The sequence below is a fragment of the Acinetobacter sp. JADD-222 genome (genome assembly GCF_049310645.1).
In genome coordinates, this window is the sequence record NZ_JBMOWI010000002.1 from 1 (window position 1) to 57,671 (window position 57,671).

55 protein-coding genes and 4 tRNA genes (1 of these 59 running past the window's edge) are annotated in these 57,671 nt (G+C 39.9%); 42 read left to right on the plus strand and 17 right to left on the minus strand.

Features of this window, described 5'->3' with window-relative positions:
* The 12 genes from tuf to ACO6UW_RS02065 all read left to right on the plus strand — a co-directional run.
* Window positions 1-1,179, plus strand: a 1,179-nt coding sequence (gene tuf, locus ACO6UW_RS02010; RefSeq protein WP_017399900.1) for an elongation factor Tu, incomplete at its 5' end; no start/stop codon positions are given.
* 60 nt (window positions 1,180-1,239) lie between these two features.
* Window positions 1,240-1,315 (plus strand) — tRNA-Trp (locus tag ACO6UW_RS02015).
* Between the two features lie 75 nt (window positions 1,316-1,390).
* Window positions 1,391-1,831 carry a preprotein translocase subunit SecE gene (gene secE / locus ACO6UW_RS02020; protein ID WP_284108791.1) on the plus strand — a complete coding sequence of 147 codons (441 nt, stop codon included), beginning with the start codon at window positions 1,391-1,393 and terminating at the stop codon, window positions 1,829-1,831.
* A 7-nt stretch (window positions 1,832-1,838) separates the two neighbouring features.
* Entirely contained in the window at window positions 1,839-2,372 is a 534-nt protein-coding gene (nusG, locus tag ACO6UW_RS02025; RefSeq protein ID WP_002115092.1) for a transcription termination/antitermination protein NusG, read from the plus strand.
* A gap of 109 nt (window positions 2,373-2,481) precedes the next feature.
* Window positions 2,482-2,910 carry a 50S ribosomal protein L11 gene (rplK, locus tag ACO6UW_RS02030; RefSeq protein WP_001074682.1) on the plus strand — a complete coding sequence of 143 codons (429 nt, stop codon included), beginning with the start codon at window positions 2,482-2,484 and terminating at the stop codon, window positions 2,908-2,910.
* A 3-nt stretch (window positions 2,911-2,913) separates the two neighbouring features.
* Window positions 2,914-3,609, plus strand: a complete 696-nt coding sequence (gene rplA / locus ACO6UW_RS02035) for a 50S ribosomal protein L1 (protein WP_005065788.1) — start codon at window positions 2,914-2,916, stop codon at window positions 3,607-3,609.
* 310 nt (window positions 3,610-3,919) lie between these two features.
* Entirely contained in the window at window positions 3,920-4,426 is a 507-nt protein-coding gene (gene rplJ / locus ACO6UW_RS02040) for a 50S ribosomal protein L10 (RefSeq protein WP_002115099.1), read from the plus strand.
* Between the two features lie 42 nt (window positions 4,427-4,468).
* Window positions 4,469-4,840, plus strand: a complete 372-nt coding sequence (gene rplL / locus ACO6UW_RS02045; RefSeq protein WP_001229360.1) for a 50S ribosomal protein L7/L12 — start codon at window positions 4,469-4,471, stop codon at window positions 4,838-4,840.
* A gap of 303 nt (window positions 4,841-5,143) precedes the next feature.
* Window positions 5,144-9,232: a DNA-directed RNA polymerase subunit beta gene (gene rpoB, locus ACO6UW_RS02050; RefSeq protein ID WP_002114857.1), complete on the plus strand. Its 4,089-nt coding sequence runs from the start codon at window positions 5,144-5,146 to the stop codon at window positions 9,230-9,232.
* A gap of 86 nt (window positions 9,233-9,318) precedes the next feature.
* Entirely contained in the window at window positions 9,319-13,512 is a 4,194-nt protein-coding gene (rpoC, locus tag ACO6UW_RS02055) for a DNA-directed RNA polymerase subunit beta' (protein WP_002114988.1), read from the plus strand.
* A gap of 180 nt (window positions 13,513-13,692) precedes the next feature.
* Window positions 13,693-14,058, plus strand: coding sequence for a hypothetical protein (locus ACO6UW_RS02060; RefSeq protein WP_005065793.1), 366 nt, complete (start codon window positions 13,693-13,695; stop codon window positions 14,056-14,058).
* 206 nt (window positions 14,059-14,264) lie between these two features.
* On the plus strand, window positions 14,265-14,621 hold the full coding sequence (locus ACO6UW_RS02065; protein ID WP_002115127.1) for a hypothetical protein: 357 nt from the start codon (window positions 14,265-14,267) through the stop codon (window positions 14,619-14,621).
* Between the two features lie 42 nt (window positions 14,622-14,663).
* Here ACO6UW_RS02065 and ACO6UW_RS02070 read toward each other — a convergent pair whose 3' ends face one another.
* On the minus strand, window positions 14,664-15,149 hold the full coding sequence (locus tag ACO6UW_RS02070; protein ID WP_348891798.1) for a DUF4442 domain-containing protein: 486 nt from the start codon (window positions 15,147-15,149) through the stop codon (window positions 14,664-14,666).
* A gap of 117 nt (window positions 15,150-15,266) precedes the next feature.
* Between ACO6UW_RS02070 and ACO6UW_RS02075 the strand changes: the two genes are divergently transcribed.
* From ACO6UW_RS02075 to htpG, 5 genes are all read left to right on the plus strand, one after another.
* Window positions 15,267-16,145, plus strand: a complete 879-nt coding sequence (locus tag ACO6UW_RS02075) for an alpha/beta fold hydrolase (RefSeq protein ID WP_078210131.1) — start codon at window positions 15,267-15,269, stop codon at window positions 16,143-16,145.
* Window positions 16,146-16,246: 101 nt separating this feature from the next.
* Entirely contained in the window at window positions 16,247-17,671 is a 1,425-nt protein-coding gene (locus tag ACO6UW_RS02080; RefSeq protein WP_032005724.1) for a Na+/H+ antiporter family protein, read from the plus strand.
* Between the two features lie 329 nt (window positions 17,672-18,000).
* Entirely contained in the window at window positions 18,001-18,591 is a 591-nt protein-coding gene (locus ACO6UW_RS02085; RefSeq protein WP_057077303.1) for an OmpW/AlkL family protein, read from the plus strand.
* A 103-nt stretch (window positions 18,592-18,694) separates the two neighbouring features.
* Window positions 18,695-19,009 carry a lysozyme inhibitor LprI family protein gene (locus ACO6UW_RS02090; protein ID WP_348891800.1) on the plus strand — a complete coding sequence of 105 codons (315 nt, stop codon included), beginning with the start codon at window positions 18,695-18,697 and terminating at the stop codon, window positions 19,007-19,009.
* A 101-nt stretch (window positions 19,010-19,110) separates the two neighbouring features.
* Window positions 19,111-21,030, plus strand: a complete 1,920-nt coding sequence (gene htpG, locus ACO6UW_RS02095) for a molecular chaperone HtpG (protein ID WP_005079391.1) — start codon at window positions 19,111-19,113, stop codon at window positions 21,028-21,030.
* An 86-nt stretch (window positions 21,031-21,116) separates the two neighbouring features.
* On the opposite strand, the gene ACO6UW_RS02100 is transcribed toward htpG, so the two are convergent.
* From ACO6UW_RS02100 to ACO6UW_RS02110, 3 genes are all read right to left on the minus strand, one after another.
* Window positions 21,117-22,010 carry a hypothetical protein gene (locus ACO6UW_RS02100; RefSeq protein ID WP_017385352.1) on the minus strand — a complete coding sequence of 298 codons (894 nt, stop codon included), beginning with the start codon at window positions 22,008-22,010 and terminating at the stop codon, window positions 21,117-21,119.
* Window positions 22,011-22,136: 126 nt separating this feature from the next.
* Window positions 22,137-23,279: a hypothetical protein gene (locus ACO6UW_RS02105; RefSeq protein WP_017385353.1), complete on the minus strand. Its 1,143-nt coding sequence runs from the start codon at window positions 23,277-23,279 to the stop codon at window positions 22,137-22,139.
* A gap of 359 nt (window positions 23,280-23,638) precedes the next feature.
* Window positions 23,639-24,340, minus strand: coding sequence for a DsbA family oxidoreductase (locus ACO6UW_RS02110; RefSeq protein ID WP_335979194.1), 702 nt, complete (start codon window positions 24,338-24,340; stop codon window positions 23,639-23,641).
* A 177-nt stretch (window positions 24,341-24,517) separates the two neighbouring features.
* Between ACO6UW_RS02110 and ACO6UW_RS02115 the strand changes: the two genes are divergently transcribed.
* Window positions 24,518-25,276 (plus strand): hypothetical protein, encoded by a 759-nt coding sequence (locus ACO6UW_RS02115; protein WP_017385355.1) that lies wholly within the window; start codon window positions 24,518-24,520, stop codon window positions 25,274-25,276.
* 21 nt (window positions 25,277-25,297) lie between these two features.
* On the opposite strand, the gene ACO6UW_RS02120 is transcribed toward ACO6UW_RS02115, so the two are convergent.
* Window positions 25,298-25,663 (minus strand): MerR family transcriptional regulator, encoded by a 366-nt coding sequence (locus ACO6UW_RS02120; protein ID WP_002114700.1) that lies wholly within the window; start codon window positions 25,661-25,663, stop codon window positions 25,298-25,300.
* 71 nt (window positions 25,664-25,734) lie between these two features.
* Between ACO6UW_RS02120 and ACO6UW_RS02125 the strand changes: the two genes are divergently transcribed.
* Window positions 25,735-26,382, plus strand: coding sequence for an RBBP9/YdeN family alpha/beta hydrolase (locus ACO6UW_RS02125; RefSeq protein WP_017385356.1), 648 nt, complete (start codon window positions 25,735-25,737; stop codon window positions 26,380-26,382).
* A 242-nt stretch (window positions 26,383-26,624) separates the two neighbouring features.
* Window positions 26,625-27,116, plus strand: coding sequence for a hypothetical protein (locus ACO6UW_RS02130; RefSeq protein WP_005065822.1), 492 nt, complete (start codon window positions 26,625-26,627; stop codon window positions 27,114-27,116).
* 47 nt (window positions 27,117-27,163) lie between these two features.
* Here the strand turns inward: ACO6UW_RS02130 and fadA are convergent, their stop codons facing one another.
* From fadA to ACO6UW_RS02145, 3 genes are all read right to left on the minus strand, one after another.
* A complete protein-coding gene (fadA, locus tag ACO6UW_RS02135) occupies window positions 27,164-28,336 on the minus strand; it encodes an acetyl-CoA C-acyltransferase FadA (protein WP_005065826.1) in 1,173 nt (390 codons plus the stop codon).
* A gap of 12 nt (window positions 28,337-28,348) precedes the next feature.
* A complete protein-coding gene (fadB, locus tag ACO6UW_RS02140) occupies window positions 28,349-30,502 on the minus strand; it encodes a fatty acid oxidation complex subunit alpha FadB (protein ID WP_017385357.1) in 2,154 nt (717 codons plus the stop codon).
* Between the two features lie 150 nt (window positions 30,503-30,652).
* Window positions 30,653-30,769, minus strand: coding sequence for a hypothetical protein (locus ACO6UW_RS02145; RefSeq protein WP_078210141.1), 117 nt, complete (start codon window positions 30,767-30,769; stop codon window positions 30,653-30,655).
* Window positions 30,770-31,073: 304 nt separating this feature from the next.
* Between ACO6UW_RS02145 and lpxO the strand changes: the two genes are divergently transcribed.
* Window positions 31,074-31,988 (plus strand): lipid A hydroxylase LpxO, encoded by a 915-nt coding sequence (gene lpxO, locus ACO6UW_RS02150; RefSeq protein ID WP_002114943.1) that lies wholly within the window; start codon window positions 31,074-31,076, stop codon window positions 31,986-31,988.
* Window positions 31,989-32,105: 117 nt separating this feature from the next.
* Here the strand turns inward: lpxO and ACO6UW_RS02155 are convergent, their stop codons facing one another.
* Window positions 32,106-32,951, minus strand: a complete 846-nt coding sequence (locus tag ACO6UW_RS02155) for an NPP1 family protein (RefSeq protein WP_228138468.1) — start codon at window positions 32,949-32,951, stop codon at window positions 32,106-32,108.
* 321 nt (window positions 32,952-33,272) lie between these two features.
* On the opposite strand from ACO6UW_RS02155, the gene ACO6UW_RS02160 reads away from it, so the two are divergent.
* The 6 genes from ACO6UW_RS02160 to ACO6UW_RS02185 all read left to right on the plus strand — a co-directional run bounded on the left by ACO6UW_RS02160 (window position 33,273) and on the right by ACO6UW_RS02185 (window position 38,948).
* Window positions 33,273-33,803: a CHAP domain-containing protein gene (locus tag ACO6UW_RS02160; RefSeq protein WP_002114964.1), complete on the plus strand. Its 531-nt coding sequence runs from the start codon at window positions 33,273-33,275 to the stop codon at window positions 33,801-33,803.
* 133 nt (window positions 33,804-33,936) lie between these two features.
* Entirely contained in the window at window positions 33,937-35,736 is a 1,800-nt protein-coding gene (gene uvrC / locus ACO6UW_RS02165; protein WP_284108809.1) for an excinuclease ABC subunit UvrC, read from the plus strand.
* Between the two features lie 121 nt (window positions 35,737-35,857).
* The gene (locus ACO6UW_RS02170; protein WP_250733692.1) at window positions 35,858-36,652 is read left to right on the plus strand and encodes a thioesterase family protein; all 795 of its coding nucleotides are present in this window, start codon (window positions 35,858-35,860) and stop codon (window positions 36,650-36,652) included.
* 118 nt (window positions 36,653-36,770) lie between these two features.
* Window positions 36,771-37,358: a CDP-diacylglycerol--glycerol-3-phosphate 3-phosphatidyltransferase gene (pgsA, locus tag ACO6UW_RS02175; RefSeq protein ID WP_002114808.1), complete on the plus strand. Its 588-nt coding sequence runs from the start codon at window positions 36,771-36,773 to the stop codon at window positions 37,356-37,358.
* 127 nt (window positions 37,359-37,485) lie between these two features.
* Window positions 37,486-38,340: a methylated-DNA--[protein]-cysteine S-methyltransferase gene (locus tag ACO6UW_RS02180; protein WP_057077289.1), complete on the plus strand. Its 855-nt coding sequence runs from the start codon at window positions 37,486-37,488 to the stop codon at window positions 38,338-38,340.
* Window positions 38,337-38,948, plus strand: coding sequence for an alpha-ketoglutarate-dependent dioxygenase AlkB family protein (locus ACO6UW_RS02185; protein ID WP_057077288.1), 612 nt, complete (start codon window positions 38,337-38,339; stop codon window positions 38,946-38,948). Before ACO6UW_RS02180 ends, ACO6UW_RS02185 begins: the two co-directional genes overlap by 4 nt.
* 224 nt (window positions 38,949-39,172) lie before the next feature.
* On the opposite strand, the gene ACO6UW_RS02190 is transcribed toward ACO6UW_RS02185, so the two are convergent.
* A complete protein-coding gene (locus ACO6UW_RS02190; RefSeq protein WP_002114686.1) occupies window positions 39,173-39,946 on the minus strand; it encodes an IclR family transcriptional regulator in 774 nt (257 codons plus the stop codon).
* A gap of 367 nt (window positions 39,947-40,313) precedes the next feature.
* Between ACO6UW_RS02190 and ACO6UW_RS02195 the strand changes: the two genes are divergently transcribed.
* Genes ACO6UW_RS02195 through ACO6UW_RS02210 form a run of 4 tightly spaced genes read left to right on the plus strand, consistent with a single transcriptional unit; the run spans window position 40,314 to window position 43,775 of the window.
* A complete protein-coding gene (locus ACO6UW_RS02195) occupies window positions 40,314-40,445 on the plus strand; it encodes a hypothetical protein (protein ID WP_002115031.1) in 132 nt (43 codons plus the stop codon).
* A complete protein-coding gene (locus tag ACO6UW_RS02200) occupies window positions 40,436-42,535 on the plus strand; it encodes an FUSC family protein (RefSeq protein WP_057077287.1) in 2,100 nt (699 codons plus the stop codon). Before ACO6UW_RS02195 ends, ACO6UW_RS02200 begins: the two co-directional genes overlap by 10 nt.
* Window positions 42,528-42,734, plus strand: a complete 207-nt coding sequence (locus ACO6UW_RS02205) for a DUF1656 domain-containing protein (RefSeq protein ID WP_002115096.1) — start codon at window positions 42,528-42,530, stop codon at window positions 42,732-42,734. Before ACO6UW_RS02200 ends, ACO6UW_RS02205 begins: the two co-directional genes overlap by 8 nt.
* Window positions 42,735-42,773: 39 nt before the next feature.
* Window positions 42,774-43,775, plus strand: coding sequence for an HlyD family secretion protein (locus ACO6UW_RS02210; RefSeq protein ID WP_002114928.1), 1,002 nt, complete (start codon window positions 42,774-42,776; stop codon window positions 43,773-43,775).
* A 43-nt stretch (window positions 43,776-43,818) separates the two neighbouring features.
* Here the strand turns inward: ACO6UW_RS02210 and ruvX are convergent, their stop codons facing one another.
* The 3 genes from ruvX to recN all read right to left on the minus strand — a co-directional run bounded on the left by ruvX (window position 43,819) and on the right by recN (window position 46,606).
* Window positions 43,819-44,259, minus strand: a complete 441-nt coding sequence (gene ruvX, locus ACO6UW_RS02215) for a Holliday junction resolvase RuvX (RefSeq protein ID WP_002115066.1) — start codon at window positions 44,257-44,259, stop codon at window positions 43,819-43,821.
* The gene (locus ACO6UW_RS02220; RefSeq protein ID WP_002114753.1) at window positions 44,259-44,813 is read right to left on the minus strand and encodes a YqgE/AlgH family protein; all 555 of its coding nucleotides are present in this window, start codon (window positions 44,811-44,813) and stop codon (window positions 44,259-44,261) included. Before ACO6UW_RS02220 ends, ruvX begins: the two co-directional genes overlap by 1 nt.
* 125 nt (window positions 44,814-44,938) lie before the next feature.
* Entirely contained in the window at window positions 44,939-46,606 is a 1,668-nt protein-coding gene (gene recN, locus ACO6UW_RS02225) for a DNA repair protein RecN (RefSeq protein WP_002115135.1), read from the minus strand.
* 114 nt (window positions 46,607-46,720) lie between these two features.
* Between recN and ACO6UW_RS02230 the strand changes: the two genes are divergently transcribed.
* From ACO6UW_RS02230 to ACO6UW_RS02245, 4 genes are all read left to right on the plus strand, one after another.
* Complete coding sequence (locus ACO6UW_RS02230; RefSeq protein WP_250733694.1) at window positions 46,721-48,031, plus strand: tetratricopeptide repeat protein; 1,311 nt, start codon at window positions 46,721-46,723, stop codon at window positions 48,029-48,031.
* Window positions 48,032-48,107: 76 nt separating this feature from the next.
* Window positions 48,108-48,434, plus strand: a complete 327-nt coding sequence (locus tag ACO6UW_RS02235; RefSeq protein WP_002115102.1) for a pyrimidine/purine nucleoside phosphorylase — start codon at window positions 48,108-48,110, stop codon at window positions 48,432-48,434.
* A gap of 102 nt (window positions 48,435-48,536) precedes the next feature.
* A complete protein-coding gene (rlmB, locus tag ACO6UW_RS02240; RefSeq protein ID WP_005079348.1) occupies window positions 48,537-49,286 on the plus strand; it encodes a 23S rRNA (guanosine(2251)-2'-O)-methyltransferase RlmB in 750 nt (249 codons plus the stop codon).
* A 35-nt stretch (window positions 49,287-49,321) separates the two neighbouring features.
* Entirely contained in the window at window positions 49,322-50,236 is a 915-nt protein-coding gene (locus ACO6UW_RS02245) for a DMT family transporter (RefSeq protein WP_250733696.1), read from the plus strand.
* On the opposite strand, the gene coaE is transcribed toward ACO6UW_RS02245, so the two are convergent.
* Genes coaE through pilB form a run of 4 tightly spaced genes read right to left on the minus strand, consistent with a single transcriptional unit; the run spans window position 50,233 to window position 54,656 of the window.
* Window positions 50,233-50,829, minus strand: a complete 597-nt coding sequence (coaE, locus tag ACO6UW_RS02250) for a dephospho-CoA kinase (protein WP_032070755.1) — start codon at window positions 50,827-50,829, stop codon at window positions 50,233-50,235. The two genes, ACO6UW_RS02245 and coaE, sit on opposite strands and share 4 nt — an antisense overlap.
* A gap of 1 nt (window position 50,830) precedes the next feature.
* Window positions 50,831-51,691: a prepilin peptidase gene (locus ACO6UW_RS02255; protein ID WP_032070754.1), complete on the minus strand. Its 861-nt coding sequence runs from the start codon at window positions 51,689-51,691 to the stop codon at window positions 50,831-50,833.
* A complete protein-coding gene (locus tag ACO6UW_RS02260) occupies window positions 51,691-52,917 on the minus strand; it encodes a type II secretion system F family protein (RefSeq protein ID WP_284108798.1) in 1,227 nt (408 codons plus the stop codon). Before ACO6UW_RS02260 ends, ACO6UW_RS02255 begins: the two co-directional genes overlap by 1 nt.
* Before the next feature lie 26 nt (window positions 52,918-52,943).
* Entirely contained in the window at window positions 52,944-54,656 is a 1,713-nt protein-coding gene (gene pilB / locus ACO6UW_RS02265) for a type IV-A pilus assembly ATPase PilB (protein WP_032038056.1), read from the minus strand.
* A gap of 291 nt (window positions 54,657-54,947) precedes the next feature.
* On the opposite strand from pilB, the gene tpiA reads away from it, so the two are divergent.
* The 7 genes from tpiA to nusA all read left to right on the plus strand — a co-directional run.
* Window positions 54,948-55,742, plus strand: a complete 795-nt coding sequence (tpiA, locus tag ACO6UW_RS02270; RefSeq protein ID WP_057077283.1) for a triose-phosphate isomerase — start codon at window positions 54,948-54,950, stop codon at window positions 55,740-55,742.
* Window positions 55,743-55,754: 12 nt separating this feature from the next.
* A complete protein-coding gene (gene secG / locus ACO6UW_RS02275; RefSeq protein ID WP_002115012.1) occupies window positions 55,755-56,084 on the plus strand; it encodes a preprotein translocase subunit SecG in 330 nt (109 codons plus the stop codon).
* A 56-nt stretch (window positions 56,085-56,140) separates the two neighbouring features.
* Window positions 56,141-56,225 (plus strand) — tRNA-Leu (locus tag ACO6UW_RS02280).
* 38 nt (window positions 56,226-56,263) lie between these two features.
* A tRNA-Met gene (locus ACO6UW_RS02285) sits at window positions 56,264-56,340 on the plus strand.
* Window positions 56,341-56,429: 89 nt separating this feature from the next.
* A tRNA-Met gene (locus ACO6UW_RS02290) sits at window positions 56,430-56,506 on the plus strand.
* Window positions 56,507-56,721: 215 nt separating this feature from the next.
* The gene (rimP, locus tag ACO6UW_RS02295) at window positions 56,722-57,246 is read left to right on the plus strand and encodes a ribosome maturation factor RimP (RefSeq protein ID WP_002114922.1); all 525 of its coding nucleotides are present in this window, start codon (window positions 56,722-56,724) and stop codon (window positions 57,244-57,246) included.
* 37 nt (window positions 57,247-57,283) lie between these two features.
* A protein-coding gene (gene nusA / locus ACO6UW_RS02300; protein ID WP_002115134.1) for a transcription termination factor NusA crosses the window boundary here: on the plus strand, window positions 57,284-57,671 show its start. The gene runs 1,097 nt beyond the window's last position; the window shows 388 of its 1,485 coding nt (coding positions 1-388); its start codon is at window positions 57,284-57,286; its stop codon lies beyond the right edge, outside the window.

Consider the following 57,671-nt stretch of genomic DNA (forward strand, 5'->3'; position numbering starts at 1 on the left):
AAGTTTGAACGTAATAAGCCACACGTAAACGTGGGCACAATCGGTCACGTTGACCATGGTAAAACAACTTTAACTGCTGCGATTGCAACTATCTGTGCAAAAACTTACGGCGGTGAAGCGAAAGATTACTCACAAATCGACTCAGCACCTGAAGAAAAAGCACGTGGTATTACAATTAATACTTCACACGTAGAATACGATTCTCCAATTCGTCACTACGCGCACGTTGACTGCCCGGGCCACGCCGATTACGTTAAAAACATGATTACTGGTGCTGCTCAGATGGACGGCGCGATCCTTGTGTGTGCTGCGACTGACGGTCCAATGCCACAAACTCGTGAACACATCCTTCTTTCTCGTCAGGTTGGTGTACCTTACATCATCGTATTCTTGAACAAGTGTGACCTTGTTGATGATGAAGAATTACTTGAATTAGTAGAAATGGAAGTTCGTGAACTTCTTTCTACTTATGACTTCCCTGGTGATGACACTCCAGTTATCCGTGGTTCTGCGCTTAAAGCGTTGGAAGGCGATGCTGGTCAATATGGTGAGTCTTCAGTTCTTGCTCTTGTTGAAGCGCTTGACTCTTACATCCCAGAACCAGAACGTGCTATCGACAAAGCGTTCTTAATGCCAATCGAAGACGTATTCTCAATTTCTGGTCGTGGTACTGTAGTAACAGGCCGTGTAGAAGCTGGTATCGTTAAAGTTGGTGAAGAAGTAGAGATCGTTGGTATTAAAGATACAGTTAAAACAACTGTAACTGGCGTAGAAATGTTCCGTAAACTTCTTGACGAAGGCCGTGCAGGTGAGAACTGTGGTATCTTACTTCGTGGTACTAAGCGTGAAGACGTACAACGTGGTCAAGTACTTGCTAAACCAGGTACAATCAAGCCGCACACTAAATTCGACGCAGAAGTATACGTACTTTCTAAAGAAGAAGGTGGTCGTCACACTCCATTCTTAAATGGTTACCGTCCACAGTTCTACTTCCGTACAACTGACGTAACTGGTGCAATCCAATTACAAGACGGCGTTGAAATGGTTATGCCAGGCGACAACGTTGAAATGTCAGTAGAATTAATCCACCCAATCGCAATGGACCCAGGTCTACGTTTTGCGATCCGTGAAGGTGGTCGTACTGTAGGTGCTGGTGTTGTTGCGAAAGTAACTGCATAAGCATATTATAGTGACGGATTACGTCTCAGGTTGAGGGCTTTGGCTCTCAACTTGCATTATAGGTCAGTAGTTCAATTGGTAGAGCGTCGGTCTCCAAAACCGAATGTTGGGGGTTCGAGTCCCTCCTGACCTGCCATATTTTGAAATAAAAAGCTTGATGCTGGCTTAGTTGTTCATATAATAAGTCGCGAGTTCTACGACGAGTACAAAAATGTCGAATGATAAATCGCGTGACGCATTGAGCGACGCGCCAATTCCTCAAAGAAATAATTCTGCTGAAGTTGTTCGTTCTGGTTCGCCTTTAGATATTGTTCTATGGGTGATAGCAATAGCATTGTTGCTTTTAGCTACCATGGTGAATCAGCATTTGCCAGCGTATTGGGCACCTGCAAATAATGTTTGGGTGCGCGTTGGGGCAATTTTTGCTTGTATCGTTGTGGCTTTAGGTTTATTATACGCCACCCATCAAGGTAAAGGCTTCGTTCACTTGCTAAAAGATGCACGAGTCGAATTGCGTCGAGTAACTTGGCCAACAAAACAAGAAACAGTCACTACATCGTGGCAGGTTCTATTGGTTGTAGTTGTCGCATCATTGGTTTTATGGTGCTTTGACTATGGTTTGGGTTGGTTAATTAAGTTGATTATCGGGTAAAAGAGCTATGAAACGTTGGTACATTATTCATGCCTACTCTGGCTATGAAAAACAAGTGATGCGTTCACTTACAGAACGAATCCAGCGTAGCGCTGTTGCCGATAGCTTTGGTGATGTCCTTGTTCCTACCGAAGAAGTGGTAGAAATGAAGGATGGTAAGAAACGTAAATCTGAGCGTAAATTCTTTCCTGGCTATGTGTTAGTCGAAATGGAAATGAATGATGATACTTGGCATATCGTTAAAGAATGTCCAAAGGTTCTAGGTTTTATCGGTGGTACACCTGAAAAACCAGCACCAATCACTCAACGTGAAGCAGATGCGATTCTTGCGCGTGTACGTAATACTGGTGAAGCGCCACGTCCTAAAACGATGTTTGAGCCAGGTGAAGAATTACTTGTTATTGACGGTCCATTCACAGACTTTAAAGGTGTGGTGGAAGAAGTTCAATACGATAAGTCACGTTTAACGTTGACGATTAATGTATTTAATCGACCAACTCAGGTTGAACTCGAGTTTCGCCAAGTCGAAAAAACGATTTAATCTCAATTGGTTGAAAAGCGCCCGATTTTATCGGGCATTGTTGTTGTAACAGTAGTGTTGCGTAAAGATTGGGGAGCCTAGCGGCGTTTGTACCCAGAGGTATTTTAAAATGGCTAAGAAGATTGACGGCTATATCAAGCTGCAAGTTCCAGCTGGTAAAGCAAATCCATCTCCACCAATTGGTCCTGCGTTAGGTCAACGTGGTGTAAACATCATGGCATTCTGTAAAGAATTCAATGCTGCTACACAAAAAGTTGAACCAGGTCTTCCAATTCCTGTAGTGATTACTGTGTACAACGACAAGTCGTTCACATTTATCATGAAAACTCCTCCAGCTTCTATTCTTCTTAAGAAAGCTGCTGGTATTCAAAAGGGTTCATCTGTACCAAACAAAACTAAAGTTGGTAAGTTGACTCGTGCTCAGTTAGAAGAAATTGCGACTACTAAAGAACCAGATTTAACTGGTGCTGATTTAGACGCACGTGTTCGTACCATCGCTGGTTCTGCACGTTCTATGGGCTTGGAAGTGGAGCTATAAGACATGGCAAAGTTAACTAAACGTCAAAAAGCCATTGCTGCTGCTGTTGAAGCAAACAAAGTTTACACTTTGGAAGAAGCAGTACAAGTTCTTAACAGCCTACCTGCTGCAAAGTTCAAAGAATCTTTGGATGTAGCTGTAAATCTTGGTGTAGACCCACGTAAATCTGACCAGGTTGTTCGTGGCGCAACTACATTACCTGCAGGTACTGGTAAAACTGTACGTGTAGCTGTATTTGCTCAAGGCGCGCAAGCAGAAGCTGCTAAAGAAGCTGGTGCTGATGTTGTAGGTTTTGATGACCTTGCTGAAAGCATCCAAGGTGGAAACCTTGACTTTGATGTTGTAATCGCTGCTCCTGACGCTATGCGTGTTGTTGGTAAGCTCGGTACAATTCTTGGTCCACGTGGTTTAATGCCAAACCCTAAAGTTGGTACTGTAACTCCTGACGTAGCGAATGCTGTTAAAAACGCTAAATCTGGTCAGGCTCGTTACCGTGTAGATAAAGCGGGTATTATCCATGCTGCGATCGGTCAATTAGGCTTTGATGCTGCTGCTATCCGTCAAAACGTTGAAACTTTAGTTGCTGACTTGAAAAAGTTAAAACCTGCAACTTCTAAAGGTGTATACATCAAAAAGATCACTTTGAGCTCAACTATGGGTCCTGGTCTTACTGTTGATGTAAACAACGTTTCTAACTAAGTCTAGACTTAGTAAAGAATTTTAAAGTCCTGATTGGGGACAGAACTTAAATAGAAATATTTTCTATTTGGTTGGGTGGAGCAAAGCTCTATCCCTTACCCGTCAGGCGGACTTTGAATTGATAAATGAGAATTTATCAGCGTCAAAGACCTCAGGCGAAGAGATGTCATTTTCGAATAGCACTTTTCTTAATAAACCAGCCTGCGTAGACGCGGTGGTGTGATTTGTTCCTCCTCCGCGTGTAAGTCGAAAGGCTTACGAATTGGGAGTGTGCCCATTGGGTACATAAATCACCTTAGGAGGTTTTACAATGGCTCTTCTTATTGAAGACAAAAAACAGATCGTTGCGGAAGTAAGTGAAGTTGCTTCTAAGGCGTTTGCAGCCGTTGTTGCTGACTACCAAGGCTTAAGCGTAGAGCAATTAACAACACTTCGTGTTGAAGCTCGTAAGTTAGGTGTTTCTACACGTATTGTACGTAACACTTTGGCTAAGCGCGCACTTCAAGATACTCAATTCAATATCTTGAATGACAACCTTGTTGGTCCAACAATTCTAGGTTTTTCAACTTCTGAAGATGACATGGGTGCAGCTGCACGTTTGTTCGAAGATTTTGCTAAAACTAACAAAGCATTTGAGTTAAAAGCTGCTGCATTTGACGGCAAAGTTTATCAAGGTGCTGACGTTAGCGTAATTGCAAACCTTCCGAACCAAGAGAAAGCTCTTACTATGCTTGCCTCTGTCCTTCAAGCTCCTATTTCGAAATTGGGTCGCCTTATTACAGCGCTCAAAGAGAAAAACGAGTCAGAAGCTGCTTAATCAATTTTAAACACCATTCAATATCCATTTGGAGTTATTCTCATGGCTTTAACTAACGAAGAAATCTTAAACGCAGTTGCTGAAAAAACTGTTCTTGAACTTGTTGAATTAATTTCTGCTTTCGAAGAGAAATTCAACGTTTCAGCTGCAGCTGTTGCTGTTGCTGCTCCAGCTGGTGGCGCTGCTGCTGCTGCTGAAGAACAATCTGAATTCAACGTTGAGTTGACTTCTTTCGGTGCTAACAAAGTAGCTGTAATTAAAGCAGTTCGTGAAGCAACTGGCCTTGGTCTTAAAGAAGCTAAAGACCTAGTTGAAGGTGCTCCTCAAGTTCTTAAAGAAGGCGTTTCTAAAGAAGAAGGCGAAGAACTTAAGAAGAAACTTGAAGAAGCTGGTGCTACAGTTACACTTAAGTAATTGTAAAAGGAGTCGGTTTTTAAATCGGCTCCATAAAATGGCTGATGGCTCTTGGGTCATCAGCCTTTTTGCGTTACAATAATCGGCTCGATTTTTGTTAGTTTTGTTTGTTTTTTAGAAAATTCAAATAAAACAAGTAATTTCAAATGTTTACCAATATTTTTCTTTTTTAAAAATATTGTTAAGCGTTTTTATACCACTAAAAATTGCAGCATTTGTAAACAGTGGTGGCCATATCGGCCTGCGTAATTCCTTCTGAGCCCGTTCTGCAGGCGGGCTTGGTTTACTTTCCGAGGACTCCAGATGGCATACTCATATACCGAAAAGAAACGGATCCGTAAGAATTTTGGTAAATTGCCCCAAGTAATGGATGCACCGTACTTACTATCGATTCAGGTCGATTCGTACAGAACATTCTTGCAAGATGGCAAAACTCCAAAAAACCGCGAAGATATCGGTCTCCAAGCCGCATTTCGTTCAGTTTTTCCTATCGAAAGTTATTCTGGCAATGCTGCTTTAGAATTTGTTGAGTATAGCCTTGGTAAACCTGAGTTCGATGTACGCGAATGTATTCTTCGTGGTTCGACTTATGCGGCACCAATGCGCGTTAAAATTCGTTTGATTATTAAAGATCGCGAAACTAAATCAATTAAAGACGTACGAGAACAAGAAGTCTATATGGGTGAAATTCCACTCATGACTGAAAACGGTACATTCGTCATTAATGGTACTGAGCGTGTAATCGTATCTCAATTACATCGTTCACCAGGCGTTTTCTTTGATCACGACAAAGGTAAAACCCACTCAAGTGGTAAAGTGTTGTATTCAGCACGTATCATTCCTTACCGTGGTTCATGGTTAGACTTCGAATTTGATGCAAAAGACTTAGTTTACGTACGTATTGACCGTCGTCGTAAATTACTTGCTACTGTTGTGTTACGTGCACTAGGTTATAACAACGAACAAATCTTGAATTTGTTCTATGAAAAAGTACCTGTGTATCTTGACATGGGCAGTTACCAGATTGACCTAGTACCTGAACGTTTACGTGGGGAAATGGCTCAATTTGATATTGCTGACAATGACGGTAAAGTTATTGTTGAGCAAGGTAAACGTATTAATGCTCGTCATGTACGTCAAATGGAAGCTGCTGGTTTAACAAAACTTTCAGTTCCTGATGAATACTTATATGAGCGTATCACTGCTGAAAATATTACTTTGCGTGATGGTGAAGTAATTGCTGCGAATACTTTGTTAAGCCATGAAGTTATGGTGAAACTAGCAGAAGGTGGTGTTAAACAGTTCAATATCTTGTTTACGAACGATATTGACCGTGGTTCGTTTGTTGCTGACACATTACGTGCAGATACAACAGCTGGCCGTGAAGAAGCATTAGTTGAAATTTATAAAGTAATGCGTCCAGGCGAGCCGCCAACAAAAGAAGCTGCTGAAAACTTATTCAATAACTTATTCTTCTCTTCTGAGCGTTATGACTTATCTCCAGTAGGTCGTATGAAGTTCAACCGTCGTTTAGGTCGTCCATATGAAGTTGGTACTGACCAGAAGTCACGTGAAGTAGAAGGTATTTTATCGCACGAAGATATCATTGATGTATTACGTACATTAGTTGAAATCCGTAACGGTAAAGGTGAAGTCGACGATATCGATCACTTGGGTAACCGTCGTGTACGTTCTGTTGGTGAAATGACTGAAAACCAATTCCGTGTTGGTTTGGTACGTGTTGAACGTGCTGTTAAAGAACGTTTAAGCCAAGCAGAAACAGATAACTTGTCTCCACAAGATCTAATTAACGCTAAACCAGTTGCAGCTGCAATCAAAGAATTCTTTGGTTCAAGCCAATTATCTCAGTTCATGGACCAAAACAACCCATTATCTGAGATTACGCATAAACGTCGTGTATCAGCGCTTGGGCCTGGTGGTTTAACACGTGAACGCGCGGGCTTTGAAGTCCGTGACGTACATCAAACTCACTATGGTCGTGTATGTCCAATTGAAACGCCTGAAGGTCCAAACATTGGTTTGATCAACTCGCTTTCAGTATATGCAAAAGCAAATGACTTCGGTTTCTTGGAAACACCTTACCGTAAAGTGGTAGATGGTCGAGTAACTGATGCAGTTGAATATCTTTCTGCGATTGAAGAAGTAGGTACTGTTATTGCACAGGCCGATTCTGCAGTAGATAAAGATGGCAACTTAACAGAAGAATTTGTTTCTGTTCGTCATCAAGGTGAATTCGTACGTATGCCACCAGAAAAAGTGACGCATATGGACGTTTCTGCTCAGCAAGTTGTATCTGTTGCTGCATCACTTATTCCATTCCTTGAACACGATGACGCGAACCGTGCGCTTATGGGTTCAAACATGCAACGTCAGGCAGTTCCTACTCTACGTGCGGATAAACCGCTTGTAGGTACAGGTATGGAAGCGAACGTTGCACGTGACTCAGGTGTGTGTGTGATCGCAAACCGTGGTGGTGCAATTGAATACGTAGATGCTTCTCGTATCGTTATTCGTGTAAACGAAGATGAAATGATTGCTGGTGAGGCGGGTGTAGATATCTACAACCTCATTAAATATACGCGTTCTAACCAAAACACTTGTATCAACCAAAATATTATCGTGAATTTGGGCGACAAAGTTGCTCGCGGTGATATCTTGGCAGACGGTCCGTCTACAGATATGGGTGAGCTTGCGCTTGGTCAAAACATGCGCGTTGCGTTCATGACTTGGAATGGTTACAACTATGAAGACTCGATCTTATTATCTGAGCGCGTACTTCAAGAAGACCGTTTAACTTCTATTCATATTCAAGAATTATCTTGTGTAGCGCGTGATACTAAGTTAGGTGCAGAAGAAATTACTGCCGATATTCCTAACGTTGGTGAAGCTGCACTTTCTAAACTTGATGAATCAGGTATCGTTTATATCGGTGCTGAAGTTACAGCAGGTGACATTCTTGTTGGTAAAGTAACGCCTAAAGGTGAAACTCAGTTAACTCCTGAAGAAAAATTGCTTCGTGCAATCTTTGGTGAGAAAGCAGCTGACGTTAAAGATTCATCTTTACGTGTTCCATCTGGTACAAAAGGTACAGTTATCGATGTTCAAGTCTTCACTCGTGATGGCTTAGAGAAAGATGACCGTGCATTGGCGATCGAAAAAGCACAACTTGATGCTTACCGTAAAGACTTAAAAGAAGAATACAAGATCTTTGAAGAAGCAGCTCGTGAGCGTGTAATTCGTTTGCTTAAAGGCCAAGAGTCTAATGGCGGTGGTTCAACTAAACGTGGTGACAAACTCGTTGAAGAAGTGTTATCTGGTTTAGAGCTTGTTGATTTACTTGAAATTCAACCGGCAGATGAAGCAATCGCTGAGCGTTTAACTCAAATTCAAGTGTTCTTAAAAGAAAAGAGCGCAGAAATTGACGAGAAATTCGCTGAGAAGAAACGTAAGCTTGCAACAGGTGATGAATTAACAACTGGCGTATTGAAAGTTGTTAAAGTTTACTTAGCTGTTAAACGTCGTATTCAGCCTGGTGATAAGATGGCTGGTCGTCACGGTAACAAGGGTGTTGTATCTAACATCTTACCTGTTGAAGACATGCCACACGATGCTAACGGTGTACCAGTAGATATCGTATTGAACCCGTTGGGCGTACCATCTCGTATGAACGTGGGGCAGATTCTTGAGACTCACTTAGGTATGGCGGCTAAAGGGCTTGGTGATAAAATCGAGAAAATGTTGAAAGAACAGCGTACAGTTTTAGAACTGCGTGAATTCTTAGACAAGATTTATAACAAAGTCGGTGGTGAGCAAGAAGATCTTGATAGCTTAACTGATGCTGAAGTCTTGGCACTTTCAGGCAACTTACGTGCAGGTGTACCTTTAGCTACTCCTGTATTCGATGGTGCTGAAGAAAGCCAAATTAAAGACTTGCTTGAGTTAGCTGGTATCTCTCGTACAGGTCAAACAGTATTGTTTGATGGCCGTACTGGTGAACAGTTTGATCGTCCTGTAACTGTAGGTTACATGTACATGCTCAAATTGAACCACTTGGTTGATGACAAGATGCATGCGCGTTCAACTGGCTCTTACTCTCTTGTTACACAGCAACCGCTTGGTGGTAAAGCACAATTCGGTGGTCAGCGTTTCGGTGAGATGGAGGTCTGGGCACTCGAAGCTTACGGCGCAGCATATACTCTCCAAGAGATGTTAACTGTTAAGTCGGATGACGTTGAAGGTCGTACACGCATCTATAAGAATATTGTAGATGGTAACCATTATATGGATCCGGGTATGCCTGAATCGTTCAACGTATTGACCAAAGAGATCCGTTCTTTAGGTATCAACATTGAACTGAAAAATGGTGATTAAGTCGTAAGACTCACGATTTTTTAGGTAAAAACAATATTTGTGACCCAGTCGGGTAAGCGTTGCTTCCCGACACACGGAGAAAAAAATTGAAAGACTTGCTCGATATCATGCGTAAGAAAACGGACTCAGATGGTCATGCACCAATTGAGTTTGACCGTATCCGTATTGGTCTTGCGTCACCAGAAATGATTAAGTCATGGTCTCATGGTGAAGTTAAAAAACCTGAGACAATTAACTACCGTACTTTTAAACCTGAACGTGACGGTTTGTTCTGTGCCAAAATTTTTGGTCCAGTAAAAGATTACGAATGCTTGTGTGGTAAATACAAGCGTATGAAATACAAAGGCGTCATTTGTGAAAAATGTGGCGTTGAAGTAACTACAGCGAAAGTTCGTCGTGAACGTATGGGTCACATTGAACTTGCTTCTCCAGTTGCACATATCTGGTTCTTAAAATCGTTACCGAGCCGTATCGGTTTATTATTAGATATGACACTTCGTGATATCGAACGTGTATTGTATTTCGAATCATACGTTGTAACTGACCCAGGTATGACTCCGTTTGAAAAGTATCAACTTTTAACAGACGAAGAATACTTCAATGCACTTGAAGAACACGGTGATGAATTCACTGCGAAAATGGGTGCAGAAGCGGTTCAGGACTTGTTGAAAGATATCGATCTTGAAGCTGAAATCGCACGTTTACGTGAAGAAATTCCTCAAACAACTTCTGAAACGAAGTTGAAAAAAGCGTCTAAACGCTTGAAATTGATGGAAGCATTCAAAGATTCAAACAACAAGCCAGAATGGATGGTGATGAATGTACTTCCGGTACTTCCACCTGATTTACGTCCATTAGTTCCACTTGAAGGTGGTCGTTTCGCGACTTCTGACTTGAACGATTTATACCGTCGTGTCATTAACCGTAACAACCGTTTGAAGCGTCTTCTTGACCTTGCTGCTCCAGATATCATCGTACGTAACGAAAAACGTATGTTACAAGAGTCTGTAGATGCATTGCTTGATAACGGTCGTCGTGGTCGTGCAATTACTGGTTCTAACAAGCGTCCATTAAAATCTTTGGCAGATATGATCAAAGGTAAACAAGGTCGTTTCCGTCAGAACTTATTAGGTAAGCGTGTTGACTATTCTGGTCGTTCGGTAATTACTGTAGGTCCTACTTTACGTCTTCACCAATGTGGTCTTCCGAAGAAAATGGCACTTGAATTATTCAAGCCATTCATTTTCGCGAAACTACAAGCTTCAGGTCAGGCAACTACCATTAAAGCTGCGAAGAAAATGGTTGAGCGTGAGACTCCGGAAGTTTGGGACGTTCTTGCTTCTGTAATTCGTCAACACCCAGTAATGTTGAACCGTGCGCCAACACTTCACCGTTTAGGTCTTCAAGCATTTGAACCTATTCTTATTGAAGGTAAGGCAATCCGTCTTCACCCACTCGTTTGTGCTGCGTTTAACGCCGACTTCGATGGTGACCAAATGGCGGTACACGTTCCATTGACACTTGAAGCACAGTTAGAAGCTCGTGCATTGATGATGTCAACAAACAACATCTTGTCACCAGCAAACGGTGAGCCAATCATTGTTCCTTCTCAGGACGTTGTCTTGGGTCTTTACTACATCACACGTGATGCTGTAAATGCCAAAGGTGAAGGCATGGTGTTCGCGGATACTCATGAAGTAAACCGTGCACTTGCTACTGGTCAGGTTGCGATCCATGCGCGTGTTAAAGTACGTGTACACCAAACTGTTATCAATGAAAATGGTGAACGTGAACACCAAACTATTATTGTTGATACAACACCTGGTCGTTGTTTGCTTTGGGAAATTGTTCCACAAGGCTTAAGCTTTGACATGATCAACCTTGAGATGACTAAAAAGAACATCTCTAAATTGATCAACTCTTGCTACCGTAAACTTGGTTTGAAAGATACAGTTATCTTTGCTGACCAATTAATGTACTTGGGCTTCCGTCAAGCGACTCGTTCAGGTGTATCTGTAGGTATGGAAGACATGCTCATTCCACCTACTAAGCACACAATTATTGATAAAGCAGAAACAGAAGTTCGTGAAATCGAACAACAGTTCGAACAAGGTTTCGTAACTGCTGGTGAGCGTTATAACAAAGTTGTCGATATCTGGGCACGTACAAACGACCAAGTTGCTAAAGCAATGATGGATAACTTGTCTTATACACTTGTTAAAAACAAACAAGGTGAAGACGAGAAACAAAAATCATTCAACAGCATCTATATGATGTCTGACTCTGGTGCCCGTGGTAGTGCGGCACAGATTCGTCAGCTTGCTGGTATGCGTGGTTTGATGGCAAAACCGGATGGCTCAATTATTGAGACTCCGATTAAAGCGAACTTCCGTGAAGGTTTAACAGTACTTCAGTACTTTATTTCAACACACGGTGCGCGTAAAGGTTTGGCCGATACAGCATTGAAAACTGCGAACTCTGGTTACTTGACTCGTCGTCTTGTAGACGTAGCGCAAGACTTGGTAATTACTGAACCTGACTGTGGTACAGCGGGTGGTTTAGTAATGACTCCATTCATTCAGGGTGGTGATGTCATCGAGCCATTACGTGACCGCGTATTAGGTCGTGTAACTGCTGAAGACGTACGTCGTGCATCTGATGATGAAGTTGTATTACCTCGCGGTACGTTAATTGACGAGAAAATCGCAGCTCAGCTTGAAGAAGCTGGTGTCGATGAAGTTAAAGTACGCTCAGTAATCGCATGTGAATCAACATTCGGTGTATGTGCTCGTTGTTATGGACGTGACCTTGCACGTGGTCACTTGGTGAACCCAGGTGAATCAGTTGGTGTAATGGCTGCACAGTCAATCGGTGAGCCAGGTACACAGTTAACGATGCGTACGTTCCACGTTGGTGGTGCTGCGAGCCGAACTTCTGCTGCGAACAGTGTTCAAGTACGTAACAAAGGTACTGTACGTTTCCATAACGTGAAAACTGTACAACATGCAAAAGGTCACTTGGTTTCAGTTTCACGTTCAGGTGAAATTGGTATTGCCGATGATTTAGGTCGTGAGCGCGAGCGTTATAAACTTCCTTACGGTGCAAGCATCTTGTTGAAAGATGGTGAAGCTGTAGAAGCTGGCGGTATCGTAGCGACTTGGGATCCGCATACACATCCATTGGTAACAGAAGTTGCTGGTAAAGCGCGTTTCAGCCAAATCGCTGATGGCGTAACTGCAACATCGAAAACTGATGATGCAACTGGTATGACTACTGTTGAAATCTTGCCTGTAACAGCTCGTCCTGCTTCTGGTAAAGATTTACGTCCTGCAATCGTGTTGGATACAACAGATGGTGGCGAACAGTTCTACTTCTTGCCACAAAATACAATCGTAACTGTCCGTGATGGCGAAACGATTGGTGTGGGTGACGTTATTGGTCGTGTACCACAAGAAACATCACGTACTCGTGATATTACCGGTGGTCTTCCGCGTGTAGCTGACTTGTTCGAAGCGCGTAAGCCAAAAGAGCATGCAATTCTTGCTGAAGTATCAGGTGTTGTAAGCTTTGGTAAAGAGACTAAGGGTAAAAACCGTTTGGTAATTACTCCTGATGATGGTTCTGAGATTTACGAAGAATTGATTCCAAAATGGCGTCAAATCAACGTATTCGAAGGCGAGCATGTGAACCGTGGTGAGACTATTTCTGATGGTCCACAAAACCCACATGATATCTTGCGTTTGAAAGGTGAAGTTGCATTAACTAACTACATCGTGAACGAAGTTCAAGACGTTTACCGTCTCCAAGGTGTAAAAATCAACGATAAGCACATTGAAGTTATCGTACGTCAAATGTTGCGTAAAGTTGATATCACTGATGGCGGCGATACAAGCTTCATTAAAGGCGAGCAAGTGGATTACATCCGCGTTGTTCAAGAGAACCAAGCTGTCTTGGCTCAGAACAAGTTCCCTGCGAAGTTTGAACGTCAATTGATGGGTATTACGAAAGCATCGCTTTCTACTGACTCGTTCATCTCTGCTGCATCGTTCCAGGAAACAACTCGTGTGTTAACTGAAGCGGCTGTAACAGGTAAAGAAGATGATTTACGTGGCTTGAAAGAAAACGTTGTAGTAGGTCGTTTGATTCCAGCAGGTACTGGTCTTGCGTACCACTTAGAGCGTCGTCGTCAAGAAGCAGAAGCTGCAGAGCATGAGCTTCATAATGACTTCAGCGAAGTAGACCAAGCATTTAGCCAAGCATTAAACTCTGAACAATTCTAAGTTTAGACTGGCACTAAAAAAGGCACCTTAGGGTGCCTTTTTTATTTATATTTATTTATAACAATTTTAAATTGTAATTACATAAACATATTAAAGAGCCATTATTTTATTACTTAAGCGGGATAAATACTCCACAAAAACACACTAGGCTACCTGCTTATGAAGACTGGAGTAAATCTAATGAAAAAAATGATGATGATTGTTAGTGTTGGCCTGATGTCTACAACTTTGTTTGTTGGTTGTCAGAATGCAAGCCCAGAAAGTCAACGTATTGGTTCAGCTGCTATTGGTGGTGGTGCAGGTGGTGCAGTAGGAAAACACGTGGGCGGTAATATAGGTGCAGGTCTAGGAGCGGCACTCGGTGCAGGTGTTGCGGCTAATGCAAAAGGGTCTAGCAGTAAAACCGTACGTAATAGTGCAATTGGTGCTGGTGTCGGCGCTGTATTAGGTGGAGCAATTATTGGTGGTGACGCTGGTGCTGCTACAGGTGGAGCATTGGGTGGTAGTGCCGGTGCAGCCTATGAAGAGAAGAAAGGGAAGTACTAAAAGTATCCTTAATAATTGTTAAACTATAGAAGTCTTTATGTGATTAAAGACTTCTTTTTTATAATTAAAATTTTGCTTAATAAATATAAAAGCCAGAGCTTTACAAAATATCAATCGATTAGGACAGACGGATAACACAATCTGATCAAATTCCTCATAAAAGGGGATTATTCTTTTCTCTAGAACAGATCATTGTGAGAACGGTCATGAAAAAAACAATTGGATTAGTTTCTGCTTTAATGTTGTCTACACTTATGTTCACAGGCTGCCAAAATATGAGCCCATCTGACCAACGTATTGGTGCAGCAGCAGCAGGTGGAGCACTTGGTGGTGGTTTAGGTAACCATGTAGGTGGAGGTATTGGTGCAGGCTTAGGCGCAGCGGTAGGTGCAGGCGTAGGTTCTAATACCCAAGGCGGCAGTAAACAGACAACGACTAAGAGTGCGATTGGTGCTGGTATCGGTTCAGTCGTAGGTAAAGCACTGATTGGTGGTGACTCTGGTGCTGCAATTGGCGGTGCAATCGGTGGTGGTGCTGGTGCAGCGATTGAAGAGAAAAGATAAAAAATTAACAAATAAAAAAATAAGCGCTTTTAGCGCTTATTTTTATTGAGGAAAAGGTTTTGCTTTTTTACGTCTGATATAAAGCGTTTTCTGAACCTCTGCAATTCTTACCCCAGATTCATCAAAAATGTTTAGATGATAAGTTCTTAAAACAGGTTCATAGTTCTCGGCAAGTTCACGAATTTGTTCTATTTCAGCTAAATCAACTCGAATATCTGCATATACTGTACTGCGTCCTGGGGAAAGAAAATTAATTTCAGCTGCTTTATCCCAAACAATATACTTTGATCCGAGATGATGCATAAGAATCATCATATAAAATGGGTCAACCATTGAATAAAGGCTTCCACCAAAATGTGTACCGACTAAATTTTGGTTTTTCCAAGTCAGCGGCATCTTTACCCGCACATGGCAAAGTTCTAAATTCATGATTTCAATATAAATCCCCGCCCCACGATAAGGGGGGTAGTGATTAAATAGAAATTTTGAAATCGTAGGATTGTTCTGAAGTCTTCTTAAAATACCCATAATAGTCAATTTTTTTTATTGCAACAGTATTCATACTAGATAAGTATCATCTTTTTTATATTGATGGCAATGCTCTATCCGACTAACGACATGATCGATTGAAAAACAAGATAGGAAATGATTATGCAGCCAAAAGTTCATACAGTAACAACAAGTGATCAACAAACGCTTTGTGCTAAAACATGGGGTGACGAAAAAAATACTCCCTTAGTTTTAGTACATGGCTATCCAGACAATCAAGAAGTATGGGAATCAATCATTGAGCATTTGATCAATGACTTCTATATTGTTACTTACGATGTGCGTGGAGCTGGTTTGTCATCTATACCAAAACGTATACGTGATTATCGTTTAGAGCGTTTATCTCTAGATCTCCAAGAAGTTGTTGATGAGTTATTACTAAATCGTCAATTCCATATGGCTGCACATGATTGGGGATCAATTCAGTCTTGGGAATCGGTCACTGAGCCTAAGCTCAAAGGTCGTTTATTATCATACACCACCATTTCTGGACCATGTCTTGATCATGCCGCTTTATTTTTACGTGATAAATTTAAATCTTCACCAGCTCAAATCTTAAAAATATTAACCAAATCTTGGTATATCGGGGCATTCCATCTTCCGTTATTAGCACCCATAGTATGGTCTCTATTTAGCCCAGAAAAATGGGGTAAAGTTCTTACTCAGCTAGAAAGGAAAAGTAATTTACCTTTAAATAATAATATTAATGCTGATGGAAAATATGGCATTAATTTATATCGTGCCAATTTTATTCCTCGCTTAACTGGCCCACGCCAACGTTATGCACAGTGCCCAGTAAAAGCGGTTATTTTAAAATATGATACTTTTGTAAGCCCAGAATACATCACTGAGGCTATGCCAAAGTGGGTTGAAAAATTTGAATATGTAGAGCTTGAAGCAAATCACTGGGCAATTCTGAGTGAGCCAGAGAAAATAGCAACTCATATTCGTGAGTTTATTAAAGCTCAAACTTAACAGTGAAATAACTGCATAAAACTGTTAATTCGGCGATATTTTCGGCTTCATAGATATGAATCTGCTAGAATATCGCCTTTTGTTTTGCTCTGAACTTATTCATGAATGCTGTCGTTATTGCGATTGCAGTGATGTTCTTATTATCACTGGCGCGCGTTTCTGTCGTACTGACTTTAGTGGTTTCTGCCATTGTGGGCGGCCTCGTAGCAGGTTTAAGCCTTTCTCAAACCGTTGAAGCTTTTAACGCTGGTCTTGGCGATGGTGCTGAAGTTGCACTTGCCTATGCAGTGTTAGGGGCATTTGCTCTGGCTCTATCAAAATCTGGTTTACCTGATTTACTTGCCCATAAGCTGATTGGTTTATTGGGAATGGAAGCTGGGAAAAGCCGTCAGACTAAAGTGAAATATCTCCTCTTAGGTATTTTATTAATTTCTGCTATTTTCTCTCAAAACCTTATTCCAGTTCATATTGCCTTTATTCCTGTACTGGTTCCGCCACTATTACGGGTAATGAACCATTTAAAATTAGACCGCCGCGCCGCCGCCTGTGTACTTACGCTAGGTTTGGTAGGTACTTATATTTTTCTTCCAGTTGGATTTGGTGCAATTTTCCTTGAACAGATTCTGATGGGAAATATCAACAAAATTGGGGCAGCGTACGGCTTACATGTTGATCGGGCAATGATGCCAATTGGCATGGCTATTCCTGTTTTGGGTATGGTTTTAGGCACCTTGGTTGCTGTATTTATTAGCTATCGTAAGCCAAGAATTTATGCTGATCGTGCGATTACACCTGTGACCACCATTGATTTAGATAAACCTCTTCGCGCAACTACCCAAGATGAAACAGCTGACTTAAAAGCAGATGCTGAAGAGTTAAAGCATGAAGCAGAGCAAGCACCAGTTATTGCAAAGAAAACAATCTTGATGGCACTGCTTGCAATTGGTTTAACGCTCGCTGCGCAGCTGTATTCAGGTTCGATGATTCTGGGTGGTTTAGTCGGTTTTGCTGTTCTATCTACTGCCGGAATTTTTAAATGGCAAGATGCAGATGATGTCTTTGTACAAGGCATGCGAATGATGGCTTTAGTAGGCTTTATCATGATTTCTGCTGCCGGTTTCGCCTCAGTAATGACTCATACTGGTGATATTAATCAGTTAGTAAATGGTGTAGTTGAGATTATTGGAGATAACCGCGCGCTTGCAGCATTCTTAATGCTTTGTATTGGCTTATTTGTGACAATTGGTATTGGTTCATCTTTCTCAAGTGTTCCTGTATTAGCTGTTATTTATGTGCCTTTATGTGTGCAGTTTGGTTTCTCACCATTAGCAACGATTGCACTTATTGGTACAGCAGCAGCATTAGGTGATGCTGGATCGCCAGCCTCTGACTCAACCTTAGGGCCAACAGCTGGTTTAGGGGTAGATGGGCAACATGACCATATTTGGGATACAGTCGTACCTACCTTTATTCACTTTAATATTCCGCTATTAATTTTTGGCTGGATCGCTGCAATGGTTTTATAAAGTTTTTATAAAATATTAAAGTGGAAACCTTCTTAATAATGATCTTTAGATTTAAATTAAGAAGGTTTTTTATTGTCTAAATAAAACATGTATTCAAAATAAATTATATTAAAATACTCGGAATTTAAAAGTATATTAAAATGGTTGGTAATATAAAATAATCTTGATTAATGAGGTTGGAATAAAAACCTATTAAAATAGTTGGATAATATATAATTTTATTTAAAACAGTAGTTTAAAAATAAACTATAAAATAATTTTATAATGAGTATTGCATGGTTTTAAAATAAATGTTTATTATAAATATAAATAAGGTTGGAGATATTAAAGTGTTCAAAAAAGCTTTGGTTATTGCATTAATGGGGATGTCTTCTTTTACTTTTGCTGGTAACTGGCAAGTGAAATTTGGTGGTAGCGTTATTGCTCCATCAGAAGATACAACAACACCTTTAGGCGTGGTAAAAGCAGATCATGAATATGCATTTACACCATCTGTAGAATACTTTTTTGGTCAATCTCCATTTTCTGCAGAATTATTATTAGCAACACCTATTAATCATGATGTATTGCTAGATGGTAAAAATGCAGCACGTATAAAACAATTACCACCAACAATTACTGCAAAATATCATTTTAAAAATTCGACTCGTTTCACACCGTATATTGGTATTGGTGCTACAGCATTTATTCCTTGGGATGAAGAAGGGGCGGCAGTAAAAGTTAAAGAAGATTTTGGCGTGGCAGGTCAAGTTGGTTTTAATTTCCAACCTGCTGATGCTAAAAACTGGGGTGTATTTGTAGATGTACGTTATGCTGATATTAGTCCTGAAGTAACAATTGATCCATCAATTGCTAACTACAAGTTTGATCTAGATATTAATCCTTTTGTTTACACTTTAGGTTATAGCTATAAATTTTAAGCATAATAATAAATAGAAAAATATAATAATAAACCTAGACTCAGGCACCTCACATATATTTTATGTGAGGTTTTTTTATGGATTTTATTTGCACTAAAAAAGCATAAAACAGACAGTTTTACACATATTTTCTGCAAGTTTTTCGTGCGATGCTGCAAAAACGAAAACGGAAAAAAGTATTTGTAAAAACCGTTCTTTAAATGATGCAGATGTAAAAATGGCAACGACGTATCAAATCGTTCTGCATGCTTTACCTATGGGTGGGCGAGATAACCAGAAAGATACTCAGCAGCAATGGCTGAAAAAAAGAAATGCTTGTGCTGCCAATGTCAGTTGTATTAGCAAAGCTTACCAACAACGTCAAAAGCAATTAGATACGATATTGCAAGATAGGGTGTTAAGCCACGGCCCATTTTAATTAGAGTAAAAATTTTTAATATTCAGGATTGAAAAATTCTAAAAGTACTCCATTCATAAAGCATTCGAGAACAAACAGCTTCAAAATTTAAGGAGTGATTTATGAGTGAACAAGCATCACAAAATTATAGTTTCCAAGCAGAAGTTGCCCAGCTTTTACATTTAGTGACGCATTCTCTCTATTCTAACCCTGAGATTTTCTTACGTGAGCTTATCTCTAATGCATCAGATGCATGTGATAAGTTACGTTTTGAAGGAATTAATCATCCTGAATATTATGAAAATGATCCAGACTTACATGTACGAATCAGCTTAAATAAAGAAGATAAAACCTTAACGATTTCTGATAACGGTATTGGTTTAAGCCAACAAGAAGCAATTGATAACTTAGGTACAATTGCTAAGTCAGGCACTAAAGATTTCATGTCAAAATTGACTGGTGATCAAAAAGCAGATGCTCAATTGATTGGTCAATTTGGTGTTGGTTTTTATTCAGGTTTTATTGTTGCAGACAAGATTACGGTTGAATCACGCCGTGCGGGTCTAGAGGCATCTGAAGGGGTGCGCTGGATTAGTGGTGGCACAGGCGAGTTTGAAGTTCAGCAAATTGATAAGGCCTCACGTGGTACTGACATTATTCTTCATTTACGTGATGATGCACTTGATTATTTAGAATCTTATAAAGTTAAGCAAATTGTTAATAAATACTCTGACCACATTAGCTTGCCAATTGAAATGCAAAAAGAAGTTTGGCAAGAAGAAGAGGTTGCTGAAGGTGAAGAGCCTAAAGGCGGCCAAATGGTCAAAACTGACGAGTGGGAAGCGATTAACTCGGCAAGTGCTTTATGGACACGTAATAAAAGCGAAGTGACTGAAGAGCAATATATTGAGTTCTATAAAAACTTAACTCATGACTTTGAAGCACCATTGGCTTGGGCACATAACCGTGTTGAAGGTAGTACGGAATATACCCAATTACTCTATATTCCAAGTAAAGCACCACATGACATTTTTACTCGTGAAGCAAAAGCGGGAATTAAGCTATATGTAAAACGCGTCTTTATTATGGACGATGCAGATAACTTAATTCCAAACTATTTGCGCTTTGTCCAAGGTGTAGTGGATAGTGCTGATTTACCGCTTAATGTTAGCCGTGAGTTGTTGCAAGAAAGCCGTGATGTCAAAACGATTCGTGAAGGTAATGCACGCCGTGTATTAACTGTACTTGATGGTTTGGCTAAATCGGAAGATGAAAAAGACCAAGAAAAATTCAAGACCTTCTACAGTGAGTTTGGTTCAGTACTTAAAGAAGGCTTGGGCGAAGACTTTGGTAACCGTGAACGTATTTTAAAATTATTACGTTATGCGACTTCAACAAATGATGAAGTAACGACTTCTTTTGCTGACTATAAGGCACGTATGAAAGAGGGCCAAAAAGCCATCTATTATGTGACTGCTGACAGTCTAGCAGCAGCGAAAAACTCGCCGCAGCTTGAGTTGTTTAAGAAAAAAGGCATTGAAGTGTTATTAATGGCAGAGCGTGTTGACGAATGGGCAATGAATTTTGTTCAAGAGTTTGACGGTACGCCATTAAAGAATGTGTCTAAAGGCGCGGTTGATTTAGGCGATTTGCAAGATGCTGAAGAGAAGAAAGCACTTGAGCAAGCAGCTGAACAGTTTAAGCCTGTTGTTGAGAAACTAAGTGACTCATTAAAGGCTAAAACTAAAGAAGTACGTGTAACTACACGTCTAGTTGATTCTCCAGCGTGTTTAGTAACAAGTGAAGGGGAGTTGTCTCCGCAACTTATTCGCATGCTAAAACAAGCTGGACAAGCAGTGCCAGAAATCAAACCGATTTTAGAAATTAACCCTGAGCATCCTTTAGTGAAAAAACTTGAAGGTTCAGAGCAGTTTGATGACTTGGCAAATGTGATTTTCGATCAAGCTGTGATTGCTGAAGGTGGTTTGCCAGAAGACCCAGCAGCTTATGTGAAACGTATTAATAGTTTATTACTCAAGTAATTTAGCTTTAAAAAAAGCCTCTGGACTATCAGGGGCTTTTTTTTTGTGGATAAAGAAAGAGTTATCCACAATTTGGCAATTTATGATTAAAAATTAGCTTCTAGATTTATTTGAACGCTGAGTTGGTGTTTCGGATCATCATCAATATGGTTAAAAAAATTAAGATCATTTTGCATAAAAATCCAATCTCTCCATATCGGTTGGCGCCATGAAATATAAGGGCCCCAGCTATTTAGTCGAATATCATTTTTGGTATATACGCCACCGCTATAAATACCGTAAGTCAGGCTATTATCTTTTACAAACTCAAATTGTTGAAAAGTCCAATTGCCCCAGTTGTAATCTTCATTTTCGCTCTTGTTTACATTAAATTTATTAGAAAATAATGTGTTATCTTGCATTTTTTGCGTTAGGTTTAGCGTGGTTTCAGTGTAATTTCGGCTAGTAGATCCGTAGCGAAATATCTGCTCTGTATCAAAGCTAATGTTATGTCTCAAATTCCATTTCTTTTTAGCCAGAAACTGGACATACACATCACTCTCAGAGTTAGAGCCTAAATCAAGGTCATTTTCAAAAGGCATCCAAGTTGAAATGGTGGCCCAGCTTGCACTCAATGGATTAGTAGCCGAAATCTGTGCCGATGAGGTCTTCTTCTTTTTCTTACCAAAGGCTTTATAAGTTTGTTCAGGCTGAGTCGCACGTTTCCATAACGTATCATTTCCAAATACAGCCATAAGCTCTTGAATTAAACCAGCATCAGATAAAGTATTGTTTGCTTCTACTTCACAAGGTGAGCGTGAAAGTGATTGTCTTTTTACTTTAGTGAAACTCGTAGAAGAATAGGGATAACGCCGTGACCGTTGGTGTTTTAAAGAGTTATAAAAAAATTGAGTATGTGGAAGTAAAGCTAATACACCTAAACTATAAATACAAATGAAGACTGTCGATTTATTTTGAAATGGAGAAGAAAATTGATTCATTTTTAAAGATAAGGAATCAAAAACAAAAATTAGAACAGTACTTTAGAAGGCTAAGCTTAAAATTTTATTTAAAAGTATTTTGTTATTCATCACCTTGGATAAGGTTCCAAGGTGATGTTTGCTAGCTTAGAAAAGTGCTTCTAAACGCAAGAAGGTGCTGACAAAATGGTTGCGATCTTCGCGGTGGTCATTAAAGTAATTTACATCGCCTTGTACAAAGAACCACTCACGTAAAACGGGTTGGCGCCATGAAACAAACGGTCCCCAACTGTTTAAACGCAAGTCATTGTCGTTGTAATAACCACTTGTATAAATCCCATAGTTAAAACGGTTGTTTGCAAAGAAACTGTGCTCGCGGAATGTTCGGTTTTCCCAAGCTAGATCGTCATCTTGATCATCGGCATAGGTTAGGCTGAACTGATTGGATAAAATCGGTTGATTCGGTCTAGCATGGGTAAGTTCAAGATTAGTACGTAAGTAGTTTTCGCTGTCTATGCCGTAACGATAAATTTGTTCAGCATAAAACTTAAAATCATTACGAAGTTGCCAATCTCTCGATGCTTTTAAACGAACATAAATATCGTCTCCAGAACGAATACCTAAGTCTGCATCGGTTTCAAAAGGCAGTTTTTTCGAGAAATTTGACCAACGTAAAGCAATTGAGCTGTTGTCATCTCGAGTTTGCTTACCATCTAACTTCTTATTAGAGTCTTGATTTGGGTTTTGGTTAATATTAGCTGGGCTGTTATTAAATTCATTATCTAAAGAGTCATCACCAAATACCACGCTTAAACGTTTTTCTAGTGTAGGGAGCTTAATCTTACCGCGAATTCTGGGCTTAATTTCAAAGTTGTCATATTCATTCCAATAGTTATCCACCATGACGCGAATGGTTGCTGTTGCAGGTTTTTGTGGATCAACTTCACCAAACCAATTATCAATTTTTTCAGAAGTACGATCGGCCCAATTACGAATTTTCTTTTGCTTACGATCAACCCATGTTTGATCTTCGGTTTGTTCGGTAGGCGGAACAATAGGCTCATTAGACTGCTCTGGAAAAATGGTTGGGGTTGCGTCTACCCAACGCGGAATTTGATCTAAGAGATTTTCGTCTGTGGTGACTTCAGTTTGTACTCCAGATGATGTACTTCCTATTTGTTGGTTTGTAGAAGAAGAGGCGGTCTCTGCATGAGCGATGCATACTGAACCAAATCCAATCGTTAAAAGTGCAAAAAGTTGCCGGTACGGCATTACATGAAATGTTTTCATATCTATCTTTATGTTTTGTTGTTGTTTCCACTTTTGTTGATTTTTCTAATAAAATCAAGAGGGAGACACAAAAGTTAAGTAAATTTAACTTTTTTTACATATTTGAAATAAATGAAAAAGTTTAAGCTATTAGCGATTATTTTTAGCCAAAAAAAATCCCCCAGTGAAGGGGGATGATAGATCAAGGAAACTTCAAATTCCGATCATTAAACACATAAAAAACAGAACATTACAGCGCGAATATTCTAAGCGGCAATAATAAACTGATTTTTAGCAATTAGATAGTTCTTTTTTTAGAACGCTCTATTGCTAAAATGATGATAAAACATACGATTTGATCACATTTTAATTGTGTTCATTTATTTCTTTGGAACATCACAAGTTTCATCGGTACAAACAGCCGCATCATCTTGCTCGACTTCTTCAGTATTTGCTTTGAGTTGTGCTTTTTCCAAAACTTGTAAAAAGACTTCACGTGGTTGAGCGCCAGCAAGAGCGATTCTTTGGTCGAATACAAAAAATGGCACGCCAGTTACATTAAGCTGCTCACGTGCAATTTTTTCATCATGGCGGACAAAGTCAGATAGTTCATTGGTATCTAATACATACTCAACTTCGGCATTATCAAGGCCAATACGAGATGCAATTTCTTCTACAACTTCACGTTCGCCAATTGCGAGACCTTCGGTCATATAAGCATGAAAAAAAGCTTCTTTTGCTTCATTGCCTAAACCTTTGCTTTGCGCAAGGTGAACAATACGGTGTGCATTAAAACTATTGCCTGAGTTGGCTTTTTGCCATTGGAAATCAATACCTTCAGAAGCAGCCATGGCCGCAATATTGCGCTCCATTTCTTCCATCTCTTCATAGGTACGGCCATATTTTTTAGCTAGACGCTCAGTATTTGAAGTGTCATGTTTTGCTGGCGCATCAGGATCTAATTCAAAACTATGCCAGTGAATTTCAAGATCAATACCTGCTTCAGCAGCTACATGCTCAAGGCGTTTTTTGCCGATATAACAAAAAGGGCAAACTACATCAGACCAAACATCTACACGCATGGGAGAATCTCATAAATTTTAATTACCCATCATAATAGGGATGATGGATAAGGATTTAAAGCTTTGAGTAGCGAATACAGTGTTGCGTATTGTGAAATAAATGGCATATAAAGAAGAATAAGCTCTATTTTATAACTATAAAGAGCAAAACTATAAAAAGGGAAATAGGAGGTGTGTATGCGCCGAGTTTTGGTTGCGATTGCAAGTCTGATTGTTATCACAAGCATTATTTTTTTCACCTATCAGCATATCAAACAACAGCAAGCCAAAGACAGTAGTCAAATGTTTGATGTCGTCATGACTGAAAAAATGAATCAGCTTTATGACCAAGCACAAGACTGGTCTAAACCCGTCCAGCTTGATATTCACGATAAGCGTTTGGCAGGACACTATAAGCAAATTTCAGAATTTCTTTTAAGTTATTGGATTCAAAATATTAATGCACGGAATGCGTACTTAAGAGAACTCAAAGCAGCAAAATGGGACACTTTTTTAAATGTGGACCGTTTAGATCTTGATAAAAAACAAAAATTTGTAGAAACCGAAAAGATGCTAGCTGATGTTCGTACAGCTTCGGATCAGTATCAAACTGAATATGAAAAGATTCATAAAACTTTCTTAGCAAAGGTTCAAGAATTATCTGTTGATGCAGAAATGAGGCAACTTCTTGAAATGAAATTGGGAACTCAGCAAAAAGCAGATCAAGACCATGCAATTTTTATGATTGAGCTACAAATTTTAGATAAAGCAGAACAAATGTTTAAGCTTCTAAAAAATTATGAATGGCAAAAGAAAGATCAGATGATTCTTTTTCATGAAAATGCTCAGGTCAAAAAGTTTAATGGGCTTTATCAAGATGTTCTAAAACTAAATGCAAAAATTGAAAAAATTAAGAAAAAAAATGTGGCTGCGCTCGAAGGAGATTTAAAAGAATAAGCGGAGCATGAGCATCAAATATTATGATTTGGTGCTCTCGACTTTTCCTTTGGTTAAAAAAGATTGTAATAAACTTTGAGAAGTTTGTAGTTTGTTTAACTGCTCAGACACATGCATGAGTTCAGTTTGCAGTTTTTCTTGAACCACTGAGCACAACGTAAATACGCGTTCATCTAAATCAAAACAAGGCAGCAAAACCTGAATATCTTTTAGGTGCATGCCTGCATCATTTAATATTTTAATTTTCTTAATATTTTCAATATCTTTTTGCGTATAACTTCGATAGTTATTACTCGCTCGAAGAGGCTGTATAAGCCCTAAGCTCTCGTAATAACGCAGCATACGAGGACTTACTTTTGTAAGCTCGGCAACTTTAGCTAAGTTCATAAAATGGGGTTGACCTTAACAGTGGTGTCATAGTTTAGCATGTTTTTATCTTTCAAAATGGTACTTGTTCAATGATCAGAAAACTCATTTTATTGGTGTTATTCGGATTAATGTCATTTGTTGCAAATGCCAAAAAACTTGAACTTCAGGAGAAGAACATGCGTCAAATATTTGTGCTTCACGGTTACTCTGCTTCTATCGATGATCATTGGTTTCTAGATTTAAAACATCAAATAGAAAATGAAAATAAAACGGTTACTTTAATTCCATTTCCAGATTCTGAGAATCCAGACGTAGATGCATGGCAGAAAGTTTTAGATCAACAGATCCCTAAGGTGGATGAAAATACCTATTTTGTTGCGCACAGTTTAGGGGTGATTACGTTACTGTACTTTTTGCAAAGGCATGATTATCAAAATATTGGAGGAATGATTTTAGTATCTGGATTCTCTGGTCTCATTTCAGATTCTTCTGTTCTCAATAGTTATATAACGAAGAGTAAAGTCGATACGAACTACTTTAAGGACATAAAGAAAAAGCTGGTGTATTTATCTGATAATGATGATTTGGTTCCGCCCAAACTGACTATTGAATTGGCAAAAGAAATTGATGCGCCGTACATTACCGTTCCTAATGGCGGGCATTTTTTAGGTCGTGAAGGTTATACGGCATTTCCGCAAGTCGTGAATTCTTTAAAAGAGATGTTAGACAGCAAATAAAACCAATAAGTTAAATCGCACTCTATAATCTGAACACTTTTGTTCAAGTTATAGAGTGTTTTATAGGATGCAGTTTAATAAATAGAAGAACCATACTTTTACATTAAAAAATTTAATTATATTTACCGTTTATCTGAGCCTTACTGAATCAAATTCGACTTTGTTGTAGCCTATTTATAGATACTTTTAATTTAATCATCATCTTTTAATTGAAATAGGGTGACTGATTTTTGGAGCAAGTTATGAACTTTCTAAAACAATCAGCCTTCATTGCTGCATTTGCTTTTATGGGTTTACCGACTGTTCAAGCAGAGGAAGTAGCGACTTTACCAACAATTCGCGTTATGGCTGAATCTGAGCTACGTGAAGAGGTAGGATTTGTACCCTTCCAAGAAGATAAAAAAGTGCGTCAGGCTCTGCAACATCATGAGTATAAAACGCATTACGATATACAAAATGCTTTAGTCCCTGAAGGCATGACGACAGTAGATTATCAGCCAGTTATGGCTCAGCCCGATTTGTCCCAGCTTTCGCCATTTCTACAAGAATATATTTTAGCGGTAGCGGGTGGAATACAGTCTTCTGATCCAACCAATGGTATCTTTGAAATGTTAAGACCTTTGAATATTAATCGAAGTAATGTTGATGCTTATCGTGAGGGTACGATGAAAGTTAACCTTAGTGACCTCATAAAATTACAACAGCAAATTCAAGATGGTTTAAAAGGACGTTAAAATAAAAATCCCCGCATTGAGCGGGGATTTTTTTATCTTGGTGTTAATTAAACACGTTCGATTACTGTTGCAATACCTTGACCAAGGCCGATACACATGGTCGCAAGACCGATTTGAGTATCTTGTTGTTCCATTACGTTTAACAACGTAGTGGTGATACGCGCACCAGAACAGCCTAGTGGGTGACCCAAAGCAATCGCACCACCATTTAAGTTAATGATGTCTTGCTTGTCATAAATACCTAAGCCTTTCATTACTGATAAGCCTTGAGCAGCAAATGCTTCGTTTAACTCGATAGTTTGAATATCAGCCATCGTTAAACCAGCACGTTTAAGCGCTTTTTGAGTTGCTGGAACTGGACCGTAACCCATGATTGCTGCGTCACAACCTGCAACCGCCATAGAGCGAATTACAGCGCGTGGTTTTAAACCTAACGCTTGTGCGCGTTCAGCAGACATAAGTAACATTGCAGAAGCACCATCAGATAAAGCTGAAGATGTAGCCGCAGTTACAGTGCCGCCTTTCGGGTCAAATACAGGACGTAATGCTTTGAACGCTTCAAGGTTTGCATCTGGACGAATTACTTCGTCGATGTCGCAAAGGATTTTAAAGCCATTTGCATCGTGGCCTTCAACACCAACGATTTCGTTTTTGAAACGACCTTCTTGAGTTGCAGCCCAAGCACGGCGGTGAGATTCAACACCAAAAGCGTCTTGCTCTTCACGGCTAATGCCATTCATGCGACCTAACATTTCAGCAGTTAAGCCCATCATGTTAGATGCTTTTGCATAGTGTTTAGATGCTTCTGGGTTTAAGTCGATGCCGTGCATCATACCTACGTGGCCCATGTGCTCTACACCACCAATAATGAAAATATCACCTTGGTTTGTTGCGATCTGTGCAGCAGCAGTATGAAGTGCTTGCATAGATGAACCACAAAGACGGTTTACAGTCTGACCTGCTACAGTTTTTGGTAAGTCAGCCAATAAGCCGATGTTACGGCCAATATTCATACCTTGTTCTAGAGTCTGGTTTACACAGCCCCAGATTAGGTCTTCAACTTCGTTTACATCAAACTGGTTACGAGCAACGAGTGCACGAACCAATTCAGCAGATAAGCTGTCAGCACGTACATTACGGAACATACCGTTTTTGGTTTTACCCATTGCAGAACGTACGCCATCAACGATGACAACGTCACGTGGATTTAAAGTAGCCATTCACGTTGCTCCTTAACCATAGAATTTTTTGTTGTTAGCAGCCATGTCGCGCAACATTTGTGGCGCTTCATAAGCCTTACCTAAGTGTGCATATTTGTCGCAAAGTGCAACGTATTCAGCAACACCAGTCTGGTCGATATAACGACATGGACCACCACGGAATGGAGGGAAACCTACACCCATAATCATTGCCATGTCTGCTTCAGCAGCAGTTGCAACGATGTTGTCTTCTAAGCAACGAACTGTTTCGTTACAGAAAGCAAGCATCATGCGGTCAATGATTTCTTGGTTATCAAACTCGCGTTTTTCACCAGTGACGAAAGGAGCAATGATTTCATATGCTGTTGGATCAACAGTTTTTGCTTTTTTGCCTTTCTTATCGAGTTCGTATTTGTAGAAACCAACGTCATTCTTTTGACCAAGACGTTTAGCTTCGTACATTGCTTGGATTGAACCTTTGTAGTCTGGCTTCATACGGTCTGGGAAACCTTCAGCCATGACTTCTGCACCATGTACACCTGTGTCGATACCTACAACGTCGATAAGGTAAGCAGGACCCATTGGCCAGCCAAATTTCGACATTACATTGTCAACTTGCTGGAAGTCTGCGCCGTCTTTTACAAGAAGGTCAAACGCACCAAAGTAAGGGAACAATACACGGTTAACCAAGAACCCTGGGCAGTCGTTTACAACGATTGGTGTTTTACCCATTTTTTGAGCAAGAACAACAGTAGTTGCAATCGCTTCTTCAGAAGTCTTTTCACCACGAATTACTTCTACAAGCGGCATCATGTGAACTGGGTTGAAGAAGTGCATACCAACGAAGTTTTCAGGACGTTGTAATGCTTTTGCTAAACGCGTGATTGAAATCGTAGAAGTATTAGAAGCAATAATCGTATTTTCACGAACATTCTTCTCAGTATCCGCAAGTACCATTTCTTTTACTTTTGGATTTTCTGTAACTGCTTCGATCACGATGTCAACTTCTTTAAACTCATCGTAGCTTAAAGTAGGACGGATACGTGCAAGCGTTTCACCCATTTGCGCAGGTTTCATTTTCTTGCGTTCAACTTGTTTAGTTAACAAGCTGTTCGCTTCTTTCATACCTAGAGCAAGTTGTGGGTTACCAATATCTTTCATGATAATTGGTGTACCTTTGCTTGCCGCTTGGTAAGCAATACCACCACCCATGATACCAGCGCCAAGTACAGCTGCTTGGTTTACAGGGTGTGCACCTTTTTCATGTTTTTTAGCAGTTTTCTTAACAACTTGGTCATTGAGGAATAAACCAATCAATGCACCAGCTTGTGGTGTAATCGCAGCTTTTGCAAAACCTTCAGCTTCAGCTTTTAATGCTTCGTCACGCGCAAGGCTTGCACCCGCTTGTAATGAATCAAGTAATAATTTTGGAGCAGGGTATTGAGCAGGGTTTGCTTTAGCAAGCACTGCACCTTTTGCAGTATTGAACGCCATCATTTGTTCAAGCGGGTTCAATTTTACAGCTTCAAGCTTTTCTTGACGTTTTGCTTTCCAGTTTAAACGACCAGAAATTGCTTGCTTAACTAAGTCAGTTGCAGCTTCAAGTAATTTATCAGCAGCTACAACCGCATCTACCGCACCATCTTTTAGGGCAGCAGCCGGTTTTTTAGGAGCAGCCATCGCCATCCATTCAACCGCGTTGTCGATACCGATCAGACGGCTTAAACGTACGCTACCGCCGAAACCTGGGTAAATACCAAGTTTAATTTCCGGTAAGCCCACTTGTGCAGCTTCTGACATCACACGATAGTCACAAACTAAACACATTTCAAAACCGCCACCTAACGCCATACCGTTAATAGCAACAACTTTTGGAATCTCTAAATCTTCAAAGCTATTGAAGATTTCGTGAACAGGCATAAGCCAGTCAACAATCGCTTTTTCGCCTTGTGCGAAGTTTTCACCAAATTCGGTAATGTCTGCCCCAACAATAAATGTCGATTTGCCCGAGGTAACAACTAAGCCTTTAATATCATTATTTGCTTTTACCGCAGCAATAGCAGCTTGGAAATCTTCAATTGTTGCACGGTTAAATTTATTGACCGACTCACCTTGTAAGTCAAAGCGGAATTCTGCAATTCCGTCCGAAAGCATTTGGACGGTAATGGCATTGCCAGCGTGGATCATGCCTGATCTCCTTAGTTTTGGAGGACTTCTAAGTTGATGTTATGAAGCGTGTGCACATCTTAGGTACACATTTATGCTTCGCTAATCTTACGATAACTATATCTAAAAAAAACCTGACAAGTTGTATCAAGCCGTGACGCAAGGGTCATCTTATTTATTATTCAATTCATCTATATGAAATGCATAAAAGAAATCATAAAGATAGCTAATAACGAAAGACATTTGTTTTAATTTAACTTTTTCTTGATAAAGCATTGGAATTATCAAATTTTTATATAAAAACGAATAAGTTTTAAAAGTTAATTTTTTGTCAAAAATGTCAATTGTTAGTGGGATCATCTGTAAATAACAGTAATAATAGTAATAAATTTTAACTTCCTTAAATTTATGGAAAAATACACTATATTTAAAATTTTTATTACAACAGCGCTGTCTATTATTTGACTTAATTTTTTTACATTCGCTTTTTCTAAGTCAATTTTGTTAAAATTTGCGCCAATTAAATAAACTTCCGGTTTCTCTCCTTAAATATAAGGTGAAGTTGCCCCTAATCTTTTGAAAGAGTAGCAATATGATTAAGTGGATCATATTAGCGATTTTTGTGATATCAGCATTGTATATCCAACATCGCGGCAAAGTGCGTCACTCGTTTTATCGTCAATTTTTTGACCATTCAACCTTGCTCGCACCGATTAACTTTTTAATGTACATCTTTTCAAAGGTGCCGAATCAGCCTTATATCGACACACAGCATTTTAAAGATCTAAAAGTGCTGGATGAAAATTGGGAAATGATTCGAGATGAAGCGAAAGCTTTATATGACCAAGGCGGAATTAAAGCTTCAAGTACCTATAACGACTTAGGTTTTAACTCATTCTTTAAAACAGGTTGGAAGCGTTTTTACCTAAAATGGTATGAATCGAGTCATCCATCTGCTGCTGAGCTTTGCCCAAAAACTACAGCACTTCTTAAAACATTGCCGACAATTAAAGCAGCAATGTTTACCGAGCTTGCACCTGACAGCCGTTTGGTAAGACACCGTGATCCGTATGCAGGTTCATTGCGTTATCACTTGGGTTTGATTACGCCGAATGATGATCGTTGTTTTATTGACGTCGATGGCGAAAGATATTCTTGGCGTGATGGTCAAAGTGTTGTGTTTGATGAAACTTATATTCACTATGCTGAAAATAAGACTGATCAAAACCGTATTATTTTCTTTGCAGACGTTGAACGTCCAATGAAAGTAAAATGGATGGAGCGTTTCAACCATTGGTTTGGTCGTAAAGTGATGACTGCGGCAAGTTCACCGAATGAAACAGGCGACCAAACAGGTGGCTTAAATAAAGCTTTTGCTTATCTTTATCAAATTCGTATTAAAGCTAAAGCCTTAAAAGCATCGAACCGTAAGTTGTATTATTTCTTGAAATGGTTCTTGATGCTTGGGATTTTCTTTTTGATTTTTGTTCGACCATATGTATTTTAATAAAAAACGCCCCAAAGGGCGTTTTTTACTTTAAGCAATTTTATTTAAATTATTTTAAATATCAATTCTCTAAAAATAGTTAAAGTTCCAATAAATTAAGTTTTTATTAAGTTTTAATTAATAAAAAGTCACATTGTTCCATTCAGCAGGTTTCTTACTATTTAAAAAATTAATAATTCGAGATGGTTTTATTTCAAGTGTTGCTTGACCGTAGTCCGAGCTAAAAAGAGTATTAATGTAATTTGTAGGTGCCTGATCAATTTCAATCACATTAGGTAAAACCCATTTTCCTGTTGGATTTTCTGGAACCTCATTAACGACTTGAATATTATTTGATGTCTTGGATGTTGCTAAACGCAAAGCATGTGTCAATACCCCATCTTTATGGTAAACAACGGCGTAGGCATTATTACCATATTCTTTTGCTAATGGAGATTGATTGGCGGGTGTATTAATTAGTTCTCCATGTGCACTTACACCTATATGCGTCACTTTACCATCCTTCATCCAGACTACAGCGTGCTCTAGATCATGTCGGTGTCCTATGAAGTCTAAACTACCATTTACGGCTTTATCTTTAACAGTGTAAAGTGCAAAAATACGACCGCAGTAAATGGAATTCTGATAAGTCGTACATTTTTCTTTATAAATAATATTTGCTTTGCTCAATTGATCCCTATAGCTGCATTGACCCTCTAAAGTGCCTGAAGTATCCAAACCATTATTAGGGAAATAGTTTTCACCTTGTTTTTGTACTGGTGCTGAAGCTAAACATCCATCTGTATCGAAATCAAAGACAATTTTTCCATTTTCTAAATTTACAGGTTTCAACGTAGAAAGGCCTGTAATACATGCTGGTTGGTCTGTACTGCATAGAGGAACTTGGCTCCAGCCTTTTGAAAAACCTTGAGTTGAGTAGATCATGCTACCGATTAGAGTAAAGATTAAGATATATATATTCATATATTATGGATATTTTAAGAGTTGAATCCAAATATTAAAAAAGTTAAATGACATTATTTTTTCAGTTTTATTAAAATATTATTTTATGTAGACTTTAATAATATTTTGTTTTTTAATATTTTTTTATAAAAAATAAATTTATGTAAACTTGTACTAAGTAGATAATATGAAAAATGTATTGATTATTGATCTAAATGATTAATTTTGTGACCTATTTCACAGTGCTGGTAATTTGTTACAACTATTAAGAGCCAATAGGCAATTTTGATTCTACAATGGCGCGGTTTTTTCGAAGACTGGTCAGCGGAAGTAGGTTTTAAAATGGCTCATGCTCATCACGCAGCTCATGCACATGTTCATCATATCGAAGAGAGAAAAGAAGACAGTTCTCAAGGCGATTTAAAAACAAAAGTGATGTTAAGACAAGTAGCTTCAACGACTGGAAAATCTAAACGATCTAAAACTCAAAATCATAAAGCTGAAGACCAAAATATTAATTTGCATAAGTTCTCGAGTAAGCTCGAAAGTATCTCTGCCAACCATAGTAAAGAGAAATGCGCCAAAAATATCCGCATTGCTCTACAAGCGGCTGGAGCAGATGTGTCAAAGCATCCTGTAGCTGCTTCTGATTGGGGGCAAACGCTAGAAAAGAATGGTTATAAGAAAATTAAACCTGCTTTCAACCGTCCACAAGAAGGTGACATTTACATTATTGAGCGAACAAGTGGTCACACCTATGGTCATATTGCAGGCTATACGGGCAATGGTTGGTTCTCGGATTTTCGTCAAAAAACCTATGCGGTCTACAAAGAAAAAGACGTTAAATATAGTTACTATCGTCTAGATTCTTAAGCGAGTACGACACAATCTGTCGGACCATATCTAAATCCCTTTCCAAATTTATGTTCTGGCACAGTAAAGCACTTGAAAATTAGGGGTGAAAACATCACATTAGGTATTCAGTATTAAGCCATGCATGCCAATAGTGAATCAAAACGCTCGTCCTCATATTGAAAAAATTTTAGCCAACATGACCCAGCTTCCAGGTGTTTATAAAATGCTAGGGAAGGAGGGCGAATTATTATATGTCGGCAAAGCAAAAAATCTAAAAAATCGGGTGTCGAGTTATTTTGTTAAAACGATTGAGCATCCTAAAACACAAGCTTTAGTTGCACGAATTTATGATATTGAAACTTTGGTTACTCGTTCGGAAACTGAAGCTTTACTCTTAGAACAAAACTTAATTAAACAACATCGTCCGCCTTATAACATTATGCTGCGGGACGATAAGTCTTATGTCTATATTTTTGTTTCGGCTGACAAGCCTTATCCTCGGCTTGCCAGTGGGCGTGGTAAAGCTAAGCACCAAATTGGTAAGTTTTTTGGCCCGTACCCAAGTGCCTATAGTGCACGCGATACGTTACTGGTTTTGCAAAAACTTTTTAATGTGCGTCAGTGCGAAAATAGTTATTTTTCACAGCGCAAGCGTCCATGTTTGCAATACCAAATCAAGCGGTGTTCAGCTCCGTGCGTAGGTCTGATTTCGCCCGAAGATTATAAAGAAGACGTTAATAATAGTATTCGCTTTTTGCAAGGTGATACCAAAGAGCTTAATCAAGAGCTCATTGCCAAAATGGAACAAGCAGCGGCTGAGCTTGAATTTGAAAAAGCTGTTTTTTACCGTGATCGTTTATCTTTATTACGTGAAGTACAAGCCCAACAAGCCGTATTTAAAGTCAAAGGCGAAGCAGATATTCTGGCAATTGCATATCAGGCAGGCGTTACATGCGTGCAAATTATGTATGTACGCAATGGGCGAATGCTGGGTGGAAAAAGTTATTTCCCAGACATGCTCGGTGATGATCTTGGGCAAATGCTGAGTGACTTTATGGCGAACTTTTACTTTCAAGTTGCAGATGAAGTTCCCAATGAGCTTATCGTAAATATTGCTTTGCCTGACTGTAAAGAATTAGAAGAAGCGTTGGCACAGCAATTTAGCAAAAAGGTTCAGATTAAGAGTAATGTTCGAGAAACTCGTGCCGAGTGGCTGGAGCTAGCCGAAATGAACGTTCAACATGCCATTAAGGGGCAGTTGAGTAATCATTTAGAACTTAATGAACGTTTCCATCAGTTAGAGCAAGTGGTGGGAAGACCTGTCGATCGTATTGAGTGTTTTGACATTAGTCACACCATGGGTGAAGCTCCAATTGCCTCATGTGTCGTGTTTGACCAAGGTGGGGCACGTAAACGCGACTACCGTCAATTTGCGATTCAAGACATCACAGCAGGCGATGACTATGCTGCTATGCGGCAAGCCTTAACACGTCGTTATAAAAAGGCCATATTGCCTGATTTACTGTTGATTGATGGTGGTAAAGGCCAACTTCATATGGCGATGGAGGTCATGCAAGAGCTGGGCCTAGACGCTTTTATGGTGGGTGTATCTAAAGGTGAAGGGCGTAAACCCGGACTTGAAACCCTGCATTTTACCGACGGCACAAAAATCCAGTTACCGGAAGACCATAAGGCATTGCATTTGATTCAGCAGGTGCGTGATGAAGCCCATCGTTTTGCGATTACCAAACATCGTGCTAAACGCGACAAACGCCGAAGTACCTCAGTTTTAGAGGCAATTCCTGGGTTGGGGCCAAAGCGCCGTCGAGATTTATTAACTCATTTTGGTGGAATCCAAGGCGTTTTAAAAGCATCTGAAAAAGAGCTTACTCTTGTGCCCGGTTTTGGTGAAATGATGGCAAGAACGATTTATAAAATTCTGCATGAATAAAGATAGGTTTCTATGCCGAGTGACCAAATAGTTGGGATATAAGTACAAGAATGATCATTCACATTCCTTTTAAAATGATGAAAGATGTTTCATCAAAAGTCATAGTGCTTTAGGGAAGTGAATGTCATTATTGCAATTATTTGAAGAAATAAAACAAAAGGAATGGATTGAAATACCTGAAGGGTGGTTGCAGGGGCGAACTGTTTTTGGTGGTCTTGTTGCTGGACTACTCATGCAAAAAGCCTGCTGCAATATTCAAGATCCAAATAAAAGATTATTAAGCTGTAGTATTACTTTTGTGGGGCCTGTACAGCAGGGACCTGCTCAATTGACTATTGAAATTTTAAGAGAAGGGAAATCGGTCACTACGCTTGAAACCCGTTTATGGCAAGATGGTGCAGTACAAACGATTTTGGTCGCAAGCTTTGGTGTGCCGCGTGCGTCGAATATTAAAGTGCGACATGAGCCTATCGTTCCAGTTTATAGGCAACCTGAAGAGTTACAACCTATTCCTTTTGCTAGACAAATGCCAGAATGCTATCAACATTTTGATGTATGCTGGGCAGAAGGTCATTATCCTGTTACAGGAAGTCAGTATGCTGACTTTGGAGGATGGTCAAGGTTTAATCCCGATAAGCATGAAAATCGTCAAATGACTTTGCCAGATTTAATTGTTTTGATGGATATTTGGCCACCTGGTGTATTGCCGATGTTTAAGCAAGTTGCTCCTGCAAGTTCTTTAACTTGGCACATTACCTATGTCCATCCGTTCCAACATCAATTGTGTGACTGGTTTAAATATAAAGTAGTAACTGAATATGCAGGTGAAGGTTATTCCACAGAATATGCCCATCTTTGGGACCAAAATGATCATTTAATTGCAATTTTACGGCAAACTGTTACGGTATTTACCTAAGCAGTCCACTTCCTCGATTCATATATTTCGTATAAAGTGGCTGTTACAGATAGATACAATATTGAAGAAAGTATTTTTGTCTGTTACAAGATGCATGAAGACTTAATTGGCGGTGTTTATGACCACAGGGCGAATCCTGAATATCCCAAATATCCTAACATTAGCGCGTATTGCGCTTATTCCTGTATTTTTGGTGATCGCGTATTGGCCGCCTGCAATGGGTATTGGTGAGCACGAAGGAAGTATGAGTCGCCATATTATCTTGACGGCTATTTTTGTGTTTGCTGCTATTACCGATTGGTTTGATGGCTATTTAGCACGAACTTTAAACCAGACTTCAGCATTTGGCCGTTTTTTAGATCCAGTTGCAGATAAGCTCATGGTGGCGGCTGCACTGATTGTTTTAGTGCAGTGGAATCCAACCATTTCAATGGCTTTTGCGGCAATTGTGATTATTTCACGTGAAATTACAGTTTCTGCTTTACGTGAATGGATGGCTGAACTTGGCGCACGAACCAGTGTAGCAGTATCGACTGTAGGTAAATATAAAACAGCCTTTCAGATGATTGCCATTAGTGTGTTCTTACTTAATTGGCAGCCTTTAGAAATGCTTGCCTATGCTTTGTTGTATACAGCGGTCATTTTAACTCTATGGTCAATGTTTATTTATCTCAAAGCAGCTTGGCCTTATTTAAAGCAGCCTTAAGTGCATATTAAATGATGAAGCCTTTCTACAATGAAAGGCTTTTTTTATTTTTAAAGAGTGCAAGAATCGGGTCGTCATAGGGCTTTGGCTACTTTAATGTAAGATATAAGTGCTAAGGAGGTGACACATGCAAATGCTTTCTTCTCGGCAATTTGCTGTAATTGCCACTGTGATTGAATATTTATATGAACATCTAGACCAGCAACCCAGTCTGGACGATGTTGCGAGTCATATGAAGTTAAGCCCAAGCTATATTCAACGCCAGTTTCAAGAATGGGTAGGGATTAGCCCGAAAAAATTTGTGCAATATATGAGCTTGCAACAGGCCAAATATCATCTGTTGCAACAACGGAGTTTATTGGAAACCGCTTTAAATACGGGTTTATCTGGCACAGGACGTTTACACGATCTGTTTATTCAGCTTGAAGGGATGACGCCTGGGGAATATAAACAAAAAGGCGAAGGCGTTATTCTTAATTATTCGGTTGAGACAAGTCCCTTCGGTGAGTTGTTGGTGGTCAGTAGTGAAAAAGGAATATGTTCTATACGGTTTATCGAAACTCACGACAATATTGAACAACTAATTAAACAGTACTTTCCGAAAGCTCAATTGAAAAATCAGTCACCGATTTGGCATCAACAAATTGCAAAGTGGTTTGAACAGGATTTTTCAGAACACTTACAGCAAAAACTTCCACTTAATTTGGCTGGAACCCCATTTCAGCTACAAGTATGGGAAGCCTTGCTCACCATTCCGGAAGGGCAACTTCGGACTTACCAAGATATTGCAGAGCAAATTGGGAAGCCTAAAGCAGTTAGAGCCGTTGCTACAGCAATTGGGCAGAATCCGATTGCATATCTGATTCCTTGCCATCGAGTGATCCGTGCCACAGGGATGATCGGAGAATACCATTGGCAAAAAGGGCGTAAATTGGCATTGTTAGCTTGGGAGATGTCAAAGCAACACGGAGAAACCGTATGACCTTGGATTTATTTTCTCCAGAGCCTTGTGAGAATTTATTACCCTACGATGGTGAAGTTCAGGACTATGGTTGTATTTTAAGCCCTGAAGAAGCTGAACAATATTTTCACTACCTTTACCGACACCTCGCATGGAAACATGACGAGGCTAAGTTGTATGGCAAGCACTTTATTACAGCTCGAAAAGTTGCATGGTATGGAGATGACTACTATCAATATAAATATTCGGGTATTGCACGTGATTCTTTGCCTTGGGACAAAGCACTCGCCAAACTAAAAAAACAGGTAGAGCAAATACTTTCAGAAAAATTTAATTCTTGTTTGGCAAATCTTTATGAAGATGGAACCCAAGGAATGGCTTGGCACAGTGACTCGGATGTTTCTTTGGCAAGAACGACAACAATCGCCTCTTTAAGCTTTGGTGCTACCCGTAAATTTTCTTTTAGACATATTCAAAGTAAAGAGAAAGTTGAATTGTGGCTACAGCCAGGCCAACTCATCGTAATGCGCGGTGAGACTCAACAATATTGGCAACACCGTTTAAATCGCTCAACAAAGATTTTACAACCACGTATTAATCTTACTTTTCGGCAATTTAAGTTTTTATAACCTTCATTAAAAAGCGGGCAAGAAAAAAGCCCATGATGGCAGCATGAGCTTATTCCTCTGAGGGGATGGCAGCATGAGCTTATTCCTCTGAGGGGGATGCTTCTACTGATGAGCTGCTGATGAAAAGAATCATCAATAGGAGCTAAAATCATAATGTGAGAATATTTTGATATATTCAATGTTTTAAAGTGTAAGAAAAGTTTAAATTATCATAAAGTGGGGTTTTAGATCTCACCTTTTTCAGATAATTCCATAAAACGTTGTTCAATAAGTGCTGCATTTTCTTGCAAAATTTCGATGAGCTTTTCAACGTTTAAAAAATCAAAACGATTTTTAGAGGCAACTAAGGTCAAAGCTAAAGGTACTTCTTTGTTTGAAAATCGAACAGGAACCGCAAGGCCTGAAACATTTGGGTCAATCTCACCTTGTGAGAAATAGAACCCTTGTTTTTTAATTTTACGCATACGCTGAATAAAGCTCGGTTCATCTTCAGCAAAACCCGATTGTTTTAATTCTTGCTGGTAACGGTGGTAGTAGTCTTGCATGCGCTGCTTACTTAAATGCGAAACCATTGTTTTTGGAGATGATCCAACGTAAATCGGTCTTGGGCAGCCTCGGCCATATGAAAGTAGCTCAGTGTCTTTAAATATTTCATGATGTATATCAATGCAATAGTCATCATTTAAATAGGTAAGCAAACAGCACAGTTCAGTACGCTCTACAATATTTCGCATAAATGGCGTGCTGATTTGAACCAGTGGGTCGGTTGTTCTAGATATATAGTCAAGAACTGCAATTTTTGAGCCTAAGGTATAATCGCCAGAGGTTCCATTAATGCGTTTTAATAGATCAGCTGATACTAGCTCTTTAAGGTAACGGTAACTCGTTGGTTTGGACAAGCCAAGTTCTTCGCAAATAATATCGACATTAATGATTGGACGCGAAACCGAAAATAGGTCCAGTACGGTTAAAATTTTGCCAAAACTTGAAATTGCCATAATGTCTTGTTCGTATCCTTTAACAACGAGTCATCTTTGAGTTTTTATAACAGAAAAAAAGAAGATTTGTCTCAATTCTAAAATAAATGCCTGATTTGAGTATTTTACTCTGACAAAGAGAAAACTTCTCTCGGCTTATACATCATATACGATAATTAAAAAATATATCAAATTATCAAATGGAGATATTTTAGTTGACTAAATCGCTTTATTTTGAAAAAATTGCCAAACAAAATATCTAATCGAGAAATTAGTCGGTCCTAGATTGATTTCTTGATACCTCTTCTTTCCAAAGCTTGGCCGTTTAAATGGCGCCCAAACTGAAATCATCTCTGCCAATCAGGCGAGATGTGGAAAAATCATTGTATTGAAGGATGCTCCTCATATCATTTGCTTTGAGGCAAATGGCAAAGTTGTGTTGTCTTTAGAAAGACAATCAAATATTGAAGGGCATGCTCATCAGTTCAAATCTGTATTTGAGATGAGTTCATGTTATTAAAGCAAATACTGGCGTTTCGCCCGAGTAGGCTTGATCTGATCTTTGCCTTAAAAACATTTATTGCCGGAATGTTGGCACTATTTGTTTCGTTTGAATTAGATCTGATTAACCCGATGTGGTCGATTGGTACGGTCCTGATTATTGCCAATCCATATTCAGGAATGGTGTCCTCTAAATGTGTCTATCGAGTGGTAGGGACAATTGGCGGAGCTGTGATTGCCCTAACCCTAACGCCCCATCTAATTAATACACCTTGGATATTTACCGTGGTGTTATCGTTGTGGGTGGGTTTTGCGCTTTATGTGTCGTTACTCGATCGTACCCCACGTAGTTATGCTTTTATGCTGGCGGGTTACTCGACAGCTATGATCGTCTTCAATGCGATTACCTATATTGATCAATACAATATATTCGATATTGCTTTAGCTCGGGTTATAGAAATTTCGATTGGTGTGATTTCAAGTGCAGTGGTTTCTGCCACGATTCTTCCAATGCATATTGGCTCGGCAATTAAACAGCGGGTGATAAAAACCCTAAAAGATACAGAGAATCTGTTTGCTAATTTATTAAATACAGATTTGCAGCAGAACAATACCCAGCTTTTGGCTGCCATTACTCGCGACACCACAGACATCCATGCCTTGGCAGTACATTTGAGCTATGAAAAGGGCGAACTGCATGGTATGACCAAACCCTTGCAGGAAATGCTTCATCAAATCTCAATGGTGGTCGCTAATCTAGTCGCTTTATCTGAGCGTATTAAGCAGCTTCAAGAACTTAGATTTATCGAGACTCATGCAGAAAAACTGCAACAGCTTTCAGCTCATGTTGTACAGTTTTTAGAGCAAAAAGACCTGATTATTGATGAAAATATTTTGCAGTTGCCTGATGAGTTTGAAAGCGATTTTGCAAGTTTGATGGAGTCGGCTTCTACACATCAACAAGTTTTAGTTGCAGCCATGAAAATGGATGTGCGTCATTTCATTAGCAATGTTTTAGCGGTTAAAGTTTTGTGGCAGCGAATTCAGCAAGGTAATAAAGAAATCCCTGACAACATTACCCCAATGACGACCAAATATCCAAGTTTGCACCGTGACCATGGTGTGGCAATACGAGGCGGTATCAGTGCAGTCCTTATTACATTTATTGTGACTGGAGTCTGGATTGTTTCGGGGTGGAAAGCTGGATTTATGATGGCACAGATGGGTGCAGTAACCGCCTGTATTTTAACAGCCTTAGATAACCCGGTTCCAGTTCTGCGTATTTTTATCTGGGGCAGTATAGCTTCAGCAGTTTTAGTCTTTGTTTATGCATTTGGTATTTTCCCGCATGTCACCACTTTTTGGGAACTTGGACTGGTTTTATTACCGATGTTCTTATTCGCAGTGTCTATGATGGCTAACCAGATGCTGATGCCAGTAGGTATGGTGTTGGGTATTAATACCATGATGGGACTAAACCTGCACAATGCTTATAGCATGGATGCAGTGTCTTATCTTGATAGTTCATTTGCCATGATCTTAGGTGTTTTAGTGTCTTTGATTGTCATTGATGTTGTTCGCGCCATGTCACCAGACACGAGTGCAAGCCGTATTTTAGCCTTGCATTACCGTGCCATGCGAAAAGCGATCTATCTGCCATATGGTCTTGATTTTAAAGTTCATCTACGCAGTATGCTAGATCGGATTGGGATTCTAAACAGCAAAATGGTGCAATCAGACGAGATTAAAACTTCAATTCATCAGGCCCTGATTGAGTCGAGTAGTATTGTTGATTTAAGCCGATTGCAAGAGTTAGCCAATCAGTTTCCTCAAGCATCTGAACTCACTCAGCATATTGGCGATTTGCAACAAAATCTGGATGAGCTGTTTAGAGCTAAAGAAAACGATGAAAATGATACGACAGCTTTAGTAGAGCGGATCTACCGAGCGTTATTTGAATTAAAACAGCTTGCTTCAAATGTTGAAGATATGACTATGCGACAAAGACTACTCATTTCACTGAACAATATTGCTTATAGCATGTGCCATGTTTCATCAGAGCAAATGAATGAAAACAGCACCATGAAAGGAGCCACAGCAAATGGGTGAGTTTAATGTTTATGGTATTTATGTGCCTTCTTTGCTCGTTCAAGCACTCTTGGCATATATCTGTTTCCGTGGGTTAAGTCCTTTAACAAATAAGTTGATTGCACAAGGCTGGATTGCATTACCTAGTATTTTTAATTTGTGTTTTTACCTCTTATTACTGTTGGTAATACATCAAATTTTTGTTGGGGTCGGTGCGTAGAGATGTTTGCGAAATTAAAGATTGAGTTAGGTGAGTGAAATGAATCAGGTGGATTTGAAAAAAGTCATCCGTCCAGTAATTTTGATTGTCGCATTAATGGTGGCGGTCTATACCATTGTGCATTTATGGAATTACTATAATGCAGCGCCGTGGACGCGTGATGGTCGAGTTCGTGGTGACGTTATTCAAGTATCTTCGGATGTCGCGGGGCTTGTGACAGAAGTATTGGTTCAAGATAACCAGACTGTGAAAAAAGGTCAGGTGCTCTTTAAAATTGATGTTTCTCGCCGAGCTTTAGATGTAGAGCAGGCAAAATCTGATTTAGCAAAAGCAAATGCAGCATTTGCCCAAGCGCAAGCTGGTTTAGCACAAGCAAAAGCGAACCTGATTAAATCGGATACGAATATTAAGTTAGCCGAGAAAAACGCAAGCCGCTATTCAAACCTTATGGATGGCGCTATCTCTAAACAAGAACAAGATCAAGTTTTCGCAACACGTGATCAATCTCACGCTGAACATGAGCAACTCCAAGCTGCTATTCAACAAGCGGAAGCAACTGTTAAACAACAACAGGCTCTGATTGAGGCGGCAACGAGCAATTTGCATTTGGCCGAGCTTAATATGCATCGTGCTGCGGTAATTGCTCCAGCTGATGGTACTTTATCTAACTTTGATATGCGCCCAGGTAACTATGTTCAAGTTGGGCAGGCTGTTGCGGCATTACTTGACCGTAAACAACTCTATGTTGTGGGTTATTTTGAAGAGACGAAGTTAAACCGTATTCATGTCGGCGATCAGGCCAGTGTACAGTTAATGGGTGATAGCCAGAAAATTAAAGGCCATGTACAAGGTATTGCATCGGGTATCGAAGATCGTGAACGCTCAAGCAGCTCTAAACTTCTTGCCAATGTAAATCCAACGTTCAGTTGGGTTCGTTTAGCGCAGCGTGTGCCTGTAAAAATCGTATTGGATGAAACACCAAAGAACCAGCTTGCTTTCGTCTCTGGACGTACGGCAACTGTGCATATTATCGAGAAATAAAACGAGAAATAAAAAAGGAAGGCTTTAGCCTTCCTTTTTAATATTACGGGGTTAAACCGACCGGATTTCGATACCAACTCTGAATGAGTAAGGCGGCTGCAAAACTATCTGCAGAAAGTTTTTTTGCTCGACCTTGCTCTTGGTAGAAACCGAGTTCTTCTCGTGCTTCACGTGTAGTTAGACGCTCATCTACCATTAATGTTTCAATATTGGTTTGATGGCGTAAACGTCTCGCAAATTTGCGGGCACGTGTAGAAAGTTCTGACTCGCTATCATCCATATTCAGAGGCAAACCAACCAAAAATAGATCAGGTTGCCATTCTTTCACGATTTTTAAGAGCTGATCCCAGTTTGGAATTCCATCTTTCATCACAAATAGAGGGAGGGGATTGGCACTTTCAATTGAAGACTGGCCAATCGCCATTCCCATTTTTTGAGTACCAAAGTCAAAAGCCATAATCGATTTTGATTGTGTTTCGGTCATTAAGCATGTCCGATTTCAGATGCTAACCATGCACGATCTACACCGATTTTTTTATAAGCTGCATCCCAACGATCGTCATAAGGCAGGTTAAAAATCAGATCCATATCGGCATCACAAATGAGCCAGTCACCGCGCGTAATTTCATCTTCTAACTGGTTTTTACCCCAGCTCGCATAACCTAAAGCAATTTGATATCGACCAACACCTTCATTGTGGGCAATCGCATCAAGAATATCTTTACTGGTGGTAATACAAACATTTTCACCTACAGCGATAGACGAATGCCATGTCGGTTGTCCAGTATGAAGAACGAATCCAGCCTCGGGACGTAATGGCCCACCTTGTAAAACCACATGTGGATTTACATTGTCTGCTTCAATGTCGAGATCATTGAGTAATTCTTTAATTTGAATGCCGGAAGGGCGGTTAATAATAATGCCTTGAGCACCCTCTTCATCATGACGGGCAAGATAAATTACAGTGTTTGCGAAAAAGTCATCTGCCATTTCTGGCGGGGCAATCAGACAACGGTGAGTCAGATATTGTTTGGTCACCTAAGCGGTTCTCCCTCAAAAAATGTCACTAGAGGGTCTCTCGACCCTTTTATCTATATAGGTTCTTTTTATCAACATACAAGAGTTAATCGGTTTTCGCCAATCTTTTTCTCTCATTTTCTTTATTAATTTGAAGAAGCCTGAAATTTAAGTTGGCGTAATTGTTTTGCGTGTTGCAAGGTTGTTTCATTAATTTCAACACCGCCTGACATGCGAGCTAACTCAAAAATGATTTGATTTTCGTCTAGTTCCACAATTGTACTGCTTGCCGGATCAGTTTGTTGCTTTTTAACTAATAAATGCTGATCTGATTGTGCAGCAACTTGTGCTTGGTGAGTAATACATAAAAGTTGAACATGTTGGGCTAAGTCAGCAAGTAAACGTCCCACAACTTCTGCTGTACCACCACTAATCCCGACATCAATTTCATCAAACACTAACACTTCTGCTTCGGTTTTTTCAGCGTTCATCACTTGCATGACAAGTGCAATACGTGAAAGTTCACCACCAGAAGCGACGCGTGCTAATGGTTGTGGAGGAATACCCTTATTGGCAGTAAATAATAGCTGAATAAAACTCAAACCTTCAGCGGTAGGTTGCTCTAATGGTTCAAACTTAAACTCAAAGTGTGCCTCTGGTAACGCTAAAGGCTTCACTTGTTCGGTTAATTGCTTCGCAAGAGGAGCGGCAGCTTCACGACGAATATTGTCTAAATGCTGAGCTTTTTCTAAGAACTCCTCATGCGACTTTTCAACTTGTTCTGCCAATGTTTCTGGGTCTTCAAGTTGATGTAATTGCTCAAGCTCACTTTGCCAAGCTTCATATTCTTCTTTAAGTGTTTCTGGTTGAGTGCGGTATTTACGTGCCAGACGGTGGAAAACTTCCAACTTGGAATTTAGTTCTTCCATTCGCTCTGGATCAAAACTTTGACGATCAATAAATTGACGCAAGTTTGCCGTTGCATCATCTATTTCACTTTGAGCATTGAGTAAAGAATTATAAATCTCGGAAAGTTGTTCGCTGCGGCCCGCGTGGGATTCTAATCTACGAATAATCGAAGACATTTCTTGAGTAATGTTTTGCTCAGCTTCATCAAGCACATTTAAGCTATAGCTACAATCTTGCATGATATGTTCATGATGACTGAGGCGATCGAACTCTTGCTCAATTTCTTTATAGTCAGTTTGAATGACCTCTTCGAGTTCTTCAATTTGATGCTCTAAAGTACCAATACGTTGTAGGCGGGTTGCTTGTGCATCTAAGGCTGCTTGATGCAAACGAATGGTACGTTGCCATGTGCTATAAGCTTCACGTACATCATTTGCTTCAGCATAAAAATTGTTATAACGGTCTAGCCAATGCTTTGGATAAGGCGGTTCAAGCAGCTGCTGCTGGCTGTGCTGACTATAGAGTTGAACCAGCAAACGCCCTAACTCTTTAAGTTCAGATAGACTGCTCGGGCGACCATTAACCCATGCTTTGCTGCGTCCGGTTGCGAAAATCACACGACGTAAATGGATTTCCCCAGAATCATCATCTAGCTCGTGGTCTTGGAGCCATTTTGCTTCAGGACTATTATTTTGATAGGTAAAAACAGCGGTAATATCCGCTTTGTCCGAACCATAACGGACATAATTTGTATCTGTACGTTCCCCTAGGCAGGCAGAGAGTGCATCCAGTAATAATGATTTTCCGGCACCTGTTTCGCCTGTTAGAACATTAAATCCTTGTTCTATATCAATAGCCAAATGATCAGCTAATGCAAAATTAATTAAAGTTAAATGTGTGAGCATAAACGCATCCAACGCGCCAAATTATGGGTTAAAGATAGAGAAGTTTTGAATTTGCTACAAGTGATCTATTATTCTAACTGAAATTATAGAACAGCAAGATTGCGGATATTTACAATGAAAAAAACATTAAGCTTACCGAAACCACCAATAGGGATGATCAACCGCCATAAAAAAAATAATCCTGCGGAAATGAATAAAATTTTAAATCAGCATTTTAATGCATTTAAACAAGCCGCAGCACAAGGGAATTATGCCAAAGCTTATCAACATGTTAAACAAGCTGTTAGCTTAGTTCCTAAGCATCCAGGTGCCTTGTCAGATTTAGCTTATACCGAATTGCGCTTAGGCCGTTATAACGATGCCTATCAACATTATTTACAAGCGATTCAAGCAAGTGGAGCTAACGTAAATACAAACTTATATGATGGACTCACAGAAGTTTGTCATCATTTAAAGAAAAAAGAAGAAACAATCAAATTTGGACGCTTGGCAATTGCAACCAAAAAAGAACTAGCGAAGAGCGAACCTGTTTTGGCAATCCCAGATCAGGTACCACCAACCTTTAGTGCAAACCCTCAAGAAAATATTATTGCTTTTTCTTTGTTTGGGGGAAATCCTCGCTATTGTGAAACCTCTATTTTAAATATTCAATTAGCCAAACAAATTTATCCTGAATGGACGTGTCGCTTTTATGTCGATGATACTGTGCCAGTACTGGTGCAACAGCGTTTAAAAGAGAAGGGCGCGCAAGTTATTCAAGTTACAGATTCTCAAAAACAGCTATCTGGTTTGTTTTGGCGCTTTTTTGTAATGGATGATCCGACAATTAAGCGTTTTCTGATACGTGATGCTGACTCCATTGTCTCGCACCGCGAAAAAGCAGCTGTAGATGCTTGGCTCAAGAGTGATAAATGGTTTCACTTAATGCGAGACAATTATTCTCATACCGAGTTAATTTTGGCGGGAATGTGGGGTGGATGTACGGGGATTTTTCATAATATTGAAGCACATATCAGGGATTATGTTGCCACCGGACGTTATCTGGATAATCGGGTGATGGATCAGCATTATTTGCGCTACTGTATTTGGCCGACTTTAAAACAAAGTGTGCTTATACACGATAGCCAGCAATTCGATTCAGATGCTATCGATTTTCCAGCTTATGATCTGGCGTTAATGCAAAACGACAGCGAAAATTTTCATGTAGGAATGAATGACGGTTCACCGGTAGTTGCTACAGCAGTTGCCCATCCAACTGCACAGAGAGTGTGTTGGGTACTTCTAGATGAAAATCAGGTCGAAGTTTGCAGATACGATGCAATTGTGTCGAATAGTCGAAATATTGAGATTAACTTACCTTATGCTTTTGCCAAAAAAATTCAGGCACAGCAGTGGAAATTACAAGTCTATCCGTATGAAAACTGATTGATTAGTTATTTAGGCACAATTAAACTACATTCATCATAATTTATATAAATACGGCATTATCTGGAGAGTGTGCATGAGTTCAACCCAATTTGATCATGTAACGGTCATCAAAAAATCAAACGTTTATTTTGGTGGAGCATGTATCAGCCATACCGTGCAATTTGAAGATGGAACAAAAAAAACACTAGGTGTTATTTTGCCGACTGAGCAAGCTTTAACTTTTGAAACCCATGTTCCTGAGCGTATGGAAATTATTTCAGGTGAATGCCGCGTAACAATTGCGGACAGTAATGAAAGTGAGTTGTTCCGTGCAGGCCAATCATTTTATGTGCCTGGTAATAGTCTTTTTAAAATCGAAACTGATGAAGTACTCGATTATGTGTGCCATTTAGAAGGCTAAGAAATTCCTATTCAAATCGGGTACACTATGCCCAAAGAAATCCTGTGAAGTTGGCTTTGCAGGATTTTTATTTTTTTGCTCAAACGTTGTTAGAGGTCATGCATGGCAAAACCGGAATATTATTATGGCGTTCATTCAGTGGAGTCATTGTTAGAACTTGAACCGGAACGTGTGCTAACCCTGTTTACTTTAAAAGGACGGGATGACCAGCGTTTGCAAAAGATTTTGCAATTGGCAGAGCCTTTTGGAATTAGTGTACAAAAAGCAAGCCGTGATAGTCTCGAAAAGCTTGCAGGTCTACCGTTTCATCAAGGTGTGGTTGCAGCAGTACGTCCGCATCCGACTTTAAATGAAAAAGATCTAGATCAGATCTTGGCTGAAACCCCAGATGCTTTATTGCTGGCATTAGATCAGGTGACAGACCCGCATAACTTAGGGGCTTGCATCCGTACCGCTGCTGCAATGGGCGTGCAAGCAGTGATTGTACCTCGTGATCGTTCGGCAAGTTTAACCCCAACAGCTCGTAAAGTTGCAGCGGGTGGAGCTGAAAAAGTTAAATTCATTCAAGTAACAAATTTGGCTCGTACATTAGCCCATCTCAAAGAGACGACTCATACACGTGTGATTGGCACTATGCTTGATGAAAGTGCAATGCCAATTCAAAAATGTGATTTCTCTGGCCCAGTCGTGATCGTAATGGGAGCCGAAGATACAGGTTTACGCCCAATTACACAGGCACAGTGTGATCATAAAGTTTATATTCCGATGTCTGGAAATTTACAGAGTCTAAATGTGAGCGTGGCAACAGGTATGGCACTTTATGAGGCTTGCCGTCAGCGTTCTGAGGTATAATCTAGCTGCCTTTCTAGTTTGTAAGCAGTCTTGATATGTCTCCCCGTAAGCAAGGTTATTTTTTTGTATTGGTGACCATGTGCATTTGGGGCGGGTTTACACTTTTTGCCCGTTTAAATGCACAATGGCACATCAGTGCTTGGGACATTGCTGCACTACGCTTTGCTATCGCCTTCCTGATTTTGATGCCGATTCTGATCTATAAGAAAGATCTCGCTTTTTTATGGAGTAAGCACGCTGTTATTTTGGCGCTCATTGGCGGAGTTATTTATTGTCTTACCGTCTATACCGCGTTTCTCTATGCTCCCGCTGCACATGCTGCCATTTTTTTAAATGGTTGTATTCCTATTTGTACTGCAATTGCAGCATACATTTTATTTAGACAACCATTTGATAAGCATACATGGGTGAGTCTTGCAATTATGATCACTGCCTTGGCTCTCATGAGTGTGTTGATGTTGCAAGGTAATGCTTCTGCTTTTGGCATGGGGGATTTACTTCTTTTTATTAGTGCGATTTGGTGGGGCATTTTCACTGTATTACTTAAACAGTGGAAACTTTCCGCATGGCACTCTATGGCGAGTGTTGCGATTTGGTCTGCAATTATCTATTTACCCATCTATGCTTTATTCTTACCTAAACACTTCATGGAAGTCAGTCCTGTTCATCTAGCGATACAGGGCATTTTCCACGGTGTGTTTGTTGTTATTATCGCAACTTTGACTTATGTAGCAGCGATTCAGCGACTTGGTGCTTTTAAAACGGGAAGTATTGTTACTTTGGCACCGTTTATTGCTGCCATTTTAGCTGTACCTTTACTTGGTGAGTTATTAAGTCCATCAATTGTTGTGGGTTTGGTGGGAATGGGAATAGGTGCCTTACAACCTTGGCGCTGGTTTCGACAAGATAGCTTGGCACAAAAGATTCAGCAGCAAAATAAGCAAGATTAGTTGGCGCGCTTCAAATAGCTTTGATGTAAAGGCTCTAATTGCTGATATAAATGTTCGAGTAACCCGTCATTAAACACAATGTCATTGGCAAGTTCACGTTTACGCTCGCGTGGCATTTGTGCTGCAATAATTTTCTGGATTTGTTCTTGGTTTTGCCCATCACGTTGGCTTGCACGCTGAATTTGAGTTTGTTCACTCGCATCAACTAATAGAGTGTGATTAACCAATTCATGCTGGTTGGTTTCAAAAAGTAGGGGTGAAACTAAAATCACATAAGGACTTTTTGGGTTTTGTAGCTGTTGAACAATAGATTGGCGAATGGCTGGATGCGTGATTTTCTCAAGTGTTTGTCTTGCTTCAGGGTTTTGAAAAATATATTCACGTAGTGCACGACGATCTAGATTGCCGTCGGGTTGAAGTACCCAATCTCCAAAAGTTTGTTGGATTTTTTGGAGGGCAGGTTGGCCTTTTTCAACCACTTCGCGAGCAACAATATCGGCATCGACGACTTGGATTCCTTGGGATTCAAACCATTGTGTTGCAGCAGATTTCCCACTGCCAATACCACCCGTGACTCCCAGAATAAAAGCCATCTTAACCTCCCAAATAAATTTTCATAATTTGGTCACCCCATAAAAAGGCAACCCAACCCGCAATGGCAATATATGGCCCAAACGCAAAGGGCTGATTATCATTACGCAATTTTAGTAAAATGATGCCAATAATTGCACCTAGTAAAGATGACAATAGCACAATTAATGGCAGCATCAATGGCCCCATCCACGCCCCTAATGCGGCAAGCAATTTAAAGTCGCCGTAACCCATACCTTCTTTGCCTGTAATCACTTTAAATAAGTAATACACAATCCAAAGACATAAAAAGCCGATTAAATATCCCCAAATGGCTGAGTTAGGCGAGGTGTAAATATTAAAGGTATTAATACCTAAGCCGAGAGCAGCCAAAGGTAGGGTGAAACGGTCAGGTAGTAGCTGAGTATCAAAGTCTATAAATGTTAAAGCAATCAAAATCCAAGTGAGCACTAGCCCCCAAAGCATTTGTAGGGTTGGACCAAAAACCATGACGACTACTAATGAACATAGCATCGTGAGTAATTCAATCGCTGGATAACGAATGCTAATAGGATGTTGGCAATCGCCACATTTTCCTCTTAACATTAACCAGCTTATAACTGGAATATTTTGATACCAACGGATCGGTTGCTGACATGCAGGACATGATGAAGCAGGTTTACTTAATGTCAGCTTTTCATGCTCAATGATGGGTAGTTCGGGATTAAGCAATATTTGACATTCCTGCTGCCAATCTTGTTCCATCATTTTGGGGGTGCGATAAATTACCACATTCAAAAAGCTACCAATACATAGGCTCAATAGTGCGACTGCAATATAAAGTGCAGTTAAGTTTTGAATAAAATAAGCAATAATTTCTTGCATTATATGACTGAGCCCATTTGGAAAATTGGAAGATACATAGCAATCACTAGACCACCTACGAGCACCCCTAAAATTGCCATGATTAAAGGTTCCATCATTGAAGTTAAACCATCAACGGCATTATCAACTTCATTTTCATAATAAGTAGCAACTTTATCGAGCATGCTGTCTAGCGCACCAGATTCTTCACCAATTGCGACCATTTGTATAGCCATAGATGGAAAACGATTTGAAACACGCATTGCAAATTGGAGTTGTTGACCAGTAGCAACATCTTCACGAATTTTCATGACGGCTTCTTCATAAATGACATTGTTGGTTGCACCAGCCGTTGACTCAAGCGCATCAATGAGCGGAACACCAGCGGCAAACGTGGTGGCTAAAGTACGGCTATAACGGGCAATAATCGCCTTATAAACCAGATCACCAAAGATAGGTAGTTTCAGTGTAAGTTTATCTAATCCATCACGGAATTTTTTACTGCGCTTCTTGGCTTCCAGAAAAGCAGCAATCACTGCTCCAATCACAATAATCATAATGAACCAGTATTCCTGCATCCATTTCGACATATTTACGACCATTTGGGTGAATGCAGGTAAATCTGCACCAAAAGAAGAAAACAGATCTTGGAAAACAGGAACTACTTTAACCATCAAAATAATGGTAACAACCACAGCAACTACAATAACCGTTGCTGGATATTTCATAGCCTTCTTAATTTTCTGCTTAAGTAATTCACTTTTTTCTTTGTAAACTGCCACACGGTCCAACATGGTTTCAAGCGCACCAGATTGTTCACCAGACTCTACAAGAGAACAAAACAAGTTATCGAAATGTTGAGGATACTTCCTTAAAGCTGAAGCAAAGGTACTACCGCCTTCAACTTCACCTTTAATCCCGAGTACCACCTCGCGCATGGCTGGGTTTTCTAGACCCTCCGCTACAATTTCAAAGCCTTGTACCAGTGGGACACCAGCTTTCATCATGGTTGCAAGTTGTCGCGTGAAAATCGTGATATCGAGCGTTGATACTTTCTTCTTGAACAAACCCTCAAGAATATTTTTACGCTTTTCCCGAATATTACGGACAGTTACACCTTGTTTGCGTAGGGTGACTTTGGCTAAGGCCATATTCTTAGCTGGAAGTTCGCCCTTAATTTTTATGCCCTTACGGTCAACCCCTTCATAAGCAAAAGTCGGCATCATTTGTGCCTTTTTGACAGTCATGAATTATCCTTATTTTAAATTGTCTTTTATTCACTGGTCACGCGGTTAACTTCTTGTAAGGAAGTTACACCTTGCATGACTTTCTTTAACCCTGAACGACGCAGATTATTAAACCCCAGTTTTTCAGAAGCAGCAGCGATTTCTAAAGCATTGCCATCTTCCATAATAATCTTGGAAATTTCAGGTGTAACTTTCATCACCTCGTAAATACCTACTCGACCTTTGTAGCCTTCACGACACTCAGTACAACCTACAGGTTGAAAAACTTGAAAATCGGGATGGGTTAAATCTTGGTCGGTAAAGCCCATTTCTAATAGGCTCTGTTTAGGAATGTCGGCAGGTGTTTTACACTGTGGGCATAACCGACGCGCCAAACGTTGAGCAATCACCAGATTGACAGACGTTGCGATATTAAAGGATGGAACACCCATATTACGTAGGCGAGTAAGTGTTTCTGGCGCACTATTGGTATGCAGTGTGGACATTACCATGTGACCGGTTTGTGCAGCTTTAATCGCAATTTCAGCCGTTTCTAAGTCACGAATCTCACCGACCATAATAATGTCAGGGTCTTGACGTAAAAATGATTTAAGTGCAGCAGAAAAAGTCAGACCTACTTTTGGGTTGACGTTAACCTGATTAATTCCTTCAAGGTTAATTTCAACTGGATCTTCGGCGGTAGAAATATTCGAACTTTCAGTATTTAAAATATTTAAGCCAGTATATAAAGATACCGTTTTACCAGAACCGGTAGGACCTGTAATTAAAAGCATACCTTGTGGTTTATCGAGTGCTTCTAAAAAAAGAGCTTTCTGATCTTCTTCATATCCTAAAGCATCAATTCCGAGCATTGCGCTAGAAGGATCGAGAATACGCAGAACCAGTTTTTCACCAAACAGGGTTGGAAGTGAGTTCACACGAAAATCAATTGCTTTAGTTTTTGATAACTTAAGCTTGATACGACCGTCTTGAGGCACTCGTTTTTCGGAAATATCCATTTGAGACATGACTTTTAAACGTGAAGCCAAACGGTTAGCCAATTGCAAAGGTGGATTTGCAATCTGACGCAACACGCCATCGACTCGGTAACGGACCCGATATGATTTCTCGTATGGTTCAAAATGTAAGTCTGAAGCCCCCATACGAATTGCATCGATGAGTAATTTATTAATATATTTAACAATAGGTGCTTCATCGCCTTGAGGCGTTTCTTCCTCATCCTCTTGTGAGGGGGGAGCTTCAAGGTCTACATCAAGATCAAACTCTTCATCACTAAATTCGAAGCTACTTTCTTCGGTAAATTGCTGCGCCAGAATTTTCTCAAGCTTATGGTGCTCGACAATAACTGGTTCAACCATGAGCTTACTATTAAAGCGAATGGCATCAATCGCTTCAATATTACTCGGGTTGCTGGTTGCGACATATAAAATCTGTCCTCTTTGTATGAGAGGTAAGACCCGATGTTTTAAAACCAGTTTCTGATCGACCAAATCTTTGGGAATTTGGCTTGTATCGTAAACATCCAGATCAAAATATGGTTCAGCAAATTCAATAGAAATTGTTTCAGCTAATAAAGAAGGGGAGAGATGAACCTCTTCAATCAGGTACGCAACTGTATCCCGTTTAGCTCTCTTTGCTGCATCTAATGCTGTTTGCATGGTCGCTGCCGACACATGTTTTTCTTCGACTAATCGTCGAAAAAACCCCGAAAATTTTGGAGATGTATGTATGACTGACATCTGCCTACCTGTGCTCATATGTTTATAATTGGTATATAAAAAATTATACTTTTGTTATCTAAAATTACTACCTGAGAAAATGATGCTCTGGTCTTGATCCACTCGCCAAAGCTTGAACTAGTCGAAGTTTTTATTCATTAATTTTTGAAAGACGATTCTTTAGACTCGATAAAGTTTTATAACTGTTTTCAATTAGTAGAAAAGATATGGGCAAAGCCGTTAAAGAAAAGTATCTGAAATTTGTATAAATGCGTGTAGAATGTGCTGCATTTTTGATGAAAGGTGAGCCGTATGTCGGGTTCGACGATTACGCCTTGGGTAGTTGGCAACTGGAAAATGAACCCAATGCGTGCCAATGCCAAACAACTTATAGAAGAATTTAAACAACTATTGCAACAAAACCAAATTGCAGATGAAAGCTGTCATGTAGGGGTTGCTCCAGTTTCTATTGCGCTTGCAATGGTACAAACACAATTGCAAGATGCTGCAAGAACAGTATATACAGTTGCACAAGATGTATCACGTGTAGCGGGTACTGGCGCTTATACTGGCGAAGTCAGCGCAGAACTATTAAAAGATATCCAAATTAATTTTGTACTGGTTGGGCATTCTGAGCGCCGTGATATTTTTGGCGACAACGTTGAAATTTTGAAAGCTAAACTCCAAAATGCATTAAATGCGGGCTTGACTGTCATTTATTGTGTTGGTGAAAGCCTCGAACAACGTGAACAAGGTTTGGCAGAGCAAGTTGTATTGCAACAAATTTGTGATATTGCTCCTGTAGTAACTGTTGAGCAGTGGCAAAAGCAAATTGTAATTGCTTATGAGCCAATCTGGGCAATTGGGACAGGTAAAACTGCTTCTCCACAAGATGCACAGGCAATGCATGCTAAGATTCGTGAAGGTTTAAGTCAGATTACCTCAGCGGGTTCAGACATTGCGATTTTATATGGCGGTAGTGTAAAAGCTGAAAATGCAGTTGAATTGGCGGCATGTCCAGATATTAATGGTGCGTTGGTAGGCGGTGCTTCATTAAATGCAGCATCTTTTTATCAAATCGTACAAGCCTTTGCACAAAGTAAATAACGAGGATAGGGTATGCACTCTTTTGTACTGATCGTACATATTATTTTAGCGGTACTGATGATTGCCTTAATTCTAGTGCAACACGGTAAAGGTGCTGATGCCGGTGCTTCTTTCGGCGGTGGCGGAGCAGCAACTGTATTCGGTGCATCAGGTTCAGGTAACTTCCTTACTCGACTTACTGCTATCTTAACAGCGTTGTTTTTTGTGACGAGTTTAACTCTCGCTGTTTTTGCGAAAAAACAGACTACTGATGCATATAGTTTGAAAACTGTACAAACTACAGCGCCAGTTCAAACGACATCGCCTGAAACTTCACCAAATGCACCAAAATCGAGTCAATAATTCGAAATAGGGCTTTCCTTTTGCAGTGGGAAGGACTAGAATGCGTCCCACAAGCTGCGGTGGTGGTGGAATTGGTAGACACGCTACCTTGAGGTGGTAGTGCCTTCGGGCGTGGGGGTTCAAGTCCCCCCTTCCGCACCAACTTTGAACCAGAAAGTTGAGTGCAAGCAGTTTTTTGATGCGGGATGGAGCAGTCTGGTAGCTCGTCGGGCTCATAACCCGAAGGTCGTTGGTTCAAATCCAGCTCCCGCTACCAATTTGATTAAGGTGCAACTTAATCAAGCGAATATTAGATAAGTTTACATTGACTTTTTTCGATATTTGTATATAATTTTTGCACGTTGATGCGGGATGGAGCAGTCTGGTAGCTCGTCGGGCTCATAACCCGAAGGTCGTTGGTTCAAATCCAGCTCCCGCTACCAAGTTTCTTAAAAGAGGCTCACAGACAGGTGGGCCTTTTTGCACAGTGGACTATTGTTTTCTGTGCTAAATAGGGGCGATTAACGCCCTTTTTTATTGGTTATCGTATCGCTATCGTGTAGTGTCGACATCAATTGGTCAAATAGTCATGCTTCACTATAGTAGGTCTGTGTCGGTTAAAACAACCGATTGAATCGCACGAGAATGACGAGAGTAAATGAAATTATCAAATAAATCCCAAGCATTGCATGACTTAATTGTTCCTGCAGTGGAAGCATGTGGTGTCGACCTTTGGGGGATCGAGTTTCTCCCACAAGGTAAACGTTCATTATTGCGTATTTATATCGATAAAGCGGTAAGTGAAGATGCTGAGCCTGTAATTAATGAAGATGGTGAAGTAGAACTAGGCCGTGGTATTGGTGTACAAGATTGTGTGCGTGTAACACAACAAGTTGGCGCAATGTTGGATGTTCATGATCCAATCTCAGGTGAGTATTCATTAGAAGTTTCTTCACCAGGTTGGGACCGTCCATTTTTTCAACTAGAACAGTTACAAGGCTACATCGGACAACAAATTGCTTTGCGTTTAATTGCAGCAGTAGAAAACCGTCGTAAATTTCAAGCAAAACTTATCGCAGTAGACCTTGAAAATGAAGAAATTCAGGTTGAAGTTGATGGGAAGCATGTGCTTGTGATCGACAGCAACAATATCGATAAAGCAAACTTGATCTATCAAGATTAAATTTATTTAAATTTTATAAGAAATCGGTAGGTGACTTATGGGCCGCGAAATTCTTACCGTTGTTGAAACGGTTAGTAATGAAAAAGGTGTTAGTCGTGAAGCGATCTTCGAAGCTTTAGAACAAGCTCTAGTTGCTGCAACGAAGAAAAGATTTTACGAAGGTACGCATGCTGAAGAAGCTCAGCTTCGTGTAGAAATTGATCGTAAAACTGGTGATTACCGTACGTTCCGTCAATGGACTGTTGTGGCAGATGAAGATCACGAAATGCCAGCTTGCCAAGATGCAATTTCTGACGTTGATCCAGCTAAATGGTCAATTGGTGACGTGCGTGAACTCGAAGTAGAGTCTATTGAGTTTGGTCGTATTGCTGCACAAATTGCAAAACAAGTTATTGTACAAAAAATTCGTGAAGCTGAGCGTGCTT

Bases quoted from the DNA above. Each gene is read 5' to 3' on its own strand.
- secE (WP_284108791.1), top strand. From the start codon at position 1,391: ATGTCGAATGATAAATCGCGTGACGCATTGAGCGACGCGCCAATTCCT.
- ACO6UW_RS02230 (WP_250733694.1), top strand. From the start codon at position 46,721: ATGAAAAAAACATTAAGCTTACCGAAACCACCAATAGGGATGATCAAC.
- fadA (WP_005065826.1), bottom strand. From the start codon at position 28,336: ATGGCTACTTTAAATCCACGTGACGTTGTCATCGTTGATGGCGTACGT.
- secG (WP_002115012.1), top strand. From the start codon at position 55,755: ATGCACTCTTTTGTACTGATCGTACATATTATTTTAGCGGTACTGATG.
- ACO6UW_RS02235 (WP_002115102.1), top strand. From the start codon at position 48,108: ATGAGTTCAACCCAATTTGATCATGTAACGGTCATCAAAAAATCAAAC.
- ACO6UW_RS02105 (WP_017385353.1), bottom strand. From the start codon at position 23,279: ATGAAAACATTTCATGTAATGCCGTACCGGCAACTTTTTGCACTTTTA.
- ACO6UW_RS02185 (WP_057077288.1), top strand. From the start codon at position 38,337: ATGACCTTGGATTTATTTTCTCCAGAGCCTTGTGAGAATTTATTACCC.
- ACO6UW_RS02065 (WP_002115127.1), top strand. From the start codon at position 14,265: ATGAAAAAAACAATTGGATTAGTTTCTGCTTTAATGTTGTCTACACTT.
- tpiA (WP_057077283.1), top strand. From the start codon at position 54,948: ATGTCGGGTTCGACGATTACGCCTTGGGTAGTTGGCAACTGGAAAATG.
- lpxO (WP_002114943.1), top strand. From the start codon at position 31,074: ATGATTAAGTGGATCATATTAGCGATTTTTGTGATATCAGCATTGTAT.
- ACO6UW_RS02130 (WP_005065822.1), top strand. From the start codon at position 26,625: ATGAACTTTCTAAAACAATCAGCCTTCATTGCTGCATTTGCTTTTATG.
- ACO6UW_RS02245 (WP_250733696.1), top strand. From the start codon at position 49,322: ATGTCTCCCCGTAAGCAAGGTTATTTTTTTGTATTGGTGACCATGTGC.
- rplA (WP_005065788.1), top strand. From the start codon at position 2,914: ATGGCAAAGTTAACTAAACGTCAAAAAGCCATTGCTGCTGCTGTTGAA.
- rpoB (WP_002114857.1), top strand. From the start codon at position 5,144: ATGGCATACTCATATACCGAAAAGAAACGGATCCGTAAGAATTTTGGT.
- ACO6UW_RS02210 (WP_002114928.1), top strand. From the start codon at position 42,774: ATGAATCAGGTGGATTTGAAAAAAGTCATCCGTCCAGTAATTTTGATT.
- ACO6UW_RS02075 (WP_078210131.1), top strand. From the start codon at position 15,267: ATGATTATGCAGCCAAAAGTTCATACAGTAACAACAAGTGATCAACAA.
- ACO6UW_RS02190 (WP_002114686.1), bottom strand. From the start codon at position 39,946: ATGGCAATTTCAAGTTTTGGCAAAATTTTAACCGTACTGGACCTATTT.
- ACO6UW_RS02110 (WP_335979194.1), bottom strand. From the start codon at position 24,340: ATGCGTGTAGATGTTTGGTCTGATGTAGTTTGCCCTTTTTGTTATATC.
- rplL (WP_001229360.1), top strand. From the start codon at position 4,469: ATGGCTTTAACTAACGAAGAAATCTTAAACGCAGTTGCTGAAAAAACT.
- ruvX (WP_002115066.1), bottom strand. From the start codon at position 44,259: ATGACCGAAACACAATCAAAATCGATTATGGCTTTTGACTTTGGTACT.
- nusG (WP_002115092.1), top strand. From the start codon at position 1,839: ATGAAACGTTGGTACATTATTCATGCCTACTCTGGCTATGAAAAACAA.
- ACO6UW_RS02160 (WP_002114964.1), top strand. From the start codon at position 33,273: ATGGCTCATGCTCATCACGCAGCTCATGCACATGTTCATCATATCGAA.
- ACO6UW_RS02080 (WP_032005724.1), top strand. From the start codon at position 16,247: ATGAATGCTGTCGTTATTGCGATTGCAGTGATGTTCTTATTATCACTG.
- fadB (WP_017385357.1), bottom strand. From the start codon at position 30,502: ATGATCCACGCTGGCAATGCCATTACCGTCCAAATGCTTTCGGACGGA.
- ACO6UW_RS02170 (WP_250733692.1), top strand. From the start codon at position 35,858: ATGTCATTATTGCAATTATTTGAAGAAATAAAACAAAAGGAATGGATT.
- ACO6UW_RS02200 (WP_057077287.1), top strand. From the start codon at position 40,436: ATGTTATTAAAGCAAATACTGGCGTTTCGCCCGAGTAGGCTTGATCTG.
- ACO6UW_RS02155 (WP_228138468.1), bottom strand. From the start codon at position 32,951: ATGAATATATATATCTTAATCTTTACTCTAATCGGTAGCATGATCTAC.
- ACO6UW_RS02125 (WP_017385356.1), top strand. From the start codon at position 25,735: ATGATCAGAAAACTCATTTTATTGGTGTTATTCGGATTAATGTCATTT.
- ACO6UW_RS02060 (WP_005065793.1), top strand. From the start codon at position 13,693: ATGAAAAAAATGATGATGATTGTTAGTGTTGGCCTGATGTCTACAACT.
- ACO6UW_RS02180 (WP_057077289.1), top strand. From the start codon at position 37,486: ATGCAAATGCTTTCTTCTCGGCAATTTGCTGTAATTGCCACTGTGATT.
- rlmB (WP_005079348.1), top strand. From the start codon at position 48,537: ATGGCAAAACCGGAATATTATTATGGCGTTCATTCAGTGGAGTCATTG.
- pilB (WP_032038056.1), bottom strand. From the start codon at position 54,656: ATGTCAGTCATACATACATCTCCAAAATTTTCGGGGTTTTTTCGACGA.
- htpG (WP_005079391.1), top strand. From the start codon at position 19,111: ATGAGTGAACAAGCATCACAAAATTATAGTTTCCAAGCAGAAGTTGCC.
- ACO6UW_RS02260 (WP_284108798.1), bottom strand. From the start codon at position 52,917: ATGACTGTCAAAAAGGCACAAATGATGCCGACTTTTGCTTATGAAGGG.
- rimP (WP_002114922.1), top strand. From the start codon at position 56,722: ATGAAATTATCAAATAAATCCCAAGCATTGCATGACTTAATTGTTCCT.
- ACO6UW_RS02070 (WP_348891798.1), bottom strand. From the start codon at position 15,149: ATGGGTATTTTAAGAAGACTTCAGAACAATCCTACGATTTCAAAATTT.
- ACO6UW_RS02205 (WP_002115096.1), top strand. From the start codon at position 42,528: ATGGGTGAGTTTAATGTTTATGGTATTTATGTGCCTTCTTTGCTCGTT.
- pgsA (WP_002114808.1), top strand. From the start codon at position 36,771: ATGACCACAGGGCGAATCCTGAATATCCCAAATATCCTAACATTAGCG.
- coaE (WP_032070755.1), bottom strand. From the start codon at position 50,829: ATGGCTTTTATTCTGGGAGTCACGGGTGGTATTGGCAGTGGGAAATCT.
- recN (WP_002115135.1), bottom strand. From the start codon at position 46,606: ATGCTCACACATTTAACTTTAATTAATTTTGCATTAGCTGATCATTTG.
- ACO6UW_RS02120 (WP_002114700.1), bottom strand. From the start codon at position 25,663: ATGAACTTAGCTAAAGTTGCCGAGCTTACAAAAGTAAGTCCTCGTATG.
- ACO6UW_RS02115 (WP_017385355.1), top strand. From the start codon at position 24,518: ATGCGCCGAGTTTTGGTTGCGATTGCAAGTCTGATTGTTATCACAAGC.
- rplK (WP_001074682.1), top strand. From the start codon at position 2,482: ATGGCTAAGAAGATTGACGGCTATATCAAGCTGCAAGTTCCAGCTGGT.
- ACO6UW_RS02100 (WP_017385352.1), bottom strand. From the start codon at position 22,010: ATGAATCAATTTTCTTCTCCATTTCAAAATAAATCGACAGTCTTCATT.
- rplJ (WP_002115099.1), top strand. From the start codon at position 3,920: ATGGCTCTTCTTATTGAAGACAAAAAACAGATCGTTGCGGAAGTAAGT.
- ACO6UW_RS02255 (WP_032070754.1), bottom strand. From the start codon at position 51,691: ATGCAAGAAATTATTGCTTATTTTATTCAAAACTTAACTGCACTTTAT.